This window comes from Streptomyces sp. MMBL 11-1 (assembly GCF_028622875.1).
Taxonomy (GTDB): Bacteria; Actinomycetota; Actinomycetes; order Streptomycetales; family Streptomycetaceae; genus Streptomyces.
On sequence record NZ_CP117709.1, the window covers coordinates 4389438 to 4446256 of the forward strand.

General features: G+C 71.1%; 50 protein-coding genes, 1 tRNA gene, 1 pseudogene and 1 riboswitch. Of the genes and pseudogenes, 27 read left to right on the forward strand and 25 right to left on the reverse strand.

All coding sequences use genetic code 11. From position 1 onward, the window contains the following. Window positions 1–11: 11 nt before the first annotated feature. From PSQ21_RS19290 to PSQ21_RS19315, 6 genes are all read left to right on the forward strand, one after another. Window positions 12–209, forward strand: coding sequence for a hypothetical protein (locus tag PSQ21_RS19290; protein WP_337961703.1), 198 nt, complete (start codon window positions 12–14; stop codon window positions 207–209). A gap of 280 nt (window positions 210–489) precedes the next feature. Then, the gene (gene topA, locus PSQ21_RS19295; RefSeq protein ID WP_274031854.1) at window positions 490–3387 is read left to right on the forward strand and encodes a type I DNA topoisomerase; all 2898 of its coding nucleotides are present in this window, start codon (window positions 490–492) and stop codon (window positions 3385–3387) included. A 399-nt stretch (window positions 3388–3786) separates the two neighbouring features. Then, window positions 3787–7026, forward strand: a complete 3240-nt coding sequence (gene tmk, locus PSQ21_RS19300) for a dTMP kinase (RefSeq protein ID WP_274031855.1) — start codon at window positions 3787–3789, stop codon at window positions 7024–7026. A 306-nt stretch (window positions 7027–7332) separates the two neighbouring features. Then, a complete protein-coding gene (locus PSQ21_RS19305; protein WP_274031857.1) occupies window positions 7333–8538 on the forward strand; it encodes a DNA polymerase III subunit delta' in 1206 nt (401 codons plus the stop codon). A gap of 78 nt (window positions 8539–8616) precedes the next feature. Further along, window positions 8617–10146 (forward strand): alpha/beta hydrolase, encoded by a 1530-nt coding sequence (locus PSQ21_RS19310; RefSeq protein ID WP_274031858.1) that lies wholly within the window; start codon window positions 8617–8619, stop codon window positions 10144–10146. 123 nt (window positions 10147–10269) lie between these two features. Then, window positions 10270–10343 (forward strand) — tRNA-Thr (locus PSQ21_RS19315). Between the two features lie 144 nt (window positions 10344–10487). On the opposite strand, the gene PSQ21_RS19320 is transcribed toward PSQ21_RS19315, so the two are convergent. The 4 genes from PSQ21_RS19320 to PSQ21_RS19335 all read right to left on the reverse strand — a co-directional run bounded on the left by PSQ21_RS19320 (window position 10488) and on the right by PSQ21_RS19335 (window position 13749). Further along, window positions 10488–10826 (reverse strand): NUDIX hydrolase, encoded by a 339-nt coding sequence (locus tag PSQ21_RS19320; RefSeq protein ID WP_274035834.1) that lies wholly within the window; start codon window positions 10824–10826, stop codon window positions 10488–10490. Window positions 10827–10894: 68 nt separating this feature from the next. Further along, complete coding sequence (locus PSQ21_RS19325; RefSeq protein WP_274031860.1) at window positions 10895–11482, reverse strand: class IV adenylate cyclase; 588 nt, start codon at window positions 11480–11482, stop codon at window positions 10895–10897. Window positions 11483–11493: 11 nt separating this feature from the next. Continuing rightward, the gene (locus tag PSQ21_RS19330) at window positions 11494–12129 is read right to left on the reverse strand and encodes an SAM-dependent methyltransferase (RefSeq protein ID WP_274031861.1); all 636 of its coding nucleotides are present in this window, start codon (window positions 12127–12129) and stop codon (window positions 11494–11496) included. Between the two features lie 420 nt (window positions 12130–12549). Next, on the reverse strand, window positions 12550–13749 hold the full coding sequence (locus PSQ21_RS19335; RefSeq protein WP_274031862.1) for a cytochrome P450 family protein: 1200 nt from the start codon (window positions 13747–13749) through the stop codon (window positions 12550–12552). Window positions 13750–14565: 816 nt separating this feature from the next. Here PSQ21_RS19335 and PSQ21_RS19340 point away from each other — a divergent pair. After that, a pseudogene (locus PSQ21_RS19340) lies at window positions 14566–14823 on the forward strand (IS5/IS1182 family transposase); the annotation flags it as partial. A 1011-nt stretch (window positions 14824–15834) separates the two neighbouring features. Here PSQ21_RS19340 and PSQ21_RS19345 read toward each other — a convergent pair. Next, complete coding sequence (locus PSQ21_RS19345) at window positions 15835–17664, reverse strand: FG-GAP-like repeat-containing protein (RefSeq protein ID WP_274031864.1); 1830 nt, start codon at window positions 17662–17664, stop codon at window positions 15835–15837. A gap of 67 nt (window positions 17665–17731) precedes the next feature. Further along, window positions 17732–18451, reverse strand: coding sequence for a hypothetical protein (locus PSQ21_RS19350; protein WP_274031865.1), 720 nt, complete (start codon window positions 18449–18451; stop codon window positions 17732–17734). Between the two features lie 374 nt (window positions 18452–18825). On the opposite strand from PSQ21_RS19350, the gene PSQ21_RS19355 reads away from it, so the two are divergent. Beyond that, the gene (locus tag PSQ21_RS19355; RefSeq protein WP_274031867.1) at window positions 18826–19920 is read left to right on the forward strand and encodes a hypothetical protein; all 1095 of its coding nucleotides are present in this window, start codon (window positions 18826–18828) and stop codon (window positions 19918–19920) included. A 40-nt stretch (window positions 19921–19960) separates the two neighbouring features. Beyond that, window positions 19961–20461 (forward strand): hypothetical protein, encoded by a 501-nt coding sequence (locus PSQ21_RS19360; protein ID WP_274031868.1) that lies wholly within the window; start codon window positions 19961–19963, stop codon window positions 20459–20461. Window positions 20462–20514: 53 nt separating this feature from the next. On the opposite strand, the gene PSQ21_RS19365 is transcribed toward PSQ21_RS19360, so the two are convergent. After that, a complete protein-coding gene (locus PSQ21_RS19365; RefSeq protein WP_274031869.1) occupies window positions 20515–22035 on the reverse strand; it encodes an NHL domain-containing protein in 1521 nt (506 codons plus the stop codon). 652 nt (window positions 22036–22687) lie between these two features. Further along, window positions 22688–23338 carry a response regulator gene (locus tag PSQ21_RS19375; RefSeq protein WP_274031871.1) on the reverse strand — a complete coding sequence of 217 codons (651 nt, stop codon included), beginning with the start codon at window positions 23336–23338 and terminating at the stop codon, window positions 22688–22690. 188 nt (window positions 23339–23526) lie between these two features. Here PSQ21_RS19375 and PSQ21_RS19380 point away from each other — a divergent pair, with 188 nt between their 5' ends. Beyond that, on the forward strand, window positions 23527–25707 hold the full coding sequence (locus PSQ21_RS19380) for a serine/threonine-protein kinase (protein WP_274031872.1): 2181 nt from the start codon (window positions 23527–23529) through the stop codon (window positions 25705–25707). A gap of 10 nt (window positions 25708–25717) precedes the next feature. On the opposite strand, the gene PSQ21_RS19385 is transcribed toward PSQ21_RS19380, so the two are convergent. The 3 genes from PSQ21_RS19385 to PSQ21_RS19395 are packed head-to-tail and all read right to left on the reverse strand — an operon-like array spanning window position 25718 to window position 28083. Then, on the reverse strand, window positions 25718–26122 hold the full coding sequence (locus PSQ21_RS19385; protein ID WP_274031874.1) for a GntR family transcriptional regulator: 405 nt from the start codon (window positions 26120–26122) through the stop codon (window positions 25718–25720). 45 nt (window positions 26123–26167) lie between these two features. Continuing rightward, a complete protein-coding gene (locus PSQ21_RS19390) occupies window positions 26168–27142 on the reverse strand; it encodes an ABC transporter permease (protein WP_274031876.1) in 975 nt (324 codons plus the stop codon). Next, the gene (locus PSQ21_RS19395) at window positions 27139–28083 is read right to left on the reverse strand and encodes an ABC transporter ATP-binding protein (protein ID WP_274031878.1); all 945 of its coding nucleotides are present in this window, start codon (window positions 28081–28083) and stop codon (window positions 27139–27141) included. The genes PSQ21_RS19390 and PSQ21_RS19395 overlap by 4 nt, the downstream gene beginning before the upstream one ends. Window positions 28084–28251: 168 nt before the next feature. Between PSQ21_RS19395 and otsB the strand changes: the two genes are divergently transcribed. Continuing rightward, window positions 28252–29103, forward strand: a complete 852-nt coding sequence (gene otsB, locus PSQ21_RS19400) for a trehalose-phosphatase (RefSeq protein WP_274031879.1) — start codon at window positions 28252–28254, stop codon at window positions 29101–29103. A 138-nt stretch (window positions 29104–29241) separates the two neighbouring features. Here otsB and PSQ21_RS19405 read toward each other — a convergent pair whose 3' ends face one another. Together PSQ21_RS19405 and PSQ21_RS19410 are read right to left on the reverse strand one after the other, a co-directional pair. Further along, entirely contained in the window at window positions 29242–30666 is a 1425-nt protein-coding gene (locus tag PSQ21_RS19405; RefSeq protein ID WP_274031880.1) for an alpha,alpha-trehalose-phosphate synthase (UDP-forming), read from the reverse strand. A gap of 47 nt (window positions 30667–30713) precedes the next feature. After that, window positions 30714–31664, reverse strand: coding sequence for a glucosyl-3-phosphoglycerate synthase (locus PSQ21_RS19410; protein ID WP_274035836.1), 951 nt, complete (start codon window positions 31662–31664; stop codon window positions 30714–30716). Window positions 31665–31817: 153 nt separating this feature from the next. Then, window positions 31818–31945, forward strand: a riboswitch (SAM riboswitch). Between the two features lie 19 nt (window positions 31946–31964). Here PSQ21_RS19410 and thrC point away from each other — a divergent pair. From thrC to PSQ21_RS19435, 5 genes are all read left to right on the forward strand, one after another. Next, on the forward strand, window positions 31965–33269 hold the full coding sequence (gene thrC / locus PSQ21_RS19415) for a threonine synthase (RefSeq protein ID WP_274031881.1): 1305 nt from the start codon (window positions 31965–31967) through the stop codon (window positions 33267–33269). Window positions 33270–33298: 29 nt separating this feature from the next. Then, window positions 33299–33577, forward strand: coding sequence for a MoaD/ThiS family protein (locus tag PSQ21_RS19420; RefSeq protein WP_003967347.1), 279 nt, complete (start codon window positions 33299–33301; stop codon window positions 33575–33577). 442 nt (window positions 33578–34019) lie between these two features. Beyond that, the gene (locus PSQ21_RS19425) at window positions 34020–34226 is read left to right on the forward strand and encodes a cold-shock protein (protein WP_003967346.1); all 207 of its coding nucleotides are present in this window, start codon (window positions 34020–34022) and stop codon (window positions 34224–34226) included. A 443-nt stretch (window positions 34227–34669) separates the two neighbouring features. Then, on the forward strand, window positions 34670–36292 hold the full coding sequence (gene groL / locus PSQ21_RS19430; protein ID WP_274031887.1) for a chaperonin GroEL: 1623 nt from the start codon (window positions 34670–34672) through the stop codon (window positions 36290–36292). 303 nt (window positions 36293–36595) lie between these two features. Continuing rightward, window positions 36596–38605: an ABC transporter ATP-binding protein gene (locus PSQ21_RS19435; RefSeq protein ID WP_443334397.1), complete on the forward strand. Its 2010-nt coding sequence runs from the start codon at window positions 36596–36598 to the stop codon at window positions 38603–38605. Window positions 38606–38609: 4 nt separating this feature from the next. Here PSQ21_RS19435 and PSQ21_RS19440 read toward each other — a convergent pair whose 3' ends face one another. Both PSQ21_RS19440 and PSQ21_RS19445 read right to left on the reverse strand, forming a co-directional pair. Further along, window positions 38610–38777: a hypothetical protein gene (locus PSQ21_RS19440; protein WP_274031889.1), complete on the reverse strand. Its 168-nt coding sequence runs from the start codon at window positions 38775–38777 to the stop codon at window positions 38610–38612. Then, window positions 38765–39592, reverse strand: a complete 828-nt coding sequence (locus PSQ21_RS19445; protein ID WP_274035839.1) for a hypothetical protein — start codon at window positions 39590–39592, stop codon at window positions 38765–38767. Before PSQ21_RS19445 ends, PSQ21_RS19440 begins: the two co-directional genes overlap by 13 nt. 367 nt (window positions 39593–39959) lie before the next feature. Here PSQ21_RS19445 and PSQ21_RS19450 point away from each other — a divergent pair, with 367 nt between their 5' ends. The 4 genes from PSQ21_RS19450 to PSQ21_RS19465 all read left to right on the forward strand — a co-directional run bounded on the left by PSQ21_RS19450 (window position 39960) and on the right by PSQ21_RS19465 (window position 43243). After that, window positions 39960–40718: a hypothetical protein gene (locus PSQ21_RS19450; protein WP_274031891.1), complete on the forward strand. Its 759-nt coding sequence runs from the start codon at window positions 39960–39962 to the stop codon at window positions 40716–40718. A gap of 108 nt (window positions 40719–40826) precedes the next feature. Beyond that, window positions 40827–41327 carry a SigE family RNA polymerase sigma factor gene (locus tag PSQ21_RS19455; RefSeq protein WP_274035840.1) on the forward strand — a complete coding sequence of 167 codons (501 nt, stop codon included), beginning with the start codon at window positions 40827–40829 and terminating at the stop codon, window positions 41325–41327. Next, complete coding sequence (locus PSQ21_RS19460; protein WP_274031893.1) at window positions 41320–41799, forward strand: hypothetical protein; 480 nt, start codon at window positions 41320–41322, stop codon at window positions 41797–41799. Before PSQ21_RS19455 ends, PSQ21_RS19460 begins: the two co-directional genes overlap by 8 nt. A gap of 169 nt (window positions 41800–41968) precedes the next feature. Continuing rightward, window positions 41969–43243 carry a mannosyltransferase family protein gene (locus PSQ21_RS19465; protein ID WP_274031894.1) on the forward strand — a complete coding sequence of 425 codons (1275 nt, stop codon included), beginning with the start codon at window positions 41969–41971 and terminating at the stop codon, window positions 43241–43243. Between the two features lie 28 nt (window positions 43244–43271). Here the strand turns inward: PSQ21_RS19465 and PSQ21_RS19470 are convergent, their stop codons facing one another. From PSQ21_RS19470 to PSQ21_RS19490, 5 genes are all read right to left on the reverse strand, one after another. Beyond that, window positions 43272–45467: a tetratricopeptide repeat protein gene (locus tag PSQ21_RS19470; protein WP_274031895.1), complete on the reverse strand. Its 2196-nt coding sequence runs from the start codon at window positions 45465–45467 to the stop codon at window positions 43272–43274. Beyond that, window positions 45464–45862: a hypothetical protein gene (locus PSQ21_RS19475; protein ID WP_274031896.1), complete on the reverse strand. Its 399-nt coding sequence runs from the start codon at window positions 45860–45862 to the stop codon at window positions 45464–45466. Before PSQ21_RS19475 ends, PSQ21_RS19470 begins: the two co-directional genes overlap by 4 nt. 46 nt (window positions 45863–45908) lie before the next feature. Next, the gene (locus PSQ21_RS19480) at window positions 45909–46556 is read right to left on the reverse strand and encodes a DUF6879 family protein (RefSeq protein ID WP_274031898.1); all 648 of its coding nucleotides are present in this window, start codon (window positions 46554–46556) and stop codon (window positions 45909–45911) included. Then, entirely contained in the window at window positions 46549–46818 is a 270-nt protein-coding gene (locus PSQ21_RS19485; RefSeq protein ID WP_274031900.1) for a hypothetical protein, read from the reverse strand. The genes PSQ21_RS19480 and PSQ21_RS19485 overlap by 8 nt, the downstream gene beginning before the upstream one ends. A gap of 127 nt (window positions 46819–46945) precedes the next feature. Then, window positions 46946–47614 carry a TetR/AcrR family transcriptional regulator gene (locus PSQ21_RS19490; protein ID WP_274031901.1) on the reverse strand — a complete coding sequence of 223 codons (669 nt, stop codon included), beginning with the start codon at window positions 47612–47614 and terminating at the stop codon, window positions 46946–46948. A gap of 114 nt (window positions 47615–47728) precedes the next feature. Here PSQ21_RS19490 and PSQ21_RS19495 point away from each other — a divergent pair, with 114 nt between their 5' ends. The 3 genes from PSQ21_RS19495 (at window position 47729) to PSQ21_RS19505 (ending at window position 51942) form a co-directional block, all read left to right on the forward strand. After that, the gene (locus PSQ21_RS19495; RefSeq protein ID WP_274031902.1) at window positions 47729–48685 is read left to right on the forward strand and encodes an NAD(P)-dependent alcohol dehydrogenase; all 957 of its coding nucleotides are present in this window, start codon (window positions 47729–47731) and stop codon (window positions 48683–48685) included. Window positions 48686–48995: 310 nt separating this feature from the next. Beyond that, window positions 48996–50027 (forward strand): hypothetical protein, encoded by a 1032-nt coding sequence (locus PSQ21_RS19500; protein WP_274031903.1) that lies wholly within the window; start codon window positions 48996–48998, stop codon window positions 50025–50027. Window positions 50028–50115: 88 nt separating this feature from the next. Next, the gene (locus PSQ21_RS19505) at window positions 50116–51942 is read left to right on the forward strand and encodes a serine/threonine-protein kinase (protein WP_274031904.1); all 1827 of its coding nucleotides are present in this window, start codon (window positions 50116–50118) and stop codon (window positions 51940–51942) included. Window positions 51943–52049: 107 nt separating this feature from the next. Here the strand turns inward: PSQ21_RS19505 and PSQ21_RS19510 are convergent, their stop codons facing one another. The 3 genes from PSQ21_RS19510 to PSQ21_RS19520 form a co-directional block, all read right to left on the reverse strand. Continuing rightward, window positions 52050–52259 (reverse strand): DUF397 domain-containing protein, encoded by a 210-nt coding sequence (locus PSQ21_RS19510; protein WP_274031905.1) that lies wholly within the window; start codon window positions 52257–52259, stop codon window positions 52050–52052. 67 nt (window positions 52260–52326) lie between these two features. Continuing rightward, window positions 52327–52536 (reverse strand): DUF397 domain-containing protein, encoded by a 210-nt coding sequence (locus PSQ21_RS19515; RefSeq protein ID WP_274031907.1) that lies wholly within the window; start codon window positions 52534–52536, stop codon window positions 52327–52329. Next, window positions 52533–53372 (reverse strand): helix-turn-helix domain-containing protein, encoded by an 840-nt coding sequence (locus PSQ21_RS19520; protein ID WP_274031908.1) that lies wholly within the window; start codon window positions 53370–53372, stop codon window positions 52533–52535. The genes PSQ21_RS19515 and PSQ21_RS19520 overlap by 4 nt, the downstream gene beginning before the upstream one ends. Window positions 53373–53478: 106 nt before the next feature. Here PSQ21_RS19520 and PSQ21_RS19525 point away from each other — a divergent pair, with 106 nt between their 5' ends. Genes PSQ21_RS19525 through PSQ21_RS19540 form a run of 4 tightly spaced genes read left to right on the forward strand, consistent with a single transcriptional unit; the run spans window position 53479 to window position 55085 of the window. After that, complete coding sequence (locus PSQ21_RS19525) at window positions 53479–53748, forward strand: hypothetical protein (protein ID WP_274031909.1); 270 nt, start codon at window positions 53479–53481, stop codon at window positions 53746–53748. A gap of 52 nt (window positions 53749–53800) precedes the next feature. Continuing rightward, a complete protein-coding gene (locus tag PSQ21_RS19530; RefSeq protein WP_274031911.1) occupies window positions 53801–54184 on the forward strand; it encodes a hypothetical protein in 384 nt (127 codons plus the stop codon). 23 nt (window positions 54185–54207) lie between these two features. After that, window positions 54208–54633, forward strand: a complete 426-nt coding sequence (locus PSQ21_RS19535; RefSeq protein WP_274031912.1) for a hypothetical protein — start codon at window positions 54208–54210, stop codon at window positions 54631–54633. Window positions 54634–54647: 14 nt separating this feature from the next. Further along, on the forward strand, window positions 54648–55085 hold the full coding sequence (locus tag PSQ21_RS19540) for a hypothetical protein (protein ID WP_274031913.1): 438 nt from the start codon (window positions 54648–54650) through the stop codon (window positions 55083–55085). Window positions 55086–55316: 231 nt separating this feature from the next. Here the strand turns inward: PSQ21_RS19540 and PSQ21_RS19545 are convergent, their stop codons facing one another. Together PSQ21_RS19545 and PSQ21_RS19550 are read right to left on the reverse strand one after the other, a co-directional pair. Further along, window positions 55317–55910 (reverse strand): DoxX family protein, encoded by a 594-nt coding sequence (locus tag PSQ21_RS19545; protein WP_274031914.1) that lies wholly within the window; start codon window positions 55908–55910, stop codon window positions 55317–55319. A gap of 175 nt (window positions 55911–56085) precedes the next feature. Beyond that, window positions 56086–56211: a hypothetical protein gene (locus PSQ21_RS19550; protein ID WP_274031915.1), complete on the reverse strand. Its 126-nt coding sequence runs from the start codon at window positions 56209–56211 to the stop codon at window positions 56086–56088. Window positions 56212–56819: the final 608 nt, after the last annotated feature.

Consider the following 56819-nt stretch of genomic DNA (forward strand, 5'->3'; position numbering starts at 1 on the left):
GGGAGTACGACATGGAGAGCGTCTCAGCAGTCTTCGCCGGCATGGCCCTGTCGCTGTTCGGCGCCGCCCTCCTGATCTGGACAGGGGCGCGAGCCCTGCACCGCGCGCCGGTGGCGCACGGTGTGAGCCCCGTCGCCTCCACCGCGCTCACGACGCTCTTCGGCCTTGTTTTCCTCGGCCTCGGCGTGTGGTGCTTCACGCTCGTCTGATCCCCGCCCCCGACGGGGCGGCGCCCGGGCCGACAGGACGCCCGGCGGACACCGCGACCACCTCCGAAAAGGCATCGGCCACGCCTCCGCGTGGCCCGGACCCGGCGGTCCGGGCGGCAGGAATGGCGGAAGTCGGGTTACCGTTCGAGTGGCCGTTGCGGGCTTTTGCCGTTTGACACGGGGGCGGGTTGTACCGTCACACTCCGCAGCGACAGCACCCGGGCAGCGTCATGACGCTGCCCGGATGCCCATCGAGTGTCGACCGGAGAGAAGAGCGAAGTTGTCCCCGACCAGCGAGACCGCACAGGGCGGCCGCCGACTCGTCATCGTCGAGTCGCCTGCCAAGGCGAAGACGATCAAGGGCTATCTCGGCCCCGGATACGTCGTCGAGGCGAGCGTCGGGCACATCCGCGACCTCCCGAACGGCGCGGCCGAGGTCCCGGACGAGTACACCGGCGAGGTACGCCGCCTCGGGGTGGACGTCGAACACGACTTCCAGCCCATCTATGTCGTCAACGCCGACAAGAAGGCCCAGGTCAGGAAGCTCAAGCAGCTGCTGGCCGAGTCCGACGAACTCTTCCTCGCCACCGATGAGGACCGCGAGGGCGAAGCCATCGCGTGGCACCTCCAGGAAGTGCTCAGGCCCAAGGTCCCGGTCCACCGGATGGTTTTCCACGAGATCACCAAGGACGCGATCCGGGCCGCCGTCGCCAACCCGCGCGAGCTCAACCAGCGCATGGTCGACGCCCAGGAGACCCGCCGCATCCTCGACCGCCTCTACGGCTACGAGGTCTCGCCGGTCCTGTGGAAGAAGGTCATGCCGAAGCTCTCGGCGGGCCGCGTCCAGTCCGTCGCCACCCGGCTCGTCGTCGAGCGGGAGCGCGAGCGCATCGCCTTCCGCTCCGCCGAGTACTGGGACCTGACCGGAAAGTTCGCCACCGGCCGCACCGGTGACGCCTCCGACCCCTCGACCCTCACCGCCCGCCTCAGCGCGGTCGACGGCCGCCGGATCGCCCAGGGCCGCGACTTCGGCCCCGACGGGCAGCTGAAGGCCGGCTCCGCCCAGACCCTGCACCTGGACGAGACGAACGCCCGCGCCCTGGCCGCCGCGCTCGCCGACTCCTCCTTCGCGGTCCGGTCCGTCGAGTCGAAGCCGTACCGGCGCTCCCCGTACGCCCCCTTCCGGACCACGACCCTCCAGCAGGAGGCGAGCCGCAAGCTGGGCTTCGGGGCGAAGGCGACCATGCAGGTGGCGCAGAAGCTGTACGAGAACGGCTTCATCACCTATATGCGTACGGACTCCACGACCCTCTCGGACACCGCGGTCGCCGCGGCCCGGGCCCAGGTCACGCAGTTGTACGGGGCGAGCTACCTCCCCGAGAAGCCGCGTACGTACGCCGGGAAGGTCAAGAACGCGCAGGAGGCGCACGAAGCGATCCGCCCCTCCGGCGACCGCTTCCGCACCCCCGCCGAGACCGGGCTCACCGGCGACCAGTTCCGGCTCTACGAGCTGATCTGGAAGCGGACCGTCGCCTCCCAGATGAAGGACGCCGTCGGCAACTCCGTCACCGTCAAGATCGGTGGCCGGGCGAGCGACGGCCGGGACGCCGAGTTCTCCGCGTCCGGCAAGACGATCACCTTCCACGGCTTCATGAAGGCGTACGTCGAGGGCGCCGACGACCCGAACGCCGAGCTGGACGACCGCGAGCGCCGGCTGCCGCAGGTGGCCGAGGGCGACGCGCTGTCCGCCGACGAGATCACGGTCGACGGCCATGCCACCAAGCCCCCGGCCCGCTACACCGAGGCCTCGCTGGTCAAGGAGCTCGAAGAGCGGGAGATCGGCCGCCCCTCCACGTACGCCTCGATCATCGGGACGATCCTGGACCGCGGTTACGTCTTCAAGAAGGGCACGGCGCTCGTCCCGTCCTTCCTGTCCTTCGCCGTGGTCAACCTGCTGGAGAAGCACTTCGGCCGGCTCGTCGACTACGACTTCACCGCCCGCATGGAGGACGACCTCGACCGCATCTCGCGGGGCGAGGCCCAGTCCGTGCCGTGGCTCAAGCGCTTCTACTTCGGGGTCCAGCCCGGTGACGACACCGCTGCCGTCGGAGCGGCCTCCGACGCGGGCAACGGCGACGGCGACCACCTCGGCGGTCTGAAGGCCCTGGTCACCGACCTCGGCGCGATCGACGCCCGGGAGATCTCCTCCTTCCCCGTCGGCAACGACATCAAGCTCCGTGTCGGCCGCTACGGTCCGTACATCGAGCGGGGCGAGAAGGACGCCGAGGGCCACCAGCGGGCCGACGTGCCCGAGGACCTGGCGCCCGACGAGCTGACCGTCGAGCTCGCCGAGGAGCTGCTGGCGAAGCCCAGCGGCGACTTCGAGCTGGGCACCGACCCGGTCAGCGGCAACCAGATCATCGCCAAGGACGGCCGCTACGGCCCGTACGTCACCGAGGTGCTGCCCGAGGGGACGCCGAAGACCGGCAAGAACGCGGTGAAGCCGCGGACCGCCTCCCTCTTCAAGTCCATGTCCCTGGACACGGTCACCCTCGCCGACGCCCTCAAGCTGATGTCGCTGCCGCGTGTCGTCGGCGAGGACGCCGAGGGCGTCGAGATCACCGCGCAGAACGGCCGCTACGGCCCGTATCTGAAGAAGGGCACCGACTCCCGGTCGTTGACCTCCGAGGAGCAGCTCTTCGACATCACCCTCGAAGAGGCCCTCGCGATCTACGCCCAGCCCAAGCAGCGCGGCCGGGCCGCGGCCAAGCCGCCGCTCAAGGAGCTGGGCACCGACCCGGTCAGCGGTGCGCCGGTCGTGGTCAAGGACGGCCGCTTCGGCGCGTACGTCACCGACGGCGAGACCAACGCGACGCTGCGGACCGGCGACAGCGTCGAGGACATCACGCCGGAGCGCGGCTACGAGCTGCTCGCCGAGAAGCGCGCCAAGGGGCCCGCGAAGAAGAAGACGGCCAAGAAGGCGCCGGCGAAGAAGGCGACGGCCAAGAAGACGGCCGCGAAGAAGACGGCGGCCACCAAGACCGCGGCCGCCAAGAAGACCGCGGCGAAGAAGACGACGACGGCCAAGAAGGCGACGACCGCCAAGACGGCCGCCAAGAAGACGGCGACGGCGAAGAAGACGGCTTCGGCCGCCTCCTCCGCCCCGTCGGACGACTGACCCCGCCGACGCGCGCGGGCCGCACCCAGCCGCCGCCCGGCACCCCGATCCCAGTGATCCAGGTGCCGGGCGGTGGTGCGTTGGCGTGCCGCCCGGGCGAGTGGCGCGCAGGCGTTGCCGGAAGGTGTGCGCAGGCGGGCCGGGCGGTGTGCGCGGGCGTGGCGCGCGGGCGTGCCCGGGCGGTGGTGCGCAGGCGTGCCGGGAGTGGCTCGGAGGCGTCGCCGGGAGGTGGCGCGCAAGGGTGCGCGGCGGTGGCGCACAGGGGTGCGTGGCGGTGTCGCACAGGGGCGCGCGGCGTCGGCGTGCAAGAGAGGCTCGCGCACGTTGGCCGGAAGCTGTCTGCGTCCATATGTTCGGACGGGCCGACGTTCACCGCGCCGCTGCCGATAGGCTGGGCGGATGACGCGAGCCGAGCAGCCAACGGTCGTGAGCCCCACCTCCGACACACTTGCCGCAGACTCACGCGAGCGCGCCGTACGGGCCCTGTTGCGTATTCCCCCGCTGAAGCGGTTGTGGAGTGCCCAGCTCGTCGGCGGTATCGGCGATGCACTCGCCCTTCTCGTGCTGGTGCTGCTGTCGCTGCAAGCGGCGGTCCTTGAGGGCTCATTCGGCACCGGATACCGCGGGGCGGCCTTCGCCGTCGCCGCCGTCTTCGGTGCCCGGATCCTTTCCACCCTGTTCTTCGGAGCCGTACTCCTGGGGCCTCTGACGGCCCTCACGGGGCCCGGCGGAAAGCTGGACCGGCGATGGCTGATGATCGGGGTGGACGGGCTGCGCCTGGCGCTCCTGGTCGTCGCCCCGCTGTGGATCGACTGGACGCCCGACAAGGCGCTCATGATGATCCTCATCACCGTCTTCGTGACCGGCGCCGGTGAGCGCCTGTGGGCCGTGGCCAAGGACAGTGCCGCCCCGGCGCTGCTGCCCGCCCCGCCCCTCGAAGGCGCGGCCGTACGCCCCCTGCCCGACCACCTCGACGCCCTGCGCCGCCTCTCGCTGCGTACGAACTTCCTCGCCGTGCCGGCCGCCGCGGTGGCCCTGCTGGCCGCCACCCTGGTCGGCAACCTCCTCGGCTCCGGCCTGGAGTGGTTCTCCTTCCACCAGGCGGCGCTGGGGTCCTATGTCGCGGCAGGGTTCTTCTCCGCCTCCATCTCCATCCTGTACTTCCTTCAGTTCCCGGCCACGCAGACGCCCCGGCCGCGCTCCCCGCTGGAGGGCCTGCGCCGCCCCGCCACCGGCAACGGCCCCGACAAGGGCCGCACCGGTGCCGTCCCCCTGCTGGTCGCGGTCTGCGCGGCCCTCGCCGGAGCCATCGCCGCGGCCGCGGCCGTCTCCGTACTGCACGCCTACGACCTCGGCGGCGGGCCCGCGACGTTCGCGCTGCTCATCCTCGGACTGACCGGCGGCACCGCCCTCGGCATCCGCACCGCGCGCCACGTGCTGCCCACGCTGTCGCGCCGCCGTCTGCTGGCGCTGGCCACGACCGTCACCGGCCTCGCGCTTCTCGCGCTCGGCCTGGTGCCGGACACCGCGACCGGGATCGCCATCGCCCTGCTCGCCGGTTACGCCGCCGGGGTCGCCGCGAACACCGGGCACACCCTGATCGACCAGGAGACCGAGGCGTTCCGGCAGGCCCGGACCACCGAGCACCTCCAGGCCGTCGTCCGGGTGCTCGTCGCGCTCGGCGCGGTCGCGGGCCCCCTGCTGGCCGCCGCGATCGGGCGGCACCGCCTGGTCGCCGGCGACTTCGTCTTCGCCCACGGCGGGGCCGCGTTCACCCTGATGCTGCTCGGCGCGCTGCTGCTGCCCGTCGCCGCCCTCGTCCTCGCCAGGACGGACGACCGGGCGGGCGTGCCGCTGCGCCGGGACCTGCGCGAGGCGCTGCGCGGCGGCGACCCGGCCGTCGCGCCCGCCGCCACCGGCTTCTTCCTCGCCCTGGAGGGCGGCGACGGTGCGGGCAAGTCCACTCAGGTCGAGGCGCTCGCCGACTGGATCCGGTCCAAGGGCCACGAGGTCGTCGTGACCCGCGAGCCCGGGGCCACCCCCGTCGGCAAGCGGCTGCGGTCGATCCTGCTCGACGTGTCCTCCGCCGGTCTGTCCAACCGGGCCGAGGCCCTGCTGTACGCCGCCGACCGCGCCGAGCACGTCGACTCCGTCGTCCGCCCGGCGCTGGAGCGCGGCGCGATCGTCATCTCCGACCGCTACATCGACTCGTCCGTGGCCTACCAGGGCGCGGGCCGGGATCTGGCCCCGACCGAGATCGCCCGGATCTCGCGGTGGGCGACGAGCGGCCTCGTACCGCATCTGACGGTGCTGCTGGACGTCGACCCGGCGACAGCCCGGGAGCGGTTCACGGAGGCGCCGGACCGGCTGGAGTCGGAACCGGCCGAGTTCCACGAGCGGGTGCGGTCCGGGTTCCTGACCCTGGCCGCCGCCGACCCGACGCGCTATCTGGTGGTGGACGCCGGCCAGGAGCCGGAGTCGATCACCACGGTCGTACGCCACCGGCTCGACCAGCTCCTGCCGCTCTCCGAGGCCGAGATCGAGGCCATCGAGGAGGCCCGCCGCCAGGCCATCGAGGAGGCCCGGCGCAAGGCGGAGGAGGAGGCCGCGCGCAAGGCCGAGGAGGAGCGCCTGGAGAAGGAGCGCCAGGAGCAGCTCGCCCGGCTGCGCGCCGAGGAGGAGGAGCGCAAGCAGCGCGAGCTGGAGGAGGCCCGCCGCCGCGAGGCCGAGCGCCAGGCCGAGGAGGCCCGGCAGCGCGCCGAGGAGGCCCGCCGCCGCGCCGAGGAGGACCGGCTCCGGCTGGAGGCCGAGGAGCGCGTCCGCGAGGCCGAGCAGGAACGCCTGCGCAAGCAGGCCGAGGAGGAGGCCCGGCTCCGCAAGGAGGCCGAGGCGCAGCGCCTGGAGAAGCAGCGCAAGGCCGAAGAGGCCCTGATGCGCGCCGAGGAGGCCCGCCGCCGGGCCGAGGCCGAGGCGGCCGCCCGTACGGAGGCGGCGCGGGCCGAGGCCGACCGGGCGGAGGCCCGGCGTGCGGAGGAGGCGCGGGCGTCCCGCGCCTCGCGTCCGGAGAGCTCCTCGCCGTCGTCCTCGCGGTCGGAGGGCCCGTCCGTTCCGGAGAACGAGCTCACGGTGCCCACGCCGATCGTGAACCCGAACGAGATCACGCAGCCGGTCCCGGCGGTCCGGCCGGAGGACGACCGTCCATCCGGATCCGGTACGGGCACGGGCACGGGTGCCCGTTCGGGATCCGCTCTCGGGGACGACGAGACGGCGATGCTGCCGCGCTTCTCGGACCAGCGGCCGGCGGACCGCCCGCAGGCTCGGGAGGCGGACGAGACGGCCGTGCTGCCGCCGGTCTCCGCCGATCGGCCCTCCGACCGGGTGCCCCAGGGCTTTTTCCGGGACGAGAGCCCGGCGTCCTCGCCCGCGGAGAGCGAGAACGAGCGCACCCGGGAACTGCCGCAGGTCGAGGACCCGAACGCCGGAGAGACGCCCGACCGGCAGCAGGGCCGCCGCACGCGCCCCCGCCCCGACTGGGCGGAGGAGACCCCGCTGGACGATCTGCCGACCCTGGCGGACGAGCTGCTCGGGGGCCACGAGGACGACGGCCCCGCGGGTCGCGGACGTCGCCCGCGCGGTTGATCCCCCTCACCGCCGGTGGTGACGCGGCTGACGCCTCTCATCGCCGGTGGTGACGCGGCTGACGCCCCTCATCGCCGGTGGTGGCGAGACTGACGCCCCTCACCGTCGGTAGTGGTGCGGCTGACGCCCCTCACCGCCAGTGGTTGCGTGGCTGACACCCCGCCCCACGCCGATGGTGAAGTCCCGGCCCGTCCGTCCCTCCGGGGGCGGGCGGGCCGGACTGTCAGTGGCGTCCCCCACAATGGAGAGCGACGACGCACAGCGGTTCCGCGGCACCGCACGACACCACCGGAAGGGCGGTGACCCATGACCGTATGGGACGACCTGGTCGGACAGATCCGCGTGCAGGAACAGCTCGCCGCCGCCGCCAAGGACGCCGACGCCCTGGTCACCGCCGTGTCCGACGGAAAGCCGCTGGACCAGGGCTCGAAGATGACGCACGCCTGGCTGTTCACCGGACCGCCCGGCTCCGGCCGGTCCACGGCGGCACGGGCCTTCGCCGCGGCGCTCCAGTGCACGAGCCCGGACCGGGCGCTCGGCGGCGTACCCGGCTGCGGGTTCTGCGACGGCTGCCACACCAGCCTGATCGGCACACACGCCGACGTCCAGGTCATCCGTACGGATCTGCTCTCCATCGGCGTGAAGGAGACCCGCGACCTGGTCCGGCGCGCCCAGCTCTCCCCGGCGGTCGGCCGGTGGCAGGTCATCGTGATGGAGGACGCCGACCGCCTCACCGAGGGTGCGGGCAACGTCCTGCTGAAGGCCGTCGAGGAGCCCGCCCCGCGCACGGTCTGGATGCTGTGCGCCCCCTCGCTCGAAGACGTCCTGCCCACGATCCGCTCCCGCTGCCGGCACCTCACCCTGAGTACCCCGCCGGTGGAGGCGGTGGCCGACGTCCTGATTCGCCGCGACGGCGTCGACCCCGAGCGGGCGCACTCCGCGGCCCGCGCCACCCAGGGGCACATCGGCCGGGCGCGCCGCCTCGCGACGGACGAGCGGGCGCGGGCTCGGCGGGCGGCGGTGCTGAAGGTTCCGCTGCGGGTCGCCGACGTCGGCGGCTGCCTGAAGGCGGCCCAGGAGCTGATCGACACGGCCACCGACGACGCCAAGCAGCTGGCGGAGGAGGTCGACGTCAAGGAGACCGAGGACCTCAAGGCAGCGCTCGGCGGGGTGGCCGGGGGCCGGATGCCGCGCGGTACGGCGGGCGCGATGAAGGAGCTGGAGGACAAGCAGAAGCGCCGCAAGACGCGTACACAGCGCGACAGCCTCGATCTGGCGCTGACCGAGCTCACCGGGTTCTACCGCGATGTGCTGGCGCTCCAGCTCGGCTCCCGGATCGCCATCGCCAACGTCGACGTGCAGGACTCCCTCGACCGGATCGCGGAGTCCTCGACGCCCGCGCAGACCCTGCGCAGGATCGAGTCGGTGATCGCCTGCCGGGAGGCGATGGACCGCAATGTGGCGCCGCTGCTCGCGGTGGAGGCGATGACGATGGCGCTGCGGGCGGGCTGAGGGGACCTGCCGGGGGCCCTGTTCACCCGAATGAGCAGGGAATCGGACGACTCGTCACCCGGCGGATACGCTCCCTGAATGGATACCAGGCGGCTGCTCCGCACCTTCGCCATCGGGATCGGCACTGCCGGCCTCCTCATCTCCGGCTGCAGCGGCAGCGGCTCGTCGCCGAGCGCCTCGGCCACCGGCACGGCGGCCCCCGAGGGGCTGTCGTCGTACTACGCGCAGAAGCTGAGCTGGCGCGACTGCGGGGTGGAGGGGTTCGAGTGCACGACGATGAAGGCGCCGAAGGACTACGACCAGCCGGATGACGGCGACATCGAACTCGCGGTCTCCCGCAAGAAGGCCACGGGACCGGGCAAGCGGATCGGTTCCCTCCTGGTGAATCCGGGCGGCCCCGGCGGCTCCGCGATCGGCTACCTCCAGGGGTACGCGGCACTCGGCTATCCGGCCCAGGTGAGGGCCCGCTACGACATGGTGGCGATCGACCCGCGCGGCGTGGCCCGCAGCGAACCCGTCGAGTGCCTCACAGGACCGGAGATGGACGCCTACACCCAGGTCGACCAGACGCCCGACGAACAGGCGGAGGTCCGGAAGCTGAGCGCGTCCTTCGAAAAGTTCGCGGCGGGCTGCGAGAAGCGGTCCGGCGAGATCCTCCCGTACGTCTCCACCGTCGACACGGCCCGCGACATGGACGTCCTGCGGGCCCTGCTCGGCGACGAGAAGCTGAGTTACGTCGGAGCTTCGTACGGAACCTTCCTGGGCGCCACCTACGCGGACCTCTTCCCGGAGCGGGCCGGCCGCCTCGTCCTGGACGGGGCGATGGACCCCTCCCTGAAGGCCATCGACATGAACCGCGACCAGACGGCGGGCTTCGAGGGGGCCTTCCAGTCCTTCGCGGCCGACTGCGTCGAGCAGCCGGACTGCCCGCTCGGCACCACGTCCACCGCCGACGCGGCGACCGCGCTGAAGCAGCTCTTCACGGACCTGGACGCCAAGCCGATCCCGACCGGCGACGACCGCAAGCTGGGCGAGTCCCTGGCCACCATCGGCGTGATCGCCGCCATGTACGACGAGGCGGCCTGGCCGCAGCTCCGCGAGGCGCTGGCGGGCGCGCAGCGGAGCGACGGTTCCGGCCTCCTGTCCCTGGCCGACAGCTACTACGAGCGCGAGCCGAACGGGAAGTACGCGAACCTCATGTTCGCCAACGCCGCCGTGAACTGCCTCGACCTGCCGCCCGCCTTCGACGGCCCCGACGCGGTCGAGAAGGCGGTCCCGGACTTCGAGAAGGCCTCCCCGGTCTTCGGCCGCGGCTTCGCCTGGGCCTCCCTGAACTGCGCCCACTGGCCGACCGAGGCCACGGGCACCCCGCACCGCACCGAGGCGAAGGGCGCCGACCCGATCGTGGTCGTCGGCACCACCCGCGACCCGGCCACCCCGTACCAGTGGTCCGAGGCCCTCGCCGAGCAACTCTCCTCCGGCACCCTGCTCACCTACGAGGGCGACGGCCACACCGCGTACGGCCGGGGCAGCGACTGCATCGACACGGCGATCAACACGTACCTCCTGGAGGGCACCCCGCCCGCCGACGGCAAGAAGTGCACCTGACCCTCGCCCCTCGGGCCTGCCCTGACCAGCACAAACGCCTCCGGAGGCGCCGTGTACGGAGCACCCCCGGAAACTGTGTAGACTTGGCCCCGCTGCTGATCGCACCATAGTGCGACAGGGCGCGCCGCCTTAGCTCAGTTGGCCAGAGCAACGCACTCGTAATGCGTAGGTCTCGGGTTCGAATCCCGAAGGCGGCTCAGAAGAACCCCAGGTCACATAGCCCGTGACCTGGGGTTTTCTGTTGCTCGGGGCATGGTGGGTCATACGGGGGTTGAGGCGCTAGTCACCGAGGGCTCGCGGTCACGAACTGTCCGAGCGCAGTGAACAGGCGGGAGCAGCCCTCAGGAGTTTTGGGCCACCTCCAGGTAGTCCTGCACCGGCTCGAACAGCCCGTACGGCAGGTACTCCGGGATGTCGCCATGGGATACCCAGGCAAGCTCGGCAAGCTCCTCGGTATCGGCGACGTGAGCTGTGCCGCCCAGGATCTGGCAGGCGGTGTAGGACATGAGGCGGCCCGTCTTGGGGTGAACGCGCTCGCCGAGAAGCTTGACCGCCTCGACGGTCAGCCCTGTCTCCTCCTGGGTTTCCCGTACGGCGGCGGCCTCACGTTCCTTGCCGGGCTCGACCTCCCCGGCGGGGAACTGGTGGCCGCAGGTGCTGGTAGTCCTCCTTGGGTGAATTCGGCGATCCGGGGATCACCCTGTGCTGTAGGGCGACTTCCGTCAGCATCGCTCGTCTCCCTCCGCGATCAACGGTCCTGGGCCGTGGGGGAACCGTCCTTTTGCTTCTCTGCTACGGAGAACAGGAGCGTGGGTTCGGCGAGGATGTCGCGGCTGGACTCGCTCTTGTAGATCTCGTCGACGCTGCCGAACCGGGCCTCGGAGTAGTCGAGGTCCAGCAGCGCGGCGGCCTGGCGCACCGATGCCTCGTCGGGTCCTTCGATCTCCAGGAAGGTGGGGAGGTCGGGCCAGGTGTCGAAGTCGAAGGCGACTTCGCCCAGGCGCCATTCCTCGCGGTAGTTCTCCTGGTACCTAACCTCGGTGAGGCCGACCCGGCGCAGGATGTCGGCCATGGCGTGCAGGTCGGTGACCTCGGTTTCGATCTCCTTGGTGCCGTCGATCGTCGTGGCGTCGGTGACCTGCTTGAGCGTGAGGGTCGAGCGGGTGCCCTCGTCCCGCAGCCGAATCCAGGCCCCGCCGTCGAGGGAGTCGTTCTCGAAGATCTTGCGGGTGAGGAGAGTGCGGGGGAACGCCTGGACGGCACCGAGGGCGCTCAGCTTGTTCTGGAGGGCGGCGACGTCCACGGCCAGGAACTTCGCCTCGTACTCGTGCTTCATGGGGCCTTCTCTCAGAAGTGGTCGGTGAGGGTGGACGTCCGGGCCGCGAGCAGCAGGCCCATGCGGTGGGTGTGGCCGTGCGGCTGGCCGACGTGGGCGCGTTCCGTGAACTCGGTGGTGCGCAGGGTGAGCAGGACCTCCCAGTCGCCGATGAAGTGGGGGTGAAGGCGTTCCGGGGAGGTGTAGTGCTCGATCATGTGGTGGCGTCTTTCGACGGGCATCATGAACTCCGCGCCGAACACGCCGCCCGGGCGGACCAGGCGCTGCATGCGGTCGACGAACTCGCCGAGCGGGCGGTGGTGGTTGGCACTGTAGTGCCACGAGCAGCTCGTCCAGACCGCGTCGCACTGCAGGCCCAGGGGTTTACCGTCCAGGAAGTCATCCTCGGCGACCTCTACGTATTCGTGGAGTTCTTCGAGCTTCAGGCGATCGATCAGTCCCAACGCGTGGGCCTGGCTGTCACCCGGGAGGTGGACGTCGCCCCTATGGAGGGCGACCGCGTCGCGGGAGGTGACCAGCAGCTCGGGATGATCGGCGGCGTTGCCGACCGGCCGCGGGTGGTGGAGCTTGAGCTGCTGGACCCCGAGTTCCGCCAAGGCCCTGCCAAGGGGCAGGACTTCGTCGATGTTCCGCGAGGTGACGGTCATGGTCGCGCCGGTCGGAACGCCGAGTTCCTGAGCCAGTCGGAGCGCCTCCAGCGCGCTCTGGTAGCTGCCCTGCTTTCGGGATGCCGTCGTTGGTCGACCCGACGCCCTCCAGCGAAACCCTGAGCAGATGCAGGTAGGGGGCGATCTTGGTCAGACGGCGCTCGATCCGGTATCCGTTGGTGCAGATCTCGACGCGCGGGCCCAATTCCTTGTTGGCGTGGCGGACGACCTGTGCGAGGTCCCCGCCTACGCGCCGAATCGCGGTTGCGGGCTTTGTTTCCTTCTCCGAGTCACAGGGCGCTCACCTTCCACCGGGAACACGCAGGCCCTGTGAAGCTACGACCTGCCGTTCATTCAGTCGTCGTGGTGGTGGCTCAGATGGGGGGGCCAGCGGTGGGTGTGCGTTGGCCGGTCGCCTGGTCATGGGTGCAGGAATACGGGGAGGGCGGTCAGCTTCCAGGAGTTGGGGTGGGCCTCGCGGATCAGTTCGTCAGGGGGGAGGGCCAAGGTGAGGTCGGGGAAGCGGTTCCACAGGAGAGTCCAGGCGGTTTGGGCTTCCTGGAGGGCGAGGTGGTCGCCGATGCAGCGGTGGGGGCCGTGGCCGAAGCCGACGTGCGGGGAGCCGTGGCGGGTGCGGGTGATGTCGCGGCGGTCGGGGTCCGGGTGGGCGCGGGGGTCGCGGTCGGCGGCGGCCATGACCGGCAGGACCGCTTCGCCCCGGTGGATGGGGCATGCGCCGAGGTGAAGGTCTTCTGTGGCGTAGCGGGGCAGGGCGCGGGGGTTGGGGCCGGACCAGCGCATGAATTCGTCGGCGGCATGGGGCGCCAGGGCTGGGTTGCCGCGCAGGAGGGCGAGTTGGTCGGGGTGGGCGAGCAGGCCGGCGATGCCGTTGGCGATGAGGTTGACGGTGGTGGCGTGCCCGGCGAAGACGAGGTTGAGGATCAGGGCGACGTTCTCGGTGGGGGTGAGTGGGTCGTCGTGGGGGGCGAGCAGGGCGGAGATGAGATCGTCGCCGGGGTGGGTGTGGTGGTGGTCGACGAGGGTGTGCGCGGAGGCGATCAGTGCGTGGAGGGCGTCGCCCAGGGCAGTGCCGGTGGCGCCGTCGGTGAGGACCCGGCCCCAGGCGGCCCAGTTCGGGCGCTCGGGTTCGGGGACGCCGACGAGTTCGCAGATGACGGTGACCGGCAGAGGGTGGGCGAGGTGGGGGATCAGGTCGACGGCACCGTCTTGGCCGGCGTGGGTGGGGAGGGCGTCGAGGAGGGCGTGGGTGAGGTGTTCGATGCGGGGGCGCAGCCGCGTGACGCGGCCGGTGGTGAAGGCCCGGACGACTCTGCGGCGTAGGCGGTGGTGTTCGGGTCCGTCGGTTCCGAAGAGGGATGAGCGCAGGTACTTGGCGTCTTCGGGGCGGGCGCCGCGGGTGCGCCAGAGCTGTTCGATGCGGTGGCTGGGTTCGGCGCCGGGGACGTGGGCCGGATCGACGACGAAGCGGGGGTCGGACAGTACCTGGCGCACGTCGTCGTAGCGGGTCGCCACCCACATCGGCTCCACTCCGGGCATGACACCGCGGACCAGCGGGGCTCGTTCGCGTACGGGGGAGAACGCTCGAAAGGGGTCGCGCATGAGCAGAGGATCGAGCAGGTCGATCGTCTCGGACGGGGGCCCCGGGCCGGCGCGTCGGCGCCGGTGCCGGTGTCGCGCTGGGGCGGGCTGGTGCTCTCCGGTTGCGAAGTCCTGGCCCGTTCGGGGTCGTTCTGCTCCGTCATGGACATTCCTCCCTCGAAGATCGGGTCAGGAGTACGGGACACGCTCGCCGGGAAATTTCGTGGGGAAACGGAACGCCGGCCGTGGCTGTGCGACGCCGGACCGCGGCCGGTACAGGCAGCTATTCGAGAGGATCCCTTTTTAGTGCAACTGGACTTCAATCGGTGCACGGCATACTCACTTCTGCTCGACGCCCCTTTTACCTGGCGCTCGAAAAATTGGCAGCCGGGAGGAAGCGTTCGGATACGGCACGCCGACGTAGAGGACAGAGGCCACTCCCGTTAAGTGCGCGGCCAGATCCATTGTCGGCTTCGCGGTCACAGCGGGGAATCGCTTGAACGAATGACTCGTCACTTCCTGCATGGACGAAAAAACGTCACCTCAGAGGGCGCGAATCATTTCCCATGCCTACACGCTTATCCCACCCCGGCAACTGCCGTCCCATCGGAAAGACCGATGCGTTCGCGCGGCGCCTCTACGCGCTCGCCCGGAGCGCGGGCGCCAACGGGCGGGCCAAGGCCCGGACGGCGCGTGCGGCAGCGGCTGCGGTGGCGGATCAAAGGACCGCATGGCGCGTTCACCCAGACATTCCGCGCTGCCGGGGCTACGCCGTTGCAGGTGGCGGTGAGCTGCTCGCCCGAAGGGGCTCCAGGCCGGGCCGACCCCGACGACCATGCGCTCGGGCGTTCCCGCGGCGGCCTGAGTGCGAAGGTCCACCTCGCCGGCGACGGCCATGCACGCCCCAGGACCCTGCATGCCACCGCGGGCCAGGCGGGCGACGCACCGGCATTCGAGACCGTCATGGCGGGCATCCGTGTTCCGCGAAGCGGGCCCGGAAGTCCGAGGACCCGATCCGATGCCGCCCTGGCGGACCGCGCGTACTCATCCCGCGCGATCCGAAGTCACCTCGGCCGACGCGGGATCCGTACTGTCCGCGGGAGAAGCTTCAGGGCTGGTCGTCGGAGTGGAGGGCGTGTTCTTTGAGGAATGCGCCCGCGTGGGCCGCTGCCTCTTCTGCGGTCGCGTACGGCGCCCGCTCGGCGACCGTGCCGGACGCTCTCCCTGGAGCGGATGGCCGAGGCCAGGGGGTTCAGGCGTCGTACAGGGCCTTGTCGAGATCTGTCTGTTCTTCCGGGGTGATCTCAGAGGCCGTCATACGACAACTACAGTTTCCGAAGTCGTCGATGTGAACTTAATTTTGCACGTCGTATCGGTTGTCACCGCATCGGAGAGACAGGCCCTGAGCGTCGGCTTGATATCCGTGGAGCCGGTGCGTCAGCAAGTGGTTGCTCTGTACTGAAGGAGTAGCGGCGCCGGTGGACAGACGCCTTTGGGTGGAGCGGCACGACGCAGCACGGCTCAACCGGGTGCTCCCGTTTCTGGTCAGGGAAAAAAGATCCTGAGACGGCACCCACCCGGAACGGGACAACATGATCGCTCGCGGTCTCGTCATGCGCAGGTCTCGGGTTCGCATTCCGAAGGCGGCTCCGAGGGGAACCCCAGGCCAGCATCTGGCCTGGGGTTTCTTGTTCTCGTTGACCTGGGATCCCCGGCAGATCGGGCACTGCTCGTCTGCGGATCGTCGTGCGCGGGTCGAGGGTTCGGTTTCTGTGGCGAGATCGGCGAATCAAGGCTCTGGAATGGTCTCTTGCTTGCCCGCTGTGACGGGCCAGGCCAGGCGCAACGGGGCACGGTGGACAGCCGTGCGTGGGGCTGCGTCAGGGGGCCGCCACTGTTCCGAGGCCGACGAGGCACATCCACCGGTCGCCGACGGGGCGGCGGGCGGCGTCGAGCTGTCCGGTACTTACGGCCTTCATGCCCCACGGTGAAGTGGGTCAGGGACGGGAGCGCTGGTCTGCGGGGGCCGACGCTTTCGTTGCGCATGCGTCCCACTCGCTCATCGGTCGTGCTCCTGCGCCGCGGTGATGGTGGGTTTCTGCGGGGTTATCGGGTCCTGAAGCGGCGGTGGAGGTTGCGGGCGACGTGTACGCCCGTGCCGCCGAAGCCGACGATGTCGACGCGTCCGTCGCCGGTGATGTCGGTGAGGAATCGGGGGTGGCGGTCGACCCGCCAGGCACCTGCGCCGTCGTCGTATCCGAATCCGCGGCATACCAACTGGGCCTGTTCGAAAGTGCCGTCGCCGTTGTTGTGCGATACCCAGACGCCCTCGTTGCCGAAGCCGATGATGTCCGGGTTCCCGTCGCCGGTGACGTCGGCCAGGAGCCGGTGGTGCTTGTCGCCTGTCCATCCCTGGGCCTGCCCGTAGTCGTTCAGGACGAGTCGGGAGGGCTCGAACGTGCCGTCGCCGCGTCCGCGTGCGACGGTGACGCCCTGCGGGCCGAAGCCGACGATGTCCGGTGCACCGGCGCGGGTGGTGGCGACCACGAACCGGGGGTGCTCCCTGATCGAGCTCCATCCCTGGTCGACCCCGAAGTCGTCCAGGAAGTAGAGAGGTTCGGCGAACGCTCCTTCCTCGTCCTGGAGGGATACCCAGAGGCCGTCGTCGTGGCAGCCGATGATGTCGAGCCTGCCGTCGCCGGTGGTGTCGGCGAGGTAGCGGGGGTGCTTGTCGACGAGCCAGCCACCGGCCTCCTCGCTGTGGCCGAACGCTCGGAGGACGGGTTCGTCGGGGAGCGGTGCGAACTTTCCTTCTTCGTCCTGGAGGGATACCCAGAGGCCGTCGTCGTGGCAGCCGATGATGTCGAGCCTGCCGTCGCCGGTGGTGTCGGCGAGGTAGCGGGGGTGCTTGTCGACCAGCCAGCCGCCGGCCTGCTGGCCGTGGCCGAACGCCTTGAGGACCAGTTCGCCGCCTTCAGGTGCGAAGGTCCCGTCCTCGTCCTGTGCGGACACCCGGACTCCGCCGGTGCACAGGGTGACCACGTCGGGCCGGCCGTTGCCCGTCAGGTCCACGACGGACCACAGGTCCGACGGGTTCGGAGTGGTCACTCCCTGGTGCAGGGGGCGTTCGTCGTCGAATGTGCCGTCGCCTCGGCTGGGCGAGGTCACGGCTCCCTTCGTGGATCTGATCCCCACGATGTCGGCCCGCCCTGTTCCCTCCGTGTCGGCGAGGAACCGCGCACCGACCCCGGCCCAGCGGTCCGGTTCCCCGCTGGAGGAAGGGGTGACCGCGTCGGTCTTCCAGGCGGCGCTGCCCTGGTCGCTCCCGAACTTCTCCAGGACCAGCAGGACGTTGCTGAAGGAGGGCGTCGCGTCGGGTGCCGGCCGCAGCGCGCTTTTGCCGTGGGTGAGTCGCCAGGACTGGCGACCGTTCCAGTGGCTCAGCGGCGCCCAGTCCAGCACGAGGTCGCTGGTGCGCTCCGGCTCGGCCGGGACGAATCGCCACCGCTGGCTCTCCGCGAGGTCGTCGTACTCGCTGAGGACGATCCGGGTGTCGTCCTTCCCTGGTTCGTCGAGGTCGAGCACCGCGCCGTCGGCCGCGCCCTCGATGAAGTAGAGGCCCGCTTCGCCCGAGACGGGGAAGAGGCGCCACTGCTGGCCCTCCTTGCCCGAGGCGTCCGACTGGCGGACGCCCTGGCCCGCGGCAGCCGGAGTGTCGAGCACTTTGCTGCCGGCCGTGTTGCGGATCACGTACGCCGGGTCATCCTGTGAGCCCGGCACGGGGATGAACTGCCACTGTTCCGGGCGCGGGCCGTCCTCGGGGTGGTCGCGGACGGCGAGCGTCCCGTCCGCGGCCGGCGTGGCCTTCGCGCCGAGGGGCTGGCCCGTGGCGGCGTTGACGATCTCCAGCTTCAGGTCTTGCGTGGGCACGGGCATCGTGGTGCCTCTTCCGGGCGGTTGGTGCGACGGCTCGGGACAGGTGTGGCGCGGTGGAGGCTGCGGCTCACGTGAAGACGTGGTGGTAGGGGACGTCCCACTCGTTGGGCAGCCGCGGGTAGAAGGTGTTGATGACCGTCCCGGTGAAGTCGCCGCCCCAGTTGTAGGTGAGGCGCGCTTCGCTGTCCTTCGCCACGGAGTGATCCTTGAACCCGAGGATGGCGTCGGGGTGGGTGATCGGCACGAAGGTGATCCCGCCCCACGGTGTCACGGTGACGACCCACAGCTGGGTGTCCTCCGTCGCACCGTTCTTCCCGCGCCACTTGTCGGCCACCTTTCCGGGCAGGCCCACCTGCAGGGTGTCGGCCGTGCTCTGCGGGGCGTCCTGGTGGACGGTGACGCGCCTGCGCTCCGGCTTCGGGGTTCCGTCGTCGCCGCGACCGGCATCCGCGTCGGCCGTGCCGGCGGGCGGGGGCGTCACCTGGCCCGCGGCGCTCTCGATGAAGTACAGCGGGCGCTGGCCGAAGAAGCCGCCGGGGGTGATGTGCCAGAGGTGGCCACGGGCGTCCTTGGTGGCCGGGTCGAGCGCGGTGGCCAGTTTGACGCCCTTGTCGTGGCTGCTCGCCGCCAGCTCCGCGGGTCGCAGGTAGCCGCCGTTGAAGGCGTGGACGAGCATGACCGGCCGATTTTCGATGATCGCGGCCACGATGGCGTTGTCGTAGCTGTTCACCGCCACTGGACCGCCGACCACCAAATTCGCCGTTGCCGTGCGTTCTTGGGTATACATCGCGGAAACCTCACCTGTTTCTTGATGCGGGGAACAATGCCCCGGGCGCTCAGTGAAATGGTTTATCACGCAGCATTACCGCGCGATCAGTCGTGCGCGGGAGGGGGTGGGCCCATAACCGAATATGCGACCGAAGCAAATGGGCCTAAACTGGCAATATTCGAGGTCGTGGTGGTGCAGCGCAGATCAGGAAGATCCTCGATCGGGTGATCGGGAGCGCCTGAGATTCTTGATCACCCGTTTGGGTGCGATGCGCAGAAGTGTCCACTCCGTCAAAGCCGGCCCTGTTAGCTTCATTTGCCGGAGCGTGTGTGGATTCCCTTTTTTGCCATTTTACCGAGTGCGGTTTCGGCCAGATCAGTCGAGGACAGAAATTGCCTTCCAACGTGTACAACCTGGAACGGGCCAAGCGCCGGCCGCTGACGAAGAAGAACCTGCGGGAACTCAACATCGAGCAGACCTGGCAGTCCATCCTGGAGCACCCCAACCTGGTCTACGTCGACGACTACGGGGTGCGGCACAAGCCCGTCGGCTTCTCCGTGAACAAGTCGAGCTTCGGCTCCTTCCCCGGCAGCGCGTACCAGCTGGGCTGGCTCGCCTACATGAACCTCGGGGAGCCGTTGATCGAGGAGCGGCGCAACATCACCCAGCCCCCGCCCGACACGTTCTCCTCGCGCACCTACGTCAACCGCAGCGGGTCCGACATGGACTTCACCGACTCGGTCGACTTCAATGTGTCGAACGGGGCCACGTGGTCACTCTCGGGAGACACCAAGCTCACCTTCGGCGGCAACGTCAGCGCCCAGCTTCAACTCCAGCTCCAGAACAAGCTCGGCCTGAACCTCCAGGGGCAGCTGGGGACGCAGCTGAAGAACGAGATGGCGAACAAGAACGCCAACACGGTGACCAACAAGAACAGCAAGGACAGTGTGGGCGTGGACAACGCCAACACGGTCGACACGTCGGTGAGCAACGGGATGACGAACTCCGCCTCGGCCTCCATGACCGGCTCGGTGGACTTCACCACCACGGGCAGCGCCTCCGGCACCGCAGGCCTCAACGCCGCCCTGGCCCAGGGCGTCACGGCCTCCGTCGGCGGTTCCCTGACCACCAGCTGGGCCTCGAAATCGCAGATCTCCGGCACGGTCCCGCCGAACTCCCGCGTGGAGACCATCGTCACCCAGCGCCGCGCCCTCAAGCAGTACACCTACGAGATTCCGGTGACCTTCTCCGGTCTCCTCGCCGTGAAGTACGACGTTCCGGTGGCGGTCCTGTCGCCACCGCAGCCGGGTGACTATCCCCGGCTCGACCAGCTGGTCGCCCGCGACATCAGCGACCTCGACCTGGCCGGCGGCGGCTTCCGCATGAAGGGGCTGGCCGAGGTCGTCTCCGCACTGGAGGTCCACCACACGATGTTCGACGGCGAGAGCCTCACCGACAGCGAACGAGATCTGTACAAGAATCCGTGACCGGCGGGCGGCGCCGCCGCAACGACCAGAGGTGACAACCATGGTGTTCAAGAACGTCTTCGACTCCGCCGGAACAGGCGCGGGGCTCTTCTCGGTGACCACCGACCGTGACAAGCCACAGCCGGGAGCGGGCGTCGACTTCGAGGACGCGGACGACGACACATACGACGACACGACCACGAGCCTCTTCACCAGCGGGATCCACGGTGCTTCCCACCGGGCGAAGACCGTGCGGGAACAGGCGCCCGAAGCACGAGTCATCCTGGGTTTCCTCGCCTCCTTCGTCCAGACCATCCAGGCATCCGCCGGCACCCAGGCCGCCTACGCCCAGGACCCCGGATCCGTGTCCACCGCCGCGGCAGCCGGGATGGAGAAGTCCAGCGAGACGGTGACACAGCGGGGCGATCTGCAGAAGGGCGAGGGCCTGCAGGCACCGAGGAGGAGCGACTTCAAGGCGCCCGACGCACCGGCGTCGCCGACGGCCGAAGAGCCTTCCAAGGCGCCCAAGGCCACCGCCGAGAAACCGTCCGACCGTAAGTAGGCCCACCGGGTCCGAGTGGTCAGGGGCGGCGCCGCCCCTGACCACTCGTGCGTTCACACAGGCAGCAGCTGCCACTGCCGGTCGCGGTGATCGCCCTGCGCCCCGTACTGCTTGACCACCGCGGGGGCGTTGGTGTCGACGCGCAGCAGCAGACCACTGTTGCGGTTCGCGATCTCGTACACCCGCGGGGTGTCGGTCACCGACCCCACCGGGATCAGCCTCCACTGCTGGTGCTCGGCGTCGCTGCCTTCGTAGGCGCGCTGCGCGACCACCGCCCCGTCAACAGTGCCTCCTCCGACGACCTCCAGCACCTTGCCGCTGCGCACGTTCTCGATCCGGTACAGAACCTCGCCGGCGGCCTGGCCCGCTGCGATCAGCCGCCACCGCTGGTGAGCCCGTGGCGAGGCGAGGGACTGGTGGGCCTCGGCCCCGTCCTTGGTGGACTCACGCAGGACACCCAGCCGCAGCCTGCTGCGCACGTTGGCCCAGGAAACCACCGTGCCCGACCCGGGCAGCCCTGCCATCTTCTCCGAGGTGACCTTCCGGATCCGGTTGTTGAGGTGGTCGGCGATGTAGAGGGTGTCGACGCAGTCCACGGCGAGCCCGAACGGGTTGTACAACTGGGCGGCTGCGGCCGTGCCGCCGTCGCCGCCGAAACCCGCGGTGCCCTTGCCGGCGAACGTAGTGATCTTCCCGTCCGGCGTGACCTTCCGGACGCGGTGGTTGTTGTAGTCGGAGATGTAGAGGGTGCCGGTGCTGTCCACCACGACCCCCAGGGGCAGGTTCAGCTGTGCGGACGTCGCCGGGCCTCCGTCGCCGCTGAACCCCGCGGTGCCCTTGCCGGCGACCGTGCTGATGGTCCCGTCGGCCGCGACTTTGCGGATGCGGTGGTTGTTTCCATCGGTGATGTGGAGGATGTCCGCGTCATCCACGGCCAATGCGTACGGGCGGTTCAGCTGGGCTGAGGCCGCGGGGCCATCGTCTCCCGTGAATCCCGCCACGCCTGTCCCCGCGACCGTGCTGATCTTCCCGTCTGCCGTGATCTTCCGGACCCGGTGGTTGCCGTGGTCGGAGATGTAGAGGGTGCCGGTGCTGTCCACCGCCACCCCCAGCGGATAGTTGAGCCGGGCCTGGGTGGCCGAGCCTCCGTCACCGCTGAACCCCGCGGTGCCCGTTCCGGCAACTGTGCTGATGGTCCCGTCAGTGGTGATCACCCGGACACGGTGATTGGCGGCGTCGGTGACGTAGATCCGGCCCTCCGCGTCCACCGCCACCTCGCGCGGACAGTTCAACTGGGCCGATACAGCAGGACCGCTGTCGCCCCGGTATCCGGCACCGGCACCGGCGACCGTGCTGATCTTCCCGTCAGTGCCGATCTTCCGGACCCGGTGGTTGTTGTAGTCGGAGAAGTAGAGGCTGCCGGTGCTGTCCACCGCGATCCCGTACGGGCGGTTCAACTGCGCCGCTACGGCGGGCTCGTTGTCTCCCTTGAACCCCGCGGCCCCTGTCCCCGCGACCGTGCTGATCTCGGCGTCGAAACTCTCGCCACCGGCTTCCGTCCGGGCAGTGCTCATCGTCGTCCCTTCACCAGCCGGCCGCCCACTACAGCCGGTTGTAGATCGATTCCAACAAGCCATGCGTCCGTCCGGCTGACAAAGTCACCAACGGGTTCCTTCACGCTCCGAGTTGACGGGGGTTCCCATGTCTCCGCCGATCGGCCGCGATCCGCGGTCAGCGCTCGGAGGTGACAAACGGGCACGGCGTGCTGTGCCGTGACCCGTGACCCGTGACCCGTGGCCCGGGGCGGGCACCTGCCCGATGCCTGAACAGCTGCGCATCTGCCTCAGACACGAATCCCGGCGGACCGGACGGCGTGCCGCTCCTGTCCCTGAGACGCACGCGCGGACCTGATGCTTCGGCATGTCTACCTCGGACACGCCTACAAGGGGCAGTCGGAGGCACCGCGGCTGTCACGGCGCTTCGCGGCAGGCGGCGGCACTCCGCTCGATCTCGACACCTCCACGACGCCGAAGGCTGCAGAATCGCGGCCTTCGGCTACTGGGCGGGCTACGCCAGGCAGCACCGTGCGGCATCACCTGGCGCGAACGCTGCCGGTCTCGTGATGCGTAGGTCTCGGATTCGCATCCCGGAGGCGGCTTCATCCGAAGCCCAGCTCAGACACACCTGAGCTGGGCTTCCGTGGTTCTCAGGGGGCTCTCCGTGAGGTCATTCCTCCAGGCCGTTGCCCCAGATCCATGCGGCGATGCCGACCCGGTTGCGGACGTTCAGTTTGCGCTGGACGTTGGCGACGTGCGTCTTGGCCGTCCCGGCCGAGATGAACAACTCGGTCCCGATCTCCGCGTTGGTCATCCCCTTGGCGACCAGGCGGGCGATCTCCGTCTCCCTGGCCGTCAGCGCGTCCCTCGGCTGCGTGGTCCTGGGTCTGCCGGCGTCCCGGTGGTGCCGCAGCAGGCTGACGGTGAGGGAGGGGCTGATCAGCGTGTCGCCCGCCATCGCGGCGCGGACCGCCTCCACCAGCAGGGCCGGCCCCGAGCGCTTCAGCAGGAAGCCGCAGGCGCCGTTGCGCAGGGCGGTGTGGACGTACTCGTCGAGTCCGAACGTCGTCACCACCACCACGCGCATCGGGTCCCCGGCGTCCGGGCCGGCGAGCCGCCTGGTGACCTCCAGGCCGTCCAGGCGCGGCATGCGGATGTCGGCGAGCACCACGTCCGGGCGCAGCTTCGCGGCGAGTTCGACGGCCTGCAGACCGTCGGACGCCTCGCCGATCACCTCCATGTCGGGCTGGGAATCCAGGATGAGGCGGAATCCGATGCGTACGGATTCCTGATCGTCGGCGAGGAGTATGCGAACTGTCACGGTCGGAACGGTAGTTCGGCTTCGCCTCGGTCAGCCACCGGAAGCCGTTACGGGTGGCGGGCGCCGTGTTCCGGCCGGGATCCGCATGAAGCGCCGGTCCCCCGGGCTCCTATCCTTGGCGGGCGCGTACGGCTCCGGCCGGGCGCGAACGACCGCAGGGGACAAGGCCATCGGGGGATCGGGTCAGCATGGGCGAGGGCGCGGGCAAGGACAGCGGGCGGTATACGGCGATGGAGGGCATACGCCCCCTCGCGGCCGGTGATCCCGCCCGGATCGGGCCGTACTCCCTGCTCGGCCGGCTCGGCGCGGGCGGGATGGGCCGGGTGTATCTGGCCCGCTCGGCGGGCGGGCGCACCGTGGCCGTGAAGGTGGTGCACGAGGAGCACATCGCGAACGGAGAGTTCCGGGCCCGTTTCCGGCGGGAGATCGAGGCGGCCCGCCGGGTCGGCGGGCGCTGCACCGCCCCTGTGCTCGACGCCGACGCGGACGCCGAGCCGCCGTGGGTGGCCACCGGCTATGTGCCCGGCCCCTCGCTCGAACAGGCCGTCAGAGAGCACGGTCCGCTGCCCGCCGAGTCGGTGCACGCCCTGGCCGAAGGACTGCTGCGGGCGCTGCGTGGCATCCATGCCGCGGGGATCGTCCACCGGGACCTGAAGCCGTCCAACGTCCTGCTCACCGTCGACGGCCCCCGCGTCATCGACTTCGGCATCGCCCGTGCGCTCCAGGTCTCCGTGGAGTCCTTGCTGACCAGTACCGGCATGGTCATCGGCTCGCCCGGCTTCATGGCGCCCGAACAGATCCTCGGTGAGGCGACCGGGCCCGGCGCGGACGTCTTCTCTCTCGGCTGTGTCCTGATGTACGCGGCCACCGGACGCCTGCCGTTCGGGGCGGGTGCGAGCAACCAGCACGCGGTGATGTTCCGGATCGTCCAGTCCCCGCCGGACCTCGCCGCGGTGACCGACGCCCCCTTGCGCGAGCTGATCGAACGCTGCCTGACCAAGAGCGCCGCCGAACGGCCGGAAGTCGACGCGCTGTTGGAGGGGCTGGCGCACTCCCCGTCCTCGGCTCCCCTGCGCGGCGCCTGGCTGCCGCCGGTGCTCCTGGCCCGGCTGGCGCAGCAGTCGGCGCTGCTGCTCGACGCGGAGGTGCCGGAGGTGCCGGAGGTCGCTGGGGCGAGCGAGGCCGCGGGCGTACCCGATGCCGCGGATGTGCCGGAGGCCGCAGGCGTACCCGTTGCCGCGGATGTGCCGGAGGCCGCTGGGGCGATCGAGGCCGCAGGGGTACCCGATGCCGCAGACGTGTCGGAAGGCGCAGGCATGCCGGGGGACGCGGAGGCCCCGGCCGTTCCCGGTCCCGGTCCCGTTCCCGGTCCCGTTCCCGGTCCCGTTCCCGGCCCCGTTCCCGGTCCCGGCCCCGGTCCCAGTTCCGTTCCCGCTCCCGGTTCCGCTTCTCGGGACCTTGGCACGGTCGGTCTGCGGCCTGCTCCGCCGAAGGGTGACGAGCCGGGTCCGACGGCCGGCCCGACGCCTGTTCTCCGGCCCGGGACGGCCGGAGACCGGGCTCCGCAGCGCCGTCGGCGGACCTGGATCATCGCGGCCGTCGTCGTCGCCGTGCTGGCGGCGGGCGGCACGACGGCCTTCCTCAACCGCGATCCGGGTGGCGCCACCGATGCCCGGGGCGGAGGGGCCTCCGCGCCGCCCGCCGCCAGTGACGTCCCCTCCGGTCCCGCCGCCTCGCCCTCCGGGAAGGGCGACGACGCGGACGACAAGGACGACGACAAGGACGACAAGGACGGGGCGGAGGACGGCGGGAAGGGGAAGAAGCAGGGCGACGGAGGCGACGCGGAGGCCGGGCAGGGCGTCGGCGGCGGTGACGGCTCCGCTTCCGGTGGGGGGTCGTCCGGCGACGGGGGAGCGGCGGCCTCCGGCGGAGGCGGTGCGCAGGGCGGGGGCGGTTCGTCGGGGTCGGGCGGCTCCGGGGGCGCCGCGAAACCGCCCGCCCCGGACCCGGACCCCGCCGCCCCGGACGGCCGGGTGCCGCAGCACTTCGTCGGGACGTGGGCCATCGCCTCCCCGTACGACGTCCTCCAGCCCCACACCGTGGTCGTCCGGCGGGTGTCGCCGGGGCAGAGCGCGGTCACCCTCATCGCCGACGTACAGGGCTCCGGGCACTGTGAGTACACCGCGAAGCTGACGTCCGTGGCGGACGGCGGACAGCGGATCAACGTGGGGGCCGCCGTGGTGGACGAGGCCCGTTCCACCGGAATGTGCCGCGACACGGACCCCTCGTTCTTCGCCGTCGCGGGGTCCGGCATCCAGCACGACGTCGGCCCCGCCCATGGCGACGGCTACCGCTACAACCGCGCCTGAACGGCTCCGGTCAGTCCGGCGCCTCGCCCGGGTACGCGCTCTCGAACGCCGCCTGGAACAGGGCCGTGACGTCCTGCCCGGTGAGGCCTTCGGCGCGGGCCCGGTCCAGCCAGTCGGCGAGTGCGGAGCGCAGCGGAGAGCCGGGGCCGGACTGGGGCTGGGCGAGGGAGCGGGTGATGAACGTGCCCGCTCCCTGGCGCACCTCGGCGAGGCCCATGCGTTCCAGTTCGCGGTAGGCCTTCAGGGTCGTGTTCGGGTTGACCTTGGTGGTCGCGGCGACCTGCGCGGCGGTGGGCAGCCGGTCACCCTCCTCCAGCGCGCCCATGCGCAGCGCCTGCTCGACCTGCCGAACGATCTGGAGATAGGTCGCCACTCCACTGCGCCGGTCGATGCGGAACACGACCACGGTCTTCACCTTCCGCTCGATGACGGCATTTTATGTAGGAGGAGCGGGCGGTGTTCACAGCGGGCGGCGGGTGACCCGCCACAGGGTGAACGCCGTGAGGAGGGCCGTTCCGGCGAGCAGGATGCCCGCGGCGGTCCACTGCATCGGCGCCATCTGGCTGTATTCGAGGTATTCGATCACGTCGTTGACGATGCCGTGTTCCTTGATGCACGCGTTCTGCGCCTTCTCGGTCGCCTCGGCGCAGGTGCCCCAGCCGTACAGGGTCCCGTCGGCGCTGCCGACCCAGCGGTCCACCTCGTACGCGTCGGCGTAGCGGGCCGGGAGTTCGCTGCCCATCGGGTAGGTGAAGAGGTGCGTGTCGCCGAGGCGTCGGCGCACCTCGTCCCAGACGAACATGGTGGTGATGGCCGTGAAGAGGAACGTGACCACCATGGCCGGGAGCGTCCGGCGGATCAGGGTGCCGATGGTGATGCCGGCCGCGGTCAGGAAGAGGAGGAACGCGGGCAGGACGGGCCCGGTGTTGTCGAAGATGACGCCGTCGATCCAGTCGCTGAGGAAGACCGAGCGGTACGGCTTCCACCACCAGGTGAACAGCGCCGAGAGCACCACGCCGGAGACCAGCGCCAGGGTGTAGGCCAGGCCCAGCTTGGCGATCAGCCACTGGCGGCGGGTCGCCGACTGGGTGGTGACGAGCTGCGCGGTGCCGTTCTCCTGGTCGCCCGCGATCAGCGGGGCGCCGATGAAGACGGCGAGGATCAGGGGGAGGCCGCCGAGGATGGAGGTGATGTAGTTGTAGCCGCGGTTGTTCTCCAGTGGCTGGCCCGCGTCCTTCTCCGGCCAGCCCTTCGCGTCGAGCAGCTGGACCAGCTCGTTGCGCTCGTACACGATCCAGAGGGCGGTCAGCAGCGTGAGGCCGAGGACGCAGACCAGCGCGGTCCGGTGCTGGCGCACGACGAGCCACGGCATTCCGCGCAACAGGCGGCGTCCGGAGCCGGGTTCGGTGGGCTTCTCGGTGAGGGTGGTGCTCATGCGGCCTGGGTCCCTTCGGCCTCGACGCGGGCGCCCTGGGTGTAGAGCGAGGGCGCGTCCGGGGAGCGGAGATGGGCGAGGAGGACTTCCTCCAGGGAGGGTTCGGCGCTCTCCCAGTCGGCCGGCAGCGGAGCCTTCGGCCGGATCATCGCCTGGAACTGCCGCCCCTGGAGGCGGGTTTCGACGACCGTGTGTTCGGCCAGCTCGGTCGGCAGCGAGCCGTCCCGGGTCACCCCGGTGACCAGCGCGTGGGCCGGGACCAGCGCGTCGGCGTCACCGGCCATCCGGATCCGGCCCTCGGAGACCACCAGCAGGTAGTCGCACATGTCCTCCAGCTCGGTCAGCATGTGTGAGGACATCACCACCGTGGTGCCGCGCTCGACGGCCTCCGCCATCAGCAGCGTGCTCATCTCGTCGCGGGCCAGCGGGTCGAGGTCCGACATCGGCTCGTCCAGGAGCAGCAGGTCCGGGCGCTTGCCGAAGGCGAGGGCGAAGGCCACGCGGGTGCGCTGGCCGCCGGAGAGCGTGCCGATCCTGGCGTGCAGCGGGACGTTGCCCGAGCGGACGATGCGCGTCGCCGCCGCCGCGTCCCAGCCGGGGTTCAACTCGGCGCCCATACGCAGGGTGTCGGCCACGGTGAACCGTTTGAACAGCGGCTTCTCCTGGCCGAGGAACGCGAAGGTGGGCATCACGGCGGGGTCGTCGACCGGTACGCCGAAGATCCGCAGTTCGCCGGTCGTCGGCTGCACCTGCCGGGTCGCCAGATTGAGCAGGGTGCTCTTGCCCGCGCCGTTCGGGCCGACCAGGCCGCAGATGCGGCCGGCCGGGATCCGGAAGGAGCAGTCGCGCAGCGCCCAGCCGCGCCGGTAGCGCTTGCCCAGGCCGCGGGCTTCCAGTGCCCAGCTGCCGGACGTCGCGTTCAACGTGCCCGTGTCCGCCATGCGCCTCACCTCAAATCCATTAGTCAATTAATGGAATCATGGAGTTGTGGGGGAGTGGCTGTCAAGCCCGTCCAGCCGGTCAGGCAGGGGGAGGGAGAGGGAAGGGAGGGGGAAGGGTGACGGTCCGCAACGCTCGTGCTCGGCCCTTCCAGGGCATAGGCTCGCCCCATGGGCAGCCACTCCGCACATCTGCCGCACCCGACCACCCCGGCCGGCCGGGAGGGGCTCGACGCCGTTCTCGCCCGGCCCGACCGCGCGGTCGTGGCCCTCGACTTCGACGGCACGCTCGCCGACATCGTCCCGGACCCCGAGCAGGCCCGCGCCCACCCCGGCACGGTGACCGCGCTCGCCGCGCTCGCGCCGAAGGTCGCCGCCATCGCCGTGATCACCGGCCGCCCGGCGGGCGTCGCGGTGCGCTACGGAGGCTTCGCGGGCGTTCCCGGCCTGGAGCACCTCGTCGTGCTCGGGCATTACGGCGCCGAGCGTTGGGACGCCGTCACCGGTACGGTGAACACCCCCGCGCCGCACCCGGGCGTGGCCGCGGCACGTGCCGAACTCCCCGGCGTGCTGCACGCGTTCGACGCCTGGCACGGCACCTGGATCGAGGAGAAGGGGCAGGCCGTCGCCGTCCACACCCGGCGCGCCCAGGACCCGCAGGCGGCCTTCGAGACGCTGCGCGGGCCCCTCGGCGAGCTGGCGGCGAAGCACGGTCTGATCGTCGAACCGGGCCGCCTGGTACTGGAGTTGCGCCCGCCCGGCATGGACAAGGGCGTCGCGCTCGCCACGTTCGTCGCCGAGCTGGACGCCGAGTCCGTCATCTACGCGGGCGACGACCTCGGGGACCTCGCCGCGTTCGCCGCGGTGGAGAAGCTGCGGTCCGAGGGCCCCGACGGCATCCCCGGTCTCCTGGTGTGCAGCGGCAGCACCGAGGTGCCCGAACTGGCCGAGCGCGCGGACCTGTCGGTGCCGGGCCCGGCCGCGGTGGTGGATTTCCTGGCGGCCCTGGCCGAACGGTTGTAGCGGGCCGGCCGGTGCGCCGGGCCGCCCGTCTGAGCGGCTGCCCGGCGCGAGCCCCGGGTCCGGGCGAGCCCTACCGGCAGAAGCACCCCGGCGCGCGGCCGGGGCCCTTCCTCCGGGTCGGCCCCGCCCCGTGGGCCGTCACCCCTGGCGCAGCGCGTCCAGCTGGTCCAGGAACCACTGCTGGGGCGGCAGTGCGGTCGCGGCCTCGGCCAGCCGCTTCGTGCGGCCGGACCGCTCGTCCGCGCTCATCGTCAGCGCCTCGTGCAGGGCCTCCGCCGTGCCCGTCACGTCGTACGGGTTCACCACGATCGCGTCCGCGCCCAGTTCCTCGTACGCCCCCGCCTCCCGCGACAGCACCAGCGCGCAGCCGTGGTCGGAGACGACGGGCACCTCCTTGGCGACCAGGTTCATGCCGTCGCGAATGGGGTTGACCAGGGCCACGTCCGCCAGCCGGTACGCGGCCAGCGAGCGGGCGAAGTCGTCCTTGACGTGAAGGACGACCGGCGTCCAGCTCTCGGTGCCGTACGCTCCGTTGATCTCCGTGGCCAGGGACTGCACCGCCGCCGTGTAGTCCCGGTAGACGGCCAGGTCCTGCCGGGAGGGGTAGGCGAAGGCGATGTGCACGACGCGCTCGCGCCACTCGGGGTGGGCGTCGAGCAGGGCCCGGTACGCGTGCAGGCCGCGCACGATGTTCTTGGACAGCTCGGTGCGGTCCACCCGGACGATGGTCTTCCGGCCCTCGCCCACCTGATCGCGCAACGCCGCCATCCGCTCGTCCACGTCCGCCTCGTGCGAGCGCCGGCGCAGGAAGTCCGCGTCGGCCCCCAGGCCGTGCACCCCGATCCTGGTCCGGCCCGTCCCGCCCAGGATCTCCGTGCAGCAGCCGATGAACGCGTCCGCCCAGCGCCGGGTCAGGAACGCGGCCCGGTCCGCGCCGAGGACGCCGCGCAGCAACTGCTCCGCGATGTCGTCGGGCAGCAGCCGGAAGTAGTCGACGGGCGCCCACGGGGTGTGCGAGAAGTGGCCGATCCTGAGATCCGGGCGCAGCTCACGGAGCATGCCGGGGACCAGGGCCAGGTGGTAGTCCTGGACGAGGACCGACGCCCCGGGGCCCGCCTCCTCGGCGAGCGCCCGGGCGAAGGCCCGGTTGTACGTCTCGTACGAGGCCCACCGACGGCGGAACTCCGCGTCGAAGACCGGCTCGACGGGCGTCTGGTAGAGCAGGTGGTGGACGAACCACAGCACCGAGTTGGCGATGCCGTTGTACGCGTCGGCGTGCACCTCCGCGTCGATGTCGAGCATCCGCACGCCCGCTTCGCCGACCCCGCGCCGCACCGCCTCGCGGTCCCCGTCGCCGAGGGCCGCGCAGACCCACAGCTTGTCGTCGACGGCGCTCAGCCCGGAGACCAGCCCGCCGCCGCCGCGTCTGGCGTCGAGCGTCCCGTCCTCGCCGAGCGTGTACGAGACGGGGCCGCGGTTGGACGCGACGAGGACCCGGGCGGTGGAGGCGGCCACGGGCTCGGATCCGGGTTCGGTTTCGTGTTCGGCGTGCTCGGAGACCATGTAGCGGAACCTAGCCCGTTCGGGAAGCCCCCAAACGCCTCAAGGCGTCAAGCGGCCCATCGCTCCGCGTACTCCGCGATCTCCCGCATCGGCGGCCGCTCCTCCGTGTCCACCGCATGGGTGCGGGGCACGAAGCCGTCCTCGCCGCGCTCGAACTGGGTCAGCACGGGCCGCACCAGATGGCCCCGGGAGAGCCGCAGCTGCGCCGTGCGGTAGATCGCCGCCGCCATCCGGCCCAGTGCCTGCCCGTCCTGGTGGCGGTGGACGCGCACGCCGACGTCGACCTGGCCCAGGGCGTCCAGACCCACCGTGTGCAGCGCGTCCACCAGCAGCCCCAGCTCCACTCCGTAACCGACCGGGAACGGCAGCCGCTCCAGCAAGGACCGCCGCACCGCGTACTCGCCGCCCAGCGGCTGAACGAACCCGGCCAGCTGGGGCCAGTGCAGATTGAGCAGCGGGCGCGCCACCAGCTCGGTGACCCGGCCGCCCTGCCCCGCGCTCTTGCCGAGCGGGCGGTCGTACATCGCCTTGACGAACTGGACGGACGGGTCGGTGAGGAGCGGCCCGACCGTACCCGAGACGAAGTCCGCCGAGAAGTCTCTGAGATCGGCGTCCACGAAGCAGACGATCTCACCACTGGTCACCAGGAGTGAGCGCCACAGCACCTCGCCCTTGCCGGGCAGGGCCGGTATCCGGGGCAGGATCGCGTCCCGGTGGACCACCCGGGCGCCCGCCGCCCGGGCCACGGCGGCGGTGGCGTCGGTGGAGCCGGAGTCGATCACCACGAGTTCGTCGACGAGCCGGACCTTCTCCATCAGCTCCCGGCGGATCGTCGCCACGATCGCACCGACCGTGGCCTCCTCGTTCAGGGCGGGCAGCACCACGCTCACCGACGTGCCGCGCGGATCGGCCTCCCGGGCGTCGGTGAGCCGGTTCAACGGGCGGTCGCCGGACGACCAGGAACGCCTGGTCAGCCAGCGTTCCACCTCTTCGAGCACGGTCGGCACTCCCTGTGTGTGATCCATCTCGCGGTTCGGACGACTATCTCAACGGTCCGGTGCTTCGGTTACAGTCTTGAACAACGCGTATGGCCGTCGCATGTCGGGGTCGGACCGCACACAAACGCCTGGATCGAAGATCCAGCGCCATAGAGCTCATCCAGAGGGACTGAGGGAACGGCCCGTTGAAGTCCCGGCAACCCTCCCGCCGACCGCGAGGTCACGGTGGGGAAGGTGCCAATTCCGTCTTGCGGCGAAATGCGTCGCGAGGAAGATGAGGAGAAAGGGACCTCCGCCATCATGGCTGTTCAGACCGTTGCAGGCAGCACCGCTTCTTCTTCCGCCCCGGCCGTCGATCTCGGTCCCGCCGCGGCGCTTTCCTGCCGCGAGTGCGGCGAGCGTTTCGAGCTCGGCCCCCTCTTCGCCTGCGCGTCCTGTTTCGGGCCGCTGGAAGTGGCCTACGACCTGCCCACCGGCTCCCCGGAGGAGCTGCGGAAGGCCATCGAGGCCGGCCCGGACAACATCTGGCGTTACGCCCCGCTGCTGCCGGTGCCCGCCGACGTCGCGGAGAAGCCCAACATCAACCCCGGCTTCACCAAGCTCGTCAAGGCCGACAACCTCGCCCGTGAGCTGGGTGTCACCGGCGGCCTGTACGTGAAGGACGACTCCGGCAACCCGACGCACTCCTTCAAGGACCGCGTCGTCGCCATCGCCGTCGAGGCCGCCCGCGCCTTCGGCTTCACCACCCTCTCCTGCTCCTCCACGGGCAACCTGGCCGGAGCCGTCGGCGCAGCCGCCGCCCGGGCCGGACTGCGCTCCTGCGTCTTCATCCCGCACGACCTGGAGCAGGGCAAGGTCGTGATGGCCGCGGTGTACGGCGGTGAGCTGGTCGGCATCGAGGGCAACTACGACGACGTCAACCGCTTCTGCTCCGAGCTCATCGGCGACCCGCTCGGCGAGGGCTGGGGCTTCGTCAACGTCAACCTGCGCCCGTACTACGGCGAGGGCTCCAAGACGCTGGCGTACGAGATCTGCGAGCAGCTCGGCTGGCGGCTGCCCGACCAGATCGTCATCCCGATCGCGTCCGGCTCCCAGCTCACGAAGATCGACAAGGGGTTCCAGGAGCTGATCAAGCTCGGCCTCGTCGAGGACAGGCCGTACAAGATCTTCGGCGCCCAGGCCGAGGGCTGCTCCCCGGTCTCCGCCGCCTTCAAGGCCGGTCACGACGTCGTACGGCCCCAGAAGCCGAACACCATCGCCAAGTCGCTGGCCATCGGCAACCCGGCGGACGGCCCGTACGTCCTGGACATCGCCCGCCGCACCGGCGGCGCGGTGGAGGACGTGACCGACGAGCAGGTCGTCGACGCGATCAAGCTGCTGGCGCGCACCGAGGGCATCTTCGGCGAGACGGCGGGCGGCGTGACGCTCGGCGTGACGAAGAAGCTCATCGAGGCGGGCGTCATCGATCCGGCGCTCACCACCGTCGTCCTGAACACCGGCGACGGGCTCAAGACGCTGGACGCGGTCTCCGCGACCTCCCAGGCCACGGCGACCATCAAGCCGAGCCTGGACGCGTTCCGCGCCGCGGGCCTCGCCGCCAACTGATCACCCGAGACTTCAGGAAGGCACCCACCATGAGCGTCAAGGTCCGCATCCCCACCATCCTCCGTACGTACACGGGCGGCCAGGCCGAGGTCCCGGCGGAGGGCGCCAAGCTCTCCGAGGTCATCGAGTCCCTGGAGAAGGACCACCCGGGCATCGCGGCCCGGGTCCTGGACGACCAGGGCAAGCTCCGCCGCTTCGTGAACGTGTACGTCAACGACGACGACGTGCGCTTCGAGGGCGGGCTGGACGCGGCCACGCCGGACGGCGCGGGCGTCTCGATCATCCCCGCGGTCGCCGGCGGCTGCTGAACCGCCGGGCCGCCTCCCGGCGGCCCCATCGCACCTCTGTGTGACCACCATTGCCCCCTCCGCGAGAGAAGCGGAGGGGGCAATTCTGCATGGTTGAGCACGGTAGAGTTGGGGAAGCACCGTCCGCTGCTCGTGCCGCCCGCATATGAGAATGCGCCTGGCCCCGATAAGAAGCAGCCAAAGTACGTGAACCCTTTGTGGCATAAGTGCCCTTTGTCTGGCCCGACTTGCCCGTAAATCTCTGCAAACCCGCATATTCGCGTGTTCTTCCCTGCCCAGAATTCTCGTCCGATTGACCTGTTGCAGAGGGCAGTTGGGCGGATACATTCGGCCGCGGTCGACGCGCTGCGGCGCCGCGCACCCTCTCCTGTCGGAGGGTGAGTTCCGACCCGGGCCCGCGAAGTGCGGTCCCGTGCAAGGGCCAGTAATAGGGGAGTTAGGCATGGCTCAGGGCACCGTCAAGTGGTTCAACGCGGAGAAGGGGTACGGCTTCATCGCGGTCGACGGTGGTGCGGATGTTTTCGTCCACTACAGCGCGATCCAGATGGACGGGTACCGCACCCTCGAAGAGGGTCAGCGAGTTGAATTCGAGATCTCGCAGGGCCAGAAGGGGCCCCAGGCCGACATGGTCAAGCTCGCCGTCGGCTGAGCTCGGCGCGGTCGTCCGACGACACTACTCACGCACGCAGGGCCCGGCTCCCGGATCAGGGGACCGGGCCCTACGTGCGTCCCGGCGTCGCGGCGTCCCGGCGTCCCGGCGTCCCGGCGTCCCGGCGTCCCGGCGTCCCGGCGTCCCGGCGTCCCGGTGTCGCGGACCGCGTTCGGCGGGTGCTGACGGCCCCGCCGGGCGGGCGCCGTCATTCACATCCGATGGGCGCCGTTGTCCACATCCGGAGAGGGACGCTTGCACTCGCAGGGGTCGAGTGCTAATCATTGGCGTTAGCACTCTCCAGGTGAGAGTGACAGAAACTTGGACCGGGCCGGTGAGGCCCGCAGGCGCGGTGGGGCAAGGAACCACCACGCAGGCAGGCCGTCCGTCGCGGGCGCCTCTCGGTCCGGAGAATCCACCCCTGTCCGGGAGGACCACTTCACATGGCCAAGATCATCGCGTTCGACGAGGAGGCACGGCGCGGTCTCGAGCGCGGGATGAACCAGCTCGCCGACGCCGTCAAGGTCACCCTCGGCCCCAAGGGCCGTAACGTCGTCCTCGAGAAGAAGTGGGGCGCGCCCACGATCACCAACGATGGTGTTTCCATCGCCAAGGAGATCGAGCTCGAGGACCCGTACGAGAAGATCGGTGCGGAGCTGGTCAAGGAGGTCGCCAAGAAGACGGACGACGTCGCCGGCGACGGTACGACCACCGCCACCGTTCTGGCTCAGGCTCTCGTCCGCGAGGGTCTGCGCAACGTCGCCGCAGGCGCCAACCCGATGGCCCTCAAGCGGGGCATCGAGAAGGCCGTCGAGGCCGTCTCCGCCGCTCTGCTGGAGCAGGCCAAGGACGTGGAGACCAAGGAGCAGATCGCTTCGACCGCCTCCATCTCCGCCGCCGACACCGAGATCGGCGCCAAGATCGCCGAGGCGATGGACAAGGTCGGCAAGGAAGGCGTCATCACCGTCGAGGAGTCCCAGACCTTCGGTCTGGAGCTTGAGCTCACCGAGGGTATGCGCTTCGACAAGGGCTACATCTCGGCCTACTTCGCGACCGACATGGAGCGTATGGAGGCGTCGCTCGACGACCCGTACATCCTGATCGTCAACTCGAAGATCGCCAGCGTCAAGGACCTGATCCCGCTGCTGGAGAAGGTCATGCAGTCGGGCAAGCCCCTGCTGATCATCGCCGAGGACGTCGAGGGCGAGGCGCTCTCCACCCTGGTCGTCAACAAGATCAAGGGCACGTTCAAGTCCGTCGCCGTCAAGGCTCCGGGCTTCGGCGACCGCCGCAAGGCCATGCTCGCGGACATCGCCATCCTCACCGGTGGCACCGTGATCTCCGAGGAGGTCGGTCTCAAGCTGGAGAACGCCGGCCTGGACCTGCTCGGCCGTGCCCGCAAGGTCGTCATCACCAAGGACGAGACCACGATCGTCGACGGTGCCGGTGACAGCGAGCAGGTTCAGGGTCGCGTCAAGCAGATCCGTGCCGAGATCGAGAACTCCGACTCGGACTACGACCGCGAGAAGCTCCAGGAGCGTCTGGCGAAGCTGGCCGGCGGCGTGGCCGTCATCAAGGCCGGCGCCGCCACCGAGGTGGAGCTCAAGGAGCGCAAGCACCGCATCGAGGACGCGGTGCGCAACGCCAAGGCCGCCGTCGAGGAGGGCATCGTCGCCGGTGGTGGCGTGGCTCTGCTCCAGGCCTCGGCCGTCTTCGAGAAGCTCGACCTCACGGGCGACGAGGCGACCGGCGCCAACGCCGTGAAGCTCGCGCTGGAGGCCCCGCTCAAGCAGATCGCCGTCAACGGTGGTCTTGAGGGTGGCGTCGTCGTGGAGAAGGTGCGCAACCTGCCGATCGGTCACGGCCTCAACGCCGCGTCCGGCGAGTACGTCGACATGATCGCCGAGGGCATCATCGACCCGGCGAAGGTCACGCGCTCCGCTCTGCAGAACGCCGCGTCCATCGCCGCGCTCTTCCTCACCACCGAGGCCGTCATCGCCGACAAGCCCGAGAAGGCCGCCGCGGCGGCTCCGGGCGGCATGCCGGGCGGTGACATGGACTTCTGATCCGCCGCGGAGCCCCGGGCCTCTCCGGGTGCCTCCGGCTGATCGAAGTTCGCGTACGTCCCACAGGGGCGGTACCTCTTCACGGAGGTGCCGCCCCTGTGGCGTTTCCCGGCCGACGGGCCGGGGCGTGCGGGGCGGCGCGCACCGCCCGCGTCCGGTCCGACCGGTGGGCTGGAGTGCGGGCGGGCTTTGCCGTTCTCCCCGCATGCTTGGGCGCGGGGCGGGGGCCGCACGGTCGCGAGCAGGCGGAACCGGCGGATCTGCGTCCCTTGATGATGGTGACGGCTGACGGAGGGGGTCCGGGTGAGCACGGTGGCGGGGACGACGCGAGCGGGCGAGAGCGGGAACGAGGGCGAGGGCGAGGGCGAGGAGGACAGGGGTGAAGGGGAGGAAACGCTCCGGGAGCCCGTTGAGCAGTCGGCCAGGGGGGATGTGGGGCAGCGGGCCGGGAAGCCTGTTGAGCAGTCGGCCAGGGGGGCCGTGGGGCAGCGGGCCGGGGAGCCCGTGGAGCCCGGGGAGCCCGTGGAGCCCGTGGAGCGGGAGCAGGCCGGAGATTCCGCCGAGGGCGAGCCGGGCGCCGGCCCCTCCCCTCTCCGCCTCCTCCTCTCCCGGGTCCGTCCGCACCGCGGCGTTCTCGTCCGCGCGGGCCTGCTCTCGCTCGCCGGATCCGCGGCGGGTCTCGCGATGCCGCTGATGGCGAAGCACGCGGTCGACGCGTTCGCCGCGGACCGTTCGCCCGCGGGGCCACTCGTCGCACTGACCGCGCTCGTGCTGGTCGGAGCCTGCCTCTCCGCGTACGGGCGCTACCTCATGTCCCGTACGGGAGAAGGCGTCGTCCTCCGCGCACGTGACCAACTCGTGGGCCGCATCATGCGGTTGAAGGTCCCGGCGGTGGACCGGCTGACTCCGGGCGACCTCCAGTCACGGGTGACCAGCGACACGACCCTGCTGCGGACGGTCCTCTCCAGCGGTCTGGTCGAGTCGTTCAACAGCGTGCTGATGCTGCTGGGGACGATCGGCTTCATGGCGTACATGGACCTGACGCTGCTCGGCGTGACGCTGGTGGTGATCGTCGGCATCGGCGCCGTGACCTCCCTGCTGATGCCGCGCATCCAGCGGGCCCAGCTCCGCGCCCAGGAGTCCGTGGGCGCGATGGGCGCGGCACTGGACCGGGTGCTCCAGGCGTTCCGCACGGTCAAGGCGAGCGGGGCGGAGGAGCGGGAGACGGCGGCCGTCGCGGCGGCTGCCCGGCACGCGCACGACCGGGGCGTCTCGGTGGCGCGGTGGTCGTCGGTCTCCGACGTCACCATGGCGATGTCGATCCAGCTGGCGTTCCTGGCGGTGCTGGGCGTGGGCGGCGCGCGGGTCGCGTCCGGCTCGCTGGAGATCTCGTCGCTGATCGCGTTCCTGCTCTACCTCTTCTATCTGATGGGCCCGATCGGCGGTCTGGTCGAGGGCTGGACGGGCTTGCAGAGCGGGCTCGCGGCGGTGCGCAGGATCGACGAGGTCGAGTCGCTGCCCGGCGAACCGGCCGCCGACCCCGGAGCCGTACGGCAGGAGATCCCCGCGACTCCGCTCGGCGTCACGTTCCGGGACGTGACGTTCGGCTACGGGGATGAGCGGGCGCCCGCGCACAAGGGGGTGACGTTCGACGTTCCGACCGGCGGTCTGGTCGCCCTGGTGGGCCCGTCCGGGGCGGGCAAGTCGACGGTGTTCAGCCTGCTGGAACGCTTCTACGACCACGACGGCGGCACGATCACCGTCGCCGGCCGGGACATCCGGGACTGGCCGCTGGCCGAGCTGCGGGGCTCACTGGCGTACGTGGAACAGGACGCGCCGGTCCTGGCCGGGACGCTGCGGGAGAACCTCCTCTTCGCCGCCCCGGACGCCGAGGAGAAGGTCCTGACGGAGGCGGTGTCCCGTACCCGCCTGGACTCCCTGGTCGACCGGCTGCCGGAGGGCCTGGACACGGCGGTGGGCCACCGGGGCGTCACGCTCTCCGGCGGCGAACGCCAGCGGATAGCCATCGCCCGGGCCCTGTTGCGCCGCCCCCGCCTCCTGCTGCTCGACGAGGTCACCTCGCAGCTGGACGCGGTCAATGAGCAGGCGCTGCGGGACGTGATCCTCGAACTGGCGGCACAGACAACGGTGTTGGTCATCGCGCACCGCCTCTCCACCGTCCGGCACGCGGACCGCATCGTGGTCCTGGAGGACGGCCGGGTCCGCACGGCGGGCACGCACGAGGAGTTGATCGCCGGGGACGACCTGTACCGCGAGCTGGCGACGACGCAGCTCGCGGCAGACGCGCGGTGAGGCTTCAGCGAGCGTGGTTCTTGAGCTCCTCGGTGTCCGGGGTGATGGAGACGGGGTCGGGGAGCACGGCAGGGTCTCCGTAGTCGTACGAGTGCTGCTGGCGGTAACGGCCCTTGTCGGGCCCGCTGTGGACGACGAGCGTGCCCGACTCGCGGTCGATCAAGAGGTACACCGGTATGTCCTCTCGGATCGGGGGGTCAGGCCCGCCCGGACCGCGTTCATCCGGTCCCGTACGCCGGTCGGCTGCACGGCCCCCGGCGGGCCGACCGGCGGCTGCGGGGACGGTCCCCGGCACGGCCGGCAGAGGCCGCCGAGCAGCGCTTCGGGCGCGCCGGGGGCCCCGCACTCACCGCACTCCAGGGTGCGCAGGACCGTACGGGGGCCGGGCAGGACCCGCTCGGGCGGCAGCTTGTCGCGCAGCCGCCGTTCGACGAGGCGGGCGGCGCAGTGGACGGGCGACGGCAGCCCGCCGGTGAGGGCGTGCAGCAGCTCGGCCTCCGTGGCGCCCCGCGCGAACCACTCGCTGACCTGCGGTTCCAGATGTGCGCAGTCGGCGGCGGACAGCGTCAGCGCGGGGGCGGTCCGGCCGAGCGCCGCCAGCAGGATGAACGCCCGCGAACGGGTCGGCCGCCGGGGCTCGTCCGGCGGGGCGTCACCCCGGGTGAAGGCGTTCCACCAGTCGTCCTCGCGTGCGGTGCGGGAGAAGAAGGTGCGGGTCACCCAGAGCATGACCTCGTCGGTGATCACGCACTCGCTGCCGCGCCGCAGATGGCCCGCGTCCTGGAGCCGGTTGAGGGTCGTGCCCAGGGCGCACTGGCCGTAGGGGAGGTGCTTGGCCAGGGTCTTCACGGAGATGTCGGACCCGTCGGGCAGCCGGTCGATGTAGGCGGCGACGGCGGCGTCGCGGGGGCGGAGGTGGGCGAAGTCCCGGTCGGTGCGGGGGCGTTCGCCGGGGGCGGAGCGCTTGCCGTAGCCGGGGTTGGCCATGGGGTGGGGGCTTGCGGAGGGGTACGCGGGGGGACTCGCGGCACCGCTCTCGGGCGAGGTCTCGCGCGGGGCGCGGTGGGCATCACTAAACTGGCTGGCAGCCATGGGGATCGTTTCTTTCTGAGTGCTTCGATCTTCGGTGGTCAGACCCCTGTCGGTGTTGGAGCACCGGTGGGGGTCGACTTTTTGGTCCAGTTCCTGCGCACGCTAGAGCCTGGCGACCGTGTGTCGCAACTCGATCACAAACTGTCAACTTCGTAGCCAGGGTGGGTGGGTGGGTCAACTGACCCATCCACCCCATCCTTGTTAAGAGGGCTCGGATCTGACGGCTTGAGCTTCGGGAGGCCGAAGCGGAACGGGGGATGGCATGAAGGACGGAGAGGGCACGGGTGCGGGCGCGGAGCTGACGGCCCGGTTCGCCGCGGAGGTCGACTGGGCGAAGGTGGTCGATCTCTACATCCCCCTGCCGGAGGGGCGGTACGGGCCGGACCTGCTGGAGCGGCACTGGTCCCCCGATCTGCTGACGGCCGAGAACGCCCAAGCCATCCTTCACTTCGCGTGCTGCGGCGACGGCAGCTCGGTGTCTCCCGCGGCGCCCGAGGTGCTTCCCTTCCTCGTCGAGGCCATCGGGGACCCGGCCGTGAAGGTGCGTCCGCAGATCCTGGAGACGCTCGTCGTTCTCGCCCGCGCCGGGAACGACGCCCGCACCGCGCCCGTAGCCTGGCCCGCCGCCTGGGATCGGGCGGTCGACGCGCTGCTGCCGCTCCTCGCCGACGACGTGGAAGGCGACGAGGACATCCGGGTCGGAGTGGCCGCCGTACTCGCATGGGCCATCCACCGGACGGACGACCTCGTCGACCGCTTCCTGGCCCGGTTCGAGGACGAGCCCGATCTGTCGGTGGCGGAGCAACTCGTGCTGACCGTGGGCGAGCTGGCCGCTCACGCGGTGGAGCGGCGCGAGGACGCCGTCGCGTGGCTGCGGGAGCGGGCGGCCGACGCCGGGAAGGGCGAGGAGCCCGACATGGACGACGACATCGAGGCGTGGCTCGCCTGGACGGAACAGCACGGGCACGATGTCCGGCCGGCCGCGGCCGTCGCGCTGCGCCGTGCCCTCCGACCGCTGTGACGGCATGACGCTGTGACGACCGTCACCCGCGATTCCTCCTGGGTAGTGTCGACCGGATGACCTGCGGCGGGCGTATACCCGGTGAAGCGAAAGATCCGGGAGCGACTGTTGACCGTCGAGGAGTTCGAAGAGTTCTACGCCCGGGCGGCCGCACGTCTCACGGGCCAGCTGTACGTGATGACCGGCGACCTCCAGGAGGCGCAGGACGTCGTGCAGGAGGCGTTCGTCAAGGCGTGGGTCCGGCGCGGCCGGCTGGACCGCGACGGCAGCCCCGAGGCGTGGATTCGTACGGTCGCCTGGCGGTTGGCGGTGAGCCGTTGGCGCTTCCGGCGGCGTTCGGCGGACGCCTGGAGCCGGGGGAGCGGCGCGCCCGGACACGTGGAGCCGCCGGACCCGGGCCATGTGGTCCTGGTCGACGCGCTCCGGGAACTGCCCCCGCAGCAGCGGCGGACGCTGACCCTGCACTACCTGTGCGACCTCACGGTCGAGCAGATCGCCGGGGAGACCGGGCTTTCCGGCAGCACGATCAAGACGCATCTGGTTCGCGGACGGGCGGCGCTCGCCCACCGTCTGCGGGACCCCCGCATCGAGGAGGCCCCTGATGTCTGACCCGCGGGATCCGTTGCGGTCCCTGTTCCGGGAGGCCGGTGAGTTCGGGCAGATCCGCTCCGACGCGGACGACGCGTCGAGCATCACGCGACGAGGGATGCGCGCGCAGCGACGCCGGATGGCCATGGTGGCGGTGGGTGTGTGCCTGGTCGTCGGCGGGAGCGGCGCGGTAGCGGTGGGCCTGCTGCCGGTCCGGCCGCAGCCGGTCGCCCCGGCCACCGTCCCGTCGCCCAGCTACCCGTCGCCCGTGCCGTCGGACCGGCTGCCGACGCAGCCACCGTCCCTGCCGCCGACGCCGAGCACCACGCTGCCGGGGAGCGGGTCCACCGGGCCGGGCGGAGCGCCGACAGGTATGCGTACGAGTACGGGTGAGGGCACGGGCACGAGCAGGGAGACGGGCCCGGATACGACGCGGCTGCCACCCACGTCCACGCCGTCGGCGACGACCGATGGGACGACGTCGATGCCCTGACACCGACTGACACCGCGCCGCTGCCGTACCCGATCGTCCGGGTCCGTCCGGTTCCATCCGGGTCCGCCCGGGCCCGATTGTTTCCGTTTCCCGCCCCGGCGACCTCACCGGGCGATCCCGTACGCCTCGACGTATCCGCTCCGCGAGGCGCGCCCGAAAGGTGCCTGAGTTGTCCACGCTCTCCCCCGGGCTGCGGCCTCCTGCCGACCGGCCCGTACCCCCCGAGCCCCGGACGCCCTCGCGCCCCGGGCCCCGGATCGCCGCCCCGCCCGAGCCCCGGGCGGGCCGGTTCCGCCGGGCGGTGGCCCGCCTGACCCCTGCCGACCGGGCGGTGCTGTGGCTCTACCTCCTCACCCGGATATCCCTGTGGGTCACGGCCCACTTCGCCCGTCGGCTGTTCCCGGCCCGCTCCGGCACGCGGGAGGCGGCGCCCGTCCTCGCGCCCTTCCAGCAGTGGGACGCGAACCACTACCTCCACATAGCGCGCGACGGCTACTTCCCCGCCGGCGCGGGCCCGTGGACGAGCGGCTGGGACAACCGGGAGGCGTTCTTCCCGGGTTACCCCTTCCTCCTCCGTGCCGTGCACACGGTGGTGCCCGACTGGACGGCGGCCGGGCTGCTGATCTCGTTCGTCGCGGGGGCGGTGGCCGTACTGGCCCTGGCCCGTATCGCGCGGGCGTATCTGCCGCAGGACGCGGCGGGCCGCCGTACGGCTGCTCTCTTCCTGCTCTCGCCCTGCGCGGTGTTCCTGGCCGTCGGCTACACGGAGGCGCTGTTCCTCGCGTTCGCCCTGCCCGCCTGGCTCGCCGCTGTGCGGCACCGCTGGGCGCTCGCCGCCGTACTGACGGCGCTGGCGACGACGGTGCGCGTCAGCGGGCTGTTCCTCGCCGCCGCCATCGCGCTGCTCTTCGTGCTGACCGCCCGGGAGAAGCGGGACCGGCGGAGTTGGCGAGCGGCGGGCTGGACGCTGCTCCCGGCGCTGCCCCCGGCCGCGTACAGCTGGTACCTGCACGCGCGGACCGGCGACTGGATGGCCTGGAAGCACGCGCAGGAACGCGGCTGGTACCGGACGTTCCACACCCCGTGGGAGGCGTGGGCGAACACCTGGAACGGGGCGTTCGGCCCTACGCAGACGACCGGCTACGCGTTCATGTTCCAGGCGGAACTCGTGGCGATGCTGGTGGGGCTCGCGCTGGTGGCCGTACTCCTGTACCGCCGCCGCTGGCCCGAGGCGCTGTACGTGGCCCTCAGCCTCTGGGCCCTGGGCACCTCGTACTGGTACACGTCGATCCCGCGCGCGACGCTGCTGTGGTGGCCGCTGTGGATCGGCCTGGCGGCGCTGAGCCTGCGGCGGCCGTGGTTCAGGACGGCGTACCTGAGCGTGGCCGCGCCGCTGACGACGCTCATCGCGCTGACGTTCCTGACGGGGAGGTGGGCGGGGTGAGCGGATGGCCTCCGGCGGAGGAGGCAGGTTACGGCGTCTCTCCTCCGTCTCCACCGGCAGTGCTCCGCCCGTCGTCCAAAGTGCGCCGGCGTTCTGCGAGGCGGTCCAACGACCACAGGGTCCATGGATGCCCGGCCCCCAGCACGTGCTTCCGCGTATCCGCCACCAACTCTGCCTGTGCCACTGCCTCCTGGGAATGCCCGAGCTCTCCGAGCACGCGGCTCAGCAGGGAACGGGCTGCGAGAGTCCTCGGATGGTCGACTCCATAGGTGTGCTCGGAGCCTGTGACCACGTTGCGGACAAGAGGAAGAGCCTGGGACTGACGGTCGGCGGTGACCAAGGCGAAGCCGTGGTTCAGTTCGGCGCCCAAGGTGATGGGGTGCCCGGGACCGAGCTCGCCGCGACAGTCCGACACCAGGGCGGCTCCGGCGTCCGGATGGGTCTCGGGACCGGCGGTGAACTCCAGCAGGTACGTCCGCGCGATGAGTGTGGACGGGTGGGTCGGGCCGAGCAGGGCGGTGCGCCCCTCCACCGCGCGCCGCACCAGCGCCACCGCCTCGTCCTTCCGATCGAGGACCCAGGCGAGCACCGGGGCCAGACCAGCGCAGCTCTCCAGCGTTTCGACGGCGCTCGCCCCGAACACGGCGGTGCAATCCGCCAGGGCGAGGCGATGGACAGCCTCCGCTTCCTCGTACCGTCCGAGCCGGTAGAGGGACCGGCCCGCGCGCTGGCGGATCGCGATCACCGCGGGGTGGTTCGCATCCAGTGCCTGTGTTCCTCGTGTCACCGCGTCCTGGGCCACCGACAGGGCCGACGCGTAGTCCCCGGCTCGATGGAGCGCGACCGCCAGCCGCAACGTGCAGTCCAGTACGCGTGTCAGGGCCGCCTGCCCTACCCCCGTCCACTGGGCCGCCCGCCGCAGCAACGCCAGGGTGTGCGGTACGTACGGGGCGAGGGGCGGGCCCTCACGCGCCCACGGTCGGGACACCTCCGGCACGACCGCGCTGAGCAGCTCTGCGGCCGTGCTCACCAGCGCGTCGTGCTGATCGGCCGGGGCACCGCGGGCGATGCTGTCCAGCAGTACGCCGTGGGTTCGCAGACAGCGGGGCGGGCCGGGGACCAGACGGGTGAGGGAGTGGTCGAGCAGGCCGCGCAGCGCCGATTCCACCTGGGCCCGGGGCACGACCGCATCGATGTCCGACCCGGCGAGCAGATGGAGCGGCAGCGGGTCGTGGGACCAGCAGCTGAGCAACCGGGCCAAGGCAGTGGCTTCCGGCAGCCCCTGGTCATGCAGTGCGTTCAGCGAGAGCTCCCAAGTGGTGCTGGCGAGATGGCGGGAGGCGTCGCCGCCGCTGTACCCGGCCCCCTGATCCAGGAGCTCGATGGGATCCACCTCGTTGACCCGGTCGAGCGCCCGGCCGTACTCCGCCATGCTCCACGGGCTGATCACCTGATGCGCCAGAAAGCCACCAGCGAGGGTGAGCGCCAGGGGCAGCCTGCCCAGCCGGTCGGCGATCTCGGCCGCTTCCTCCGCCGTGCCCCTCTCCGGCGCGAGATCGCACAGCACTTGGGCTGCGTCCTCGCGCGGCAGCACCCCGACGTGATGAAGCGTCGCACCGGGCCACCAATGGGCGGCGACCTGGCGGGTGGTCACCAGGGTGATGCCGCGCGGGCTGGTGCGCAGCCAGTTGCCCTCGCGCAGGATGGCCGGGTTGTCGGCGTTGTCGATCACCAGCAACCAGGGCTGGTCGGAACGGTCCAGCCGCTCCCACACCAGGTCAGCGGCCGCGCGCAGCCCGTTACGCGCAGCGGTGAGCTCGCCTTCGCCCGCGCCGCGGTCGGCGGCGACAGCGAGCATTCCCGCGCGCAGTGAGGCCAGGTCGGGAGCGTTCACCCAGAGGCCGGCCCGGCCGCCTTCGGCGGTCGCGATGCGAAAGGCCTCCGAGGCGACGGCGGTCTTTCCGCATCCGCCCAGGCCGTGAAGTACGTAGACCTGCTCCGCTCCGCCATCCTCCATGGCCGACCGCAGTTGCGTCATCAGCTCCAGCCGGTCGCGCAGGACGACCGGTGCGCGCCCTACCGCCGGCTGCCGCACGGAATCGGGAGCGGACCCGGCCGGGAACGCCGGCTGTCCGTGGTGGTGGTGCTCCGTGATGTGCTGGTCGCCCGCGCTCTGGAAGACGCGGCCGCTGCCCTCCGCCCGCCCCTCGGTCGAGCCGTTCACCGTGCGGTGATGTGCTGGTCCCGGCCGGCCTGGTAGACCCTGGAGTGGCCGCTGGCCGTGGCGTGTTGTGAGACGGTCGTGGCGGGTGCTGACGCGTCGGGTGCGAGCTCGTCGAGGAGCTTTCGGAGCTCCTCCGCGACCTCTGGCCGGTCGGTCAACAACCGTCGGATCCGGCCCTGCCACTCGGCGGCGAGTTCCCCTTCGGCGGTGGCGTCGGTGGCCAGATCCTCCCGGGTGTTGGCGAGTTCGGCCGCCACCGCGTCAGCTCGCTCGGGTCGAGCCCGCTGCCAGAGGGCGACGAACCCGTCCCTGGTGTGCTCCCAGGCGTCGGTCGCCATCAGGCCGACAAGTGTCACGCTCGCGCTCTGGGCGAGCGTGACCAGCTCCGGGTTCATGACGCGGGCTCCTACCGGTGTTGAGGTCGGCGTTGGCGGTCAGCCGTCAGTGGCCAGTGGTCGGTGGTCGGCGGTCGGCGGTCAATTGGGCGGCGGTCGGCGGGGCGAGCGGGGCGATCTCCCGTTCGAAGAACTCCGGAAAACCCTCGCCCATCGCGTACAGGGCCTCGAACTCCCGGGTCGTCCGGTTGACCTGGTCGGGGTCGGTGAAGCGACGGGCTCCCGCGCCCTTCAACTCGTCGTCGTAGATCACGGCGTACATCACCGAGCGTCCGAGAACGATGACCTCGGGCACCGGCGCATCCCGTTCCAGGTCCGCGATCTTCCGGGCGTCCAGGACACGGATCTCCTCGCCCAGCTCCGACCTGAGCCGGAACACGTGCATCTCCCACTGCAGATACGGAGACACTGGGAACTCCACGACACGAACCCTGCGGAAGGCCAGGCCGCGTCGAGCGGTATCCCGGAAGTAGGCGGCAGTCGAAGCCCGCTCGTCCTCTATCAGCCGCAGGGCCCCGGCCCAGTCCCCGGAGGCGAAGGCGTCATAGCTGGGAGAGCCCTGCTCCTTGAACGTCTGACCACGCTCGATCTTGGCGAGCAGGCTGATGTCGCTCTGATGGACCCGACCGAAATCGGCGAGGTAGTCGGCTCGTGAGAGGATCTCGCCGGCACCGCTGCGGAAGCACTCAAACATCGGGGATGTCCCCCTTTGCCGCGACGAGCATCCTGCGGGGGATGACCACGAGGCGCTCATCGGGACCGATGAAGACCCCGTCCGGGAGGCGCGTGCCCAGAGAGCCGGTGAGGTCGCGTCCGATCACGGCGATGTCGCCGTTCTCCAGCTCCCAGATATCCGGGCATTCGGGTCCGGTAGTGGTGGCGCCCAGCTCCAGTGCCGACTTTCCGAGGCGTCTCTTGAAGCCGGTGTCAGGATCAGCTTCCCAGGGTCTGCCCATGCTGCGCCCTCCCCTCCCGAGTGGGTCAACTTACCAGTGACTACCAGGTCAATTCCGGTGTCAAGCAGGCTATTCGGCCTGATCGGGTGAGCCGTGGGGGACAAGGGTTCCGTCCGGGGACGGATGTTCACCCCGTCCCGTGCAGCCGGTTCAGCTCCAGCCCCGCAGGCGGCGGGAGCGGGCGGTTCGAAGGGGTCGCCCGGAAGGATTCCAGCAGGTAGCCGACCAGGCGGCGGGACGCGGCGGCGGAGTCCGGGCCCGCCCCGTTCGCCACGCCGTTGTTGGCCAGCAGGACCAGCACCACGTCGGAGACGTCGAAGTCCGGCCGCAGCGCTCCTGCCGCCTTCGCCCGCCGCACCAGCAGCGCGAGCCCCTCCTCCGCCCTGTCCCGCTCCCCGGCGTACGCCGTCCCGTCCGGGAAGCGGGACAGGAACGCGTGGGTGAAGCCCCGGTCGGCGGCCTGCATCGCGCACACCTTCCGGAACACCGTGCAGAAACCGCGCCACGGGTCCGGGTCCTCCAGCGCCTCGTCCAGTACGCCCGCGCACTCGGCGAGCTGCTCGGCGAACGCCTCGGTGATCAGCGAGGCCCGGGTGGGGAAGCGCCGGTAGAGGGTGGCGACGCCGACCTCCGCCCGCCGCGCGATCGCGCTGATCGGCACGTCGATGCCGTGCAGCGCGTACGCCTCCCGGGCGGCCCGCAGGATGCGCTCCCGGTTCTCCCGGGCGTCCGCCCGCAGAGCGTCGGCGGGGGCCGGTCCGGTCGGGGGCGGGATGTGAGAAGGCTGGGCCGACATGTCTCTCACTTTACGGTAAATGGAGAGAGGTCTCCGTTTAGCCGCCTACCGTGAAAGGCGAGGGACGAGGACAGGCCGTACCTCGTATCGACGGAACAGGACGGGACCCCCATCGTGAACGACATGCGTGCGGCGCTCTACGACCGTTACGGACCGCCCGAGGTCCTCTACGAGGGCCGGGTCCCCGTGCCGGTACGCGGGCCGGGCGAGGTGCTCGTGCGCGTCCACGCGGCGAGCGTCAACGGCGGCGAGCTGCACGGCCGCGCCGGGAAGGTCCGCCTGGTCACCGGCCGCCGCTTTCCGCAGCGGACCGGGCTCGACTTCGTGGGCGAGGTCGCCGAGGTGGACGCCTCGGTCACCGGGCCGCGAGCGGGAGACCGGGTCTGGGGCCTGCTGGGGCGCACCTTCGGCAGCGCGGCCGAGTACGTGTCGGTCCGCCCGCGCCAGATCGCGTACGCCCCCACGAACGTCACCCCGGCCGAGGCCGTTTCGCTGCTCGCCGGGGGCACCACGTCGCTCACCGCCCTGCGTGACAAGGCCGGTCTGCGGGCGGGCGAACGCCTCCTCGTGCGCGGGGCCTCCGGCGGTGTCGGCAGCGTCGCCGTCCAGCTCGGCAAGGCCCTCGGCGCACAGGTCACCGGTCTCGCGAGCGCGAAGAACCTCGACTTCGTCCGTGAGCTGGGCGCGGACGAGACCCTGGACCACCGGGCGACACCCCTGGCCGGCCTGGACCGTTACGACGTCATCCTCGACACCGTGGGAACGGAACACCGCGTGCTGCGCGGCCGGTTGGCCCCGGGCGGCCGTCTCGTCTCCATCGCCTTCGACCTCGACCGTCCGGCCCGGAGCATCGGCTACCTGCTCGGTTCGGCCGTGCACGGCCGTCGCCGCGTCCGCTTCTTCAGCGGAAACCCGAAGCACGACCTGCTCGCCGAGCTGACCGCCTCCGTGGAACGGGGCGACCTGCGGCCCGTCGTCGACATGGTCCGCCCGCTGGCGGAGATCGCCGCCGCCCACCGCGCCCTGGAGGCGGGTGGCGTGCGGGGCAAGCACGTGATCGAACTCGTCTGACGGGGCGTCCGGTGTGCGACTTCCGGTGTGCGACTTCCGGCGGGCGCGGTCGGGGGCGAGGGCCTTCAGATGATGCAGATGACGCGCGGGTCGTGCCCTCGCCCGTTTCGGACCGGGTGGTGACGGTCGGCCGCGCGGGGGAGGCGGTTCATTCTGGCGGTTGATGCCGTACGCCTCTGCCGGTGCGAGGTTCGGTTGTATGGAGACCGAAGCAGGGGCAGGGGCAGGGGCAGGGGCCGGCGCAGGGGCCGGGGCCGAGGCGGGTACGAGGTCGCTTCGGCGTGCGTGGTGGCAGCGGTGCCGAAGCCGGGTGGACCGGGCCACGACCGTATGGGCGGTGGCGTACGCGGGCTTCGGCCTGGTGTGCGCGTTGTGGGGGACGCCGCTGTTCCACATGGGCGGGGCCCCGACCTCCCCGGCGCTGAACTGGGCGGTCGTGGGGGTGGGGACGCTGGCCGCGGTGGTCTCCGGCGCGGTGACGCGGTACGAGGCGTGGCCGGGCCTGCGCGTGCTGCTGTGGGTGACCTGCGTACTGGCCGGGCTCGCCGCGTTCGGCCTGCTGCTGGACGTTGTCACGCTGGTCTTCGGCCAGGGGGTGGACAGCGTGCCGGCCGCCGTGAACCACGCCCTGGCCGCGACCGGGTGCCTGCTGCTCGCGGCCACGGCCCGGACCGTCGGCGGCCCGGGCCCCGCGACCGTCGGCGGCCCCGGCGCCGCGACCGTCGTGGCCGTCCCGCCGGCCCCGACCGCCGCCACTCGACCGGTACAACTCGCCGCCTGTGCGGGCACGGTGGCCTTTCTGCCTTATGTGGCGATGAAGATCGTATGGGTGGCCGGCGGTACCTTCGCCGGGAACACCGGCGAGCAGATGCTCGCGATTTCCCGGCACAACGGAGCCTCGGAGATCTGGCTCACCCTGGAGTCCTGGGGCCTGGACGGCACCGTGCTGCTGGCCGCGCTCGGTGTCTTCCTGCTGTGGGGTCTGGTCCGGCCGTGGGGCCAGGTCTACCCGCGCTGGACACCGTGGCTGCGCGGCCGGCGCGTCCCCCGCGCGCTCCCTCTCGTCCCGGCCGTGGTGGGTGCCGCGACCCTGGCCCCGTACGGGGTGCTCGGCGGCGCCTACCTCGCTCTGGCCACGGCCGACGTCGTCACGATGAGCCGGGGCGACTTCTCCTCGCCCGGTGACGCGCTGCTGGTCGGCTGGATCGGCATGGTCGCGTTCGGCGTCTACGGATGCGCCCTGATCGCCGCCACCCGTTCGTACTGGATGCGTACCCGCCCCGTTGCCGTCGCGGTGAACAGTCGATCGCCCCTTCCCCGGAGCCTGGACCAGCATGGCTGAAAGCCCCAACTGGTCAATTACGTACGTGGGTTGATGCCGCCATCGGTTCCGTGCGGGCGGGATGTGTCGGTGCCGTACCGTTCCGCCCATGACTGCGGGTTTCGAGGGACGTGTGATCGACGGGCGCTTCGAACTGCTGGAGCGGCTCGGCGGCGGCGGAATGGGGCTGGTGTGGCGGGCGCGCGACGTCGTCCTGCACCGGGACGTGGCGCTGAAGGAGGTGCGGCCGCCGGATCCGGAGTTGCTGCGGTTGCGTCCCGATGCGGCGGAGATGCTGCACAAGCGTGTGCTGCGGGAGGCCGTCTCGCTGGCCCGGATCAGCCACCCCAACGTGGTGACGATCCACCACATCGTGAGTTCGGCGGAGGTGGCGCACCCCTGGCTGGTGATGGAGCTGATCTCCGGCGGCTCGCTCCAGGACCGGCTGGAACGCGGGCCGTGCACACCCGCCGAGACGGCGCGGCTGGGCCGGGGCGTGCTGGCAGGCCTGCGGGCCGCCCACGGCGCGGGCATCCTGCACCGCGACGTGAAGCCCGGCAACGTACTGATGCGCGCCGATGGCACGCCCCTGCTCACGGACTTCGGTATCGCCGCCGTGCGCGAGGCCACCAGCCTCACCAACACCGGCGAACTCATCGGCTCACCCGACTACATGGCCCCGGAGCGGCTGCGGGGCCGTGACGACGACCCGTCGTCCGACCTGTGGTCCCTGGCGATGATGCTGTACGTCGCGGTCGAGGGCCACCACCCGATGCACCGTTCGTCGACCCTCGCCACGCTGGCCGCGATCCTGGAGGAGGACGTGCCGCCGCCCCGGCGGGCGGGCGCCCTCGGCCCCGTGCTGACGTCCGTCCTCATCAAGGACGTCGCCTCCCGGCCGGACGCGGAGTCCCTCGACCGTCTCCTCGCGCGAGCCGCCGGTGCCCGTGCCACGACGGTCGTCGACGGCAGCGTCGCCGCGTCACCCGTGCGGGCCGGACCCGTGGAGGCCGCCGACGAGGCCCCGGCCCCGGACTCGTACACACCCACGGAGCCGGCCGCCCCCGCCCCCGCCCCCGCCGAAGCCGGTCCGCCCGCGAGCGACGCCGGCCACGACACCGCCGGGGCGGTGCGGGACGAACCCGGCCCGCCTGCGGCACCGGGCGGCCCCGGCACCGGCCCGTCACCGGACGGCGGGACCGACGGCGCGGGAGGCTCCCGTGCGGAGACGAGCCGGACGCCCGTGGACGGTCGGGGGGTTGCGGTCGCCGCCGGACGGTCACGCCGCCGGATCGTGCTCCCGGCGGTGCTGTTGGGCGCGTTGTTGACCGGGCTGCTGGCCTGGGAGTACGCCCCCACCTTCGGCGGCGACGACAAGCCGTCCGCCGGGGCCCCGTCCACGCCTTCCGGGGCCCGCACGCCCACGTCCAGCCCGTCCAGCCCCACTCCCTCGCCCACACCCACACGCAAAGAGGAAACCGATCTGCACACCCCCGCCGGTGCGCGGCGAGTCCTCAAGCAGCTGGAGGCGGTGACAGGGGGGACCAAGGTGTTCCCCATGTTCGACCTGCGGCCGGGTTACGCCTCGGGCCTCGTGCCCCTGGAGAAGGAGGTCGTGCCGGGAAAGAAGGTGTTCGACGCGTTCTCGTACAGGGACGGCCAAGGCACTCTTCTGGGCAATGTGAGCATCATGAAGGAGGATCAGCGCCTGCTGGACCTCGACCGGGTCGACTGGAACGCCTTGCCCCGCCTTCGCCGCATCGCCGAGACCGAACTGGGCGTACTGAAGCCCGACCCCGATGACAGCTCCGTCGTTTTCGACTGGTACCTGGGGCAGGAGGCGATGCTGATCCGCGCCAACGGCGCATACGGGACCGACGGGCTGCTCGTCGCCTCCTTCGACGGGAAGATCATCCGGCGCAACAAGGCGGACTGACGCGGCGGCGCCTCCGACGATCAGGAGCAGTCACTGGGGCCGGCCGATCAGGAGGCCCCACCGTGCGGGTGCGTGGCACGGTGGGGCGGCAGCCCTGGGCCGGTTCGTCAGACGGTGTCGAACTTCCCGTCCCGGACGGCCGCAACGAATGCCGAGAACGCGGCGACGGGGACGTTGGCCACGGGGCCGCCCGCGACCTTGGAGTCGCGGACCGGGACGATGCCGCGCGTGGCGGCGAGGTTGGCGGCGACCTCGACGCAGGCGCCGCCGTTCGAGCTGTACGAGGACGTGTACCAACGAGGGGATTCGTTCGTCATGGGGTGTCCTTTCGTGGCAGGAAGCCCCACCATGCGTGGCACGGTGGGGCGGTGCTTGCTCGGCCCGTCAGACGGCGTCGAGCGTTCCGGCCTGTACGCCGGCGACGAAGGTGGAGAACGCGTCGGCGGGGAAGCTCAGTACGGGGCCGCCCGCGACCTTGGAGTCGCGGACCGGGACGATGCCGCGCGTGGCGGCGAGGTTGGCGGCCACCTCGATGCAGTTGCCGCCGTTCGAGCTGTACGAGGACTTGAACCAACGAGGGGATTCGGTCATCACGGGGTGCCCTTTCGCAACTGGCTGATCTTGGCCACAGACGCCGCCTTCGACAGCGCCTCGCCCTGGAGTTGATGGTAGGCCGTGAGCATGGGCACTACGAACGAACTTTCGCGCTCGACATGCCCCTGTGCCTGTGATTCGGCATACGCGACGATGGACCGGTCCGACATAGTCAGCAGGTTGACCGGCAGGTCAAACGCCCTCCGTGCACCCAGGCTGAACGGTGCTACCTGGATGATCCAGTTGGGCAGCGCCGCCATCTCCTCCAGCCGCTCAAGCTGAGGCCCCATGACCTCCGGGCCGCCGACCGCTTGGTGGAGACAGCTCTCGTCCATGACGACGAACACCATCGGCGGGCGTGACCGCACGAGCGCCGCCTGCCGCTCCGCCAGGACCGAGACGCGCTCGTCGGCCTGTTCGGCGGTGATGGACCCGCGCTCCACGTCTCCGTACGCCACAGTCCGCGCGTACTCCGGGGTCTGCAACAGCCCCGGGATGAGGCCGACCTCGAACAGCCTGATCTCCACCGCCCGGCCCTCGTACCCGACGTACTCCGGGAAGCCCTCCAGCAGCGAGCCGTTCCGCAGCTCGGCCCACTCGCGCTCGAACGAGTCGGCCGTGCCGGTCGTACCGAACGCCTGATCAGACCTACGCGAAAACCGCAGGGTTGGCGGTTTGCGAGCAGTTTCCACGGCCGAGACGTGCTGGCTTGAGTACCCGATGCGCGGGGCCAGACCCTCCTGGCTCCACCCCCGCGCCTCCCGGAACCGCCGGATGCGGGCACCGTAAGCCGCCTGCGGGCTGCTGCCAGGATTCAGATCCTTGCGATTGACCACGCTGAAACCCCTCCCCTTCCTTCTTTTTCCGCTAGTTGAAGGGTTCTTCACGCTAGGCCACTCTGAGGCCCCCCGGTAGTCAAACAGCTACGGAGAGGAGCGATAGGTGTACGGCGAGAACGCGCGTCCGAATACCCCGGAGTCTCCTGGTGCCACGGTGCTCCCGGCCCCCGGCACCCTCATGGTGGACACCAGTCGCGGAAATCGCGTGGGCGAGTTCCGTGGCGTCGCCAGCCTCTACTGGTCCCTCCGCCCCGTCGGCGGCGGCATCGAATGGGAGGTCGAGCCCCGTCACGTACGCCCCGCGCTTCCCATAGAGCAGCTCCGTGCCCGTACCGCGCGGGCCAACGCCCGGAGCCGGGGCGAGGTGTTGTGAGCGCCCCCGCCCGGTCACGGGTCCGGCTCGCGGGAACCGGCGAGCGTGCCGCGTGACGCGCACGGGGTACGCCGCCGAGGTCACCGTGACGGACGGGCAGTGGTTCGCCTCGCTCGGCGGTGTGACCGTACGGAACCGGCGGCTGGCACTCCTGTGGCTGCGGGGGCAGGCGCTCCGCCTGGCCGACGGGCACGGGGGCGGGCAGCCGAGGCCGCCCGGCCCGCTGGGGCCGCCGCCCGGTGACGTGCGGCCGGTCCGCTTCCACGGGTTCGACGCCCCGCTGGGGTTGCGGGCCTGGGCGACCGACCGTCAGCGCCAGGACGACGCGATACGGGCCCTGGAAGCAGGTTTTCCCTTGCTGTTCACCGTGGTTGACCCGGCGGTCGGGCTGAGCCTGACCCTCTCGGGGTGGCGCGGTTCCCTCACCGATCTTTAGGCCCGCCGACAGGAGAGACCGACGTGCTGCAATGCACCGCCGTGACCCAGGCTCCTCCCGGTGACGTTCCGGACGCCCCCGCCGCCGTGGACGGTGGGCCTGACAGCCCTCCGGACGCTGTCACCCCGAACCACCTCCCCTTCCTCCTCTGCGAACTCGGCGAGCACGACGACGCCTTCCCCGAGCACGCCGCCTACCTCCGGTCGGCAGGGCCGTCGAGCGCTCCGGCTCTGTGGTTCTTCTGGACCGGTGCGGGCCTGCAACGCGTCAACCGGGTGGACACCGTGCCGTGGTGCCCGGCCGTTCTCCGCCACCTCGGTACCGGCGTCGTACAGCGGTGCGCGTTCTTCGACCGCCATCCCCCGCCCCACTCGTGGAGCGTGACGGACCCGCTGGGCGACCTGATCGCCGAGCGGCTCCTGTCCGGCGACGGGCCCGACACCTCATGAGGCCGGTCTCGACCGTGCACCAGTGCACCGCTGTCGCCCTGCTGAAGCCCCCGGGTTTCCTTCTCGCCCTCTCGGCCCCCGGACATCGCCCGGAACCCGGGCACGTGCTCTGCGAGCTGGGCGAGGACCATGAAGACGGCCACGGCGACCACCGTGACGGTGACCACGGTGCCGACCACGACGCAGAGCACGCGGCGATGCTGTGGGACGAGGGCGGACGGCCCGGGAGCGCCGTCTGGGTTCGGTGGAGCGTGGAGCGGACGCGCTTGGATTCGCTCCCGTGGTGCCCTGTGCGCGATGCGCGGAAGGAGGCCTGCGAGCTGTTCGCCGGGCACCGGTCCGAGCACAGCTGGCGCGTCACGGACCCCACCGATGAGGCGATCACCCGGGCCCTCGCCGCGCGGCATCCCCATCTCTTCCCCGAGTACAGGGACGGGGGCGGGACGGCGTGACCCTCACCGGCCGCTGGCCGCTGGCCGCTGGCCTCCGGCCTCCGGCCTTTGAGCCGGATCACGGTCGCCCCAGGCGCGGGCCGGGCCCCGGCCGCCGGTGTGGATGGGGCGGTCGCGACGGTCGTCGCCGCAACCATGCCCCGAGGCCTTGGACCGTGGCCACCCCGGATCAGCTCGCCGGGGTGCCGGTCCACGTCGGCCGACCGCCGCCGAGGCCCTGGCCCGCTCCCTTCACCCTGCTGTCGTCCGGTCGGTCCCGTCCGGCCGCCGTGACGACCTGGACCCGCTTCCCCACGCGTCGGCCGCCACGACCAGGCACACGGCCACCAGGACCACGTTCTTGACCACGTACTGCCCTTCCATGGTCGGCGCGGGGGAGTGGGGCTGCCACATCGCGTCGGGGAGGAGGAAGAGGGTCGAGAAGACCCCGCCCATGTGGAGGAAGAACGCGACGAGGGCGGGACGCAGCAGGCGTCCGCCGACGATCAGGCCGATGCCGATGGCCGTCTCCAGGGCCGCGAGGGAGAGCAGCAGCACCGTCTCCGGTACGAGACCCAGGGTCATCTTCGTGGCCGCGTCCACGGCCATCTGCTCCGCAGGGCTGGCCGAGGGGAACAGCTTCAGGACGCCGAAGCCGAGGAAGACGATCCCGACCGTCAGCCTCAGCAGGGCCAGGGAGTGGCTGCTGACGTGGTCGGCCAGCCGTCGAAGGGCGCGCGCGCCGGCTGCCGCCGGACGTTCGCGTCCGAACTCCGGCTCGTGGGAAGGGGGTTCAGTAGCGCTGCCGGGCGGGGGGAGGCTCGGCTCGGCGGTGTGGCTCCTCATGTGCGATCTCCCGCTGTGTCCGTGGGGGTGGGAAAGCGTGCATGGGCGGTCCGCGCGGGTACGCGGGCGCCTGTGGGGCGTTTGCGGGAAGCGTCGACTCTGTCGCTTCGGCGCACGGAGTGACGGGGCTTCTCGCTCGGGCCCGTCGTCCTGAAGCTGGTGGTCAGCCTGTTGGTCAGCCGTTGGCGGCGATCCGGGCGTGTGGCACGCCGACGGTGATGCGGCGGCTGCCGCCTGCGGCGCGCGGCGTCCGGCCGTCCTCCGTCCCCAGCTCTGCGGCCGGCGCTCTCTGGCTGCTCATGGGTTCTCCTCGGCTGGCGTGTCAGGAGGATCAGGAGGATCCGGAGGATCTGGGCGGTGTGGATGGGAGGGGGGAACGCGCCTGGCCGGGTACATGGGCGAGGCAGGGGCGGCGTGTGAACACCGCCGCCGACTGCCTCTCACTGCTTGGTCTAGACCATACGGATGGGGGTCCGGAGGTCAAGAGGCTTATGGAGCGGCCTCTGCTGGAGGCAACGCGTTCGCGCCAAGTTGCATCAGGGGTACGTATGCGGGGCGCGCAGGCGCTGGGGGTCCGGTGATCGGCCGCGCGGGCGGCCGGGGCCTGCCGCGTCGGCGGGGCCGCCGCCCGGCTCACCGGCCCGGACGGACTCCGGCCCGCCCCTCGGCTGAGCAGCCTTGTTCCGTCGGCTCCGGCCCCGGTGGGCTCCGGGGGGCGCGTTCCGGGCCGTACTTCCACGGCCTCTTCGCGCCATGCGGGCGCTCTGTCACCGGCTGAGCCCGTTACTCGCCGGCGCGCGGGACTTCACCGGTGATTCATCCGGCCGAAATTAGTCCCGCTGATTCCGGGAGAAAACTCTCATGCCCCGTACCGTGCGGCCGGGCAGTCGGCCGGGCAGTCGGTCGGAC

Bases quoted from the DNA above. Each gene is read 5' to 3' on its own strand.
- PSQ21_RS19290 (WP_337961703.1), top strand. From the start codon at position 12: ATGGAGAGCGTCTCAGCAGTCTTCGCCGGCATGGCCCTGTCGCTGTTC.
- tmk (WP_274031855.1), top strand. From the start codon at position 3,787: ATGACGCGAGCCGAGCAGCCAACGGTCGTGAGCCCCACCTCCGACACA.
- PSQ21_RS19305 (WP_274031857.1), top strand. From the start codon at position 7,333: ATGACCGTATGGGACGACCTGGTCGGACAGATCCGCGTGCAGGAACAG.
- PSQ21_RS19310 (WP_274031858.1), top strand. From the start codon at position 8,617: ATGGATACCAGGCGGCTGCTCCGCACCTTCGCCATCGGGATCGGCACT.
- PSQ21_RS19325 (WP_274031860.1), bottom strand. From the start codon at position 11,482: ATGAAGCACGAGTACGAGGCGAAGTTCCTGGCCGTGGACGTCGCCGCC.
- PSQ21_RS19330 (WP_274031861.1), bottom strand. From the start codon at position 12,129: ATGACCGTCACCTCGCGGAACATCGACGAAGTCCTGCCCCTTGGCAGG.
- PSQ21_RS19335 (WP_274031862.1), bottom strand. From the start codon at position 13,749: ATGCGCGACCCCTTTCGAGCGTTCTCCCCCGTACGCGAACGAGCCCCG.
- PSQ21_RS19345 (WP_274031864.1), bottom strand. From the start codon at position 17,664: ATGCCCGTGCCCACGCAAGACCTGAAGCTGGAGATCGTCAACGCCGCC.
- PSQ21_RS19350 (WP_274031865.1), bottom strand. From the start codon at position 18,451: ATGTATACCCAAGAACGCACGGCAACGGCGAATTTGGTGGTCGGCGGT.
- PSQ21_RS19360 (WP_274031868.1), top strand. From the start codon at position 19,961: ATGGTGTTCAAGAACGTCTTCGACTCCGCCGGAACAGGCGCGGGGCTC.
- PSQ21_RS19365 (WP_274031869.1), bottom strand. From the start codon at position 22,035: ATGAGCACTGCCCGGACGGAAGCCGGTGGCGAGAGTTTCGACGCCGAG.
- PSQ21_RS19380 (WP_274031872.1), top strand. From the start codon at position 23,527: ATGGGCGAGGGCGCGGGCAAGGACAGCGGGCGGTATACGGCGATGGAG.
- PSQ21_RS19390 (WP_274031876.1), bottom strand. From the start codon at position 27,142: ATGAGCACCACCCTCACCGAGAAGCCCACCGAACCCGGCTCCGGACGC.
- PSQ21_RS19395 (WP_274031878.1), bottom strand. From the start codon at position 28,083: ATGGCGGACACGGGCACGTTGAACGCGACGTCCGGCAGCTGGGCACTG.
- otsB (WP_274031879.1), top strand. From the start codon at position 28,252: ATGGGCAGCCACTCCGCACATCTGCCGCACCCGACCACCCCGGCCGGC.
- PSQ21_RS19405 (WP_274031880.1), bottom strand. From the start codon at position 30,666: ATGGTCTCCGAGCACGCCGAACACGAAACCGAACCCGGATCCGAGCCC.
- thrC (WP_274031881.1), top strand. From the start codon at position 31,965: ATGGCTGTTCAGACCGTTGCAGGCAGCACCGCTTCTTCTTCCGCCCCG.
- PSQ21_RS19420 (WP_003967347.1), top strand. From the start codon at position 33,299: ATGAGCGTCAAGGTCCGCATCCCCACCATCCTCCGTACGTACACGGGC.
- PSQ21_RS19425 (WP_003967346.1), top strand. From the start codon at position 34,020: ATGGCTCAGGGCACCGTCAAGTGGTTCAACGCGGAGAAGGGGTACGGC.
- groL (WP_274031887.1), top strand. From the start codon at position 34,670: ATGGCCAAGATCATCGCGTTCGACGAGGAGGCACGGCGCGGTCTCGAG.
- PSQ21_RS19445 (WP_274035839.1), bottom strand. From the start codon at position 39,592: ATGGCCAACCCCGGCTACGGCAAGCGCTCCGCCCCCGGCGAACGCCCC.
- PSQ21_RS19450 (WP_274031891.1), top strand. From the start codon at position 39,960: ATGAAGGACGGAGAGGGCACGGGTGCGGGCGCGGAGCTGACGGCCCGG.
- PSQ21_RS19460 (WP_274031893.1), top strand. From the start codon at position 41,320: ATGTCTGACCCGCGGGATCCGTTGCGGTCCCTGTTCCGGGAGGCCGGT.
- PSQ21_RS19475 (WP_274031896.1), bottom strand. From the start codon at position 45,862: ATGAACCCGGAGCTGGTCACGCTCGCCCAGAGCGCGAGCGTGACACTT.
- PSQ21_RS19480 (WP_274031898.1), bottom strand. From the start codon at position 46,556: ATGTTTGAGTGCTTCCGCAGCGGTGCCGGCGAGATCCTCTCACGAGCC.
- PSQ21_RS19485 (WP_274031900.1), bottom strand. From the start codon at position 46,818: ATGGGCAGACCCTGGGAAGCTGATCCTGACACCGGCTTCAAGAGACGC.
- PSQ21_RS19490 (WP_274031901.1), bottom strand. From the start codon at position 47,614: ATGTCGGCCCAGCCTTCTCACATCCCGCCCCCGACCGGACCGGCCCCC.
- PSQ21_RS19505 (WP_274031904.1), top strand. From the start codon at position 50,116: ATGACTGCGGGTTTCGAGGGACGTGTGATCGACGGGCGCTTCGAACTG.
- PSQ21_RS19510 (WP_274031905.1), bottom strand. From the start codon at position 52,259: ATGACGAACGAATCCCCTCGTTGGTACACGTCCTCGTACAGCTCGAAC.
- PSQ21_RS19545 (WP_274031914.1), bottom strand. From the start codon at position 55,910: ATGAGGAGCCACACCGCCGAGCCGAGCCTCCCCCCGCCCGGCAGCGCT.
- PSQ21_RS19550 (WP_274031915.1), bottom strand. From the start codon at position 56,211: ATGAGCAGCCAGAGAGCGCCGGCCGCAGAGCTGGGGACGGAGGACGGC.